63 protein-coding genes, 1 tRNA gene and 2 pseudogenes (2 of these 66 only partly in view) are annotated in these 53871 nt (G+C 67.9%); 30 read left to right on the plus strand and 36 right to left on the minus strand.

Features of this window, described 5'->3' with window-relative positions:
* The 5 genes and pseudogenes from NGM07_RS00375 to NGM07_RS00400 all read right to left on the minus strand — a co-directional run.
* A protein-coding gene (locus NGM07_RS00375) for an anthranilate phosphoribosyltransferase (RefSeq protein ID WP_253515009.1) crosses the window boundary here: on the minus strand, window positions 1–652 show its 5' portion. The gene continues 467 nt to the left of window position 1, outside the view; 652 of the gene's 1119 nt are visible here — the first part of the coding sequence; it begins with the start codon at window positions 650–652; its stop codon lies beyond the left edge, outside the window.
* Window positions 649–1485 (minus strand): uroporphyrinogen-III C-methyltransferase, encoded by an 837-nt coding sequence (cobA, locus tag NGM07_RS00380; protein WP_382193868.1) that lies wholly within the window; start codon window positions 1483–1485, stop codon window positions 649–651. Before cobA ends, NGM07_RS00375 begins: the two co-directional genes overlap by 4 nt.
* Window positions 1486–1492: 7 nt before the next feature.
* Window positions 1493–2224 (minus strand): annotated as a pseudogene (locus NGM07_RS25270) (DR2241 family protein); the annotation flags it as partial.
* Between the two features lie 188 nt (window positions 2225–2412).
* Window positions 2413–3187, minus strand: a pseudogene (locus tag NGM07_RS00395) (CbiX/SirB N-terminal domain-containing protein); the annotation flags it as partial.
* Window positions 3187–3408, minus strand: coding sequence for a DUF8595 family protein (locus tag NGM07_RS00400; RefSeq protein WP_253520258.1), 222 nt, complete (start codon window positions 3406–3408; stop codon window positions 3187–3189). The gene NGM07_RS00400 and the pseudogene NGM07_RS00395, both read right to left, overlap by 1 nt.
* Before the next feature lie 236 nt (window positions 3409–3644).
* Here NGM07_RS00400 and NGM07_RS00405 point away from each other — a divergent pair, with 236 nt between their 5' ends.
* From NGM07_RS00405 to NGM07_RS00435, 7 genes are all read left to right on the plus strand, one after another.
* Complete coding sequence (locus NGM07_RS00405; RefSeq protein ID WP_253515012.1) at window positions 3645–3947, plus strand: DUF8134 family protein; 303 nt, start codon at window positions 3645–3647, stop codon at window positions 3945–3947.
* A gap of 148 nt (window positions 3948–4095) precedes the next feature.
* Window positions 4096–5874, plus strand: coding sequence for a nitrite/sulfite reductase (locus NGM07_RS00410; RefSeq protein ID WP_253515023.1), 1779 nt, complete (start codon window positions 4096–4098; stop codon window positions 5872–5874).
* A gap of 60 nt (window positions 5875–5934) precedes the next feature.
* A complete protein-coding gene (locus tag NGM07_RS00415) occupies window positions 5935–6216 on the plus strand; it encodes a DUF6360 family protein (protein ID WP_253515025.1) in 282 nt (93 codons plus the stop codon).
* A 412-nt stretch (window positions 6217–6628) separates the two neighbouring features.
* Complete coding sequence (locus tag NGM07_RS00420) at window positions 6629–6859, plus strand: Lrp/AsnC family transcriptional regulator (RefSeq protein ID WP_253515027.1); 231 nt, start codon at window positions 6629–6631, stop codon at window positions 6857–6859.
* Window positions 6860–7032: 173 nt separating this feature from the next.
* On the plus strand, window positions 7033–7920 hold the full coding sequence (locus tag NGM07_RS00425) for an ABC transporter ATP-binding protein (protein WP_253515029.1): 888 nt from the start codon (window positions 7033–7035) through the stop codon (window positions 7918–7920).
* A gap of 52 nt (window positions 7921–7972) precedes the next feature.
* Window positions 7973–9886 carry an ABC transporter permease subunit gene (locus NGM07_RS00430; protein ID WP_253515031.1) on the plus strand — a complete coding sequence of 638 codons (1914 nt, stop codon included), beginning with the start codon at window positions 7973–7975 and terminating at the stop codon, window positions 9884–9886.
* A complete protein-coding gene (locus NGM07_RS00435) occupies window positions 9879–10928 on the plus strand; it encodes an ABC transporter permease (RefSeq protein ID WP_253515033.1) in 1050 nt (349 codons plus the stop codon). The genes NGM07_RS00430 and NGM07_RS00435 overlap by 8 nt, the downstream gene beginning before the upstream one ends.
* Window positions 10929–11144: 216 nt before the next feature.
* Here NGM07_RS00435 and gdhB read toward each other — a convergent pair whose 3' ends face one another.
* The 4 genes from gdhB to NGM07_RS00455 form a co-directional block, all read right to left on the minus strand.
* The gene (gene gdhB, locus NGM07_RS00440) at window positions 11145–12455 is read right to left on the minus strand and encodes a glutamate dehydrogenase GdhB (RefSeq protein WP_253515035.1); all 1311 of its coding nucleotides are present in this window, start codon (window positions 12453–12455) and stop codon (window positions 11145–11147) included.
* Window positions 12456–12462: 7 nt separating this feature from the next.
* Window positions 12463–12612, minus strand: a complete 150-nt coding sequence (locus tag NGM07_RS00445; protein WP_253515037.1) for a rubrerythrin-like domain-containing protein — start codon at window positions 12610–12612, stop codon at window positions 12463–12465.
* Between the two features lie 82 nt (window positions 12613–12694).
* Window positions 12695–15559: a bacterio-opsin activator domain-containing protein gene (locus NGM07_RS00450; RefSeq protein ID WP_253515039.1), complete on the minus strand. Its 2865-nt coding sequence runs from the start codon at window positions 15557–15559 to the stop codon at window positions 12695–12697.
* A gap of 114 nt (window positions 15560–15673) precedes the next feature.
* A complete protein-coding gene (locus tag NGM07_RS00455; RefSeq protein WP_368410257.1) occupies window positions 15674–15898 on the minus strand; it encodes a YgaP family membrane protein in 225 nt (74 codons plus the stop codon).
* Between the two features lie 183 nt (window positions 15899–16081).
* On the opposite strand from NGM07_RS00455, the gene NGM07_RS00460 reads away from it, so the two are divergent.
* Entirely contained in the window at window positions 16082–16444 is a 363-nt protein-coding gene (locus tag NGM07_RS00460) for a hypothetical protein (RefSeq protein ID WP_253515043.1), read from the plus strand.
* A 70-nt stretch (window positions 16445–16514) separates the two neighbouring features.
* On the opposite strand, the gene NGM07_RS00465 is transcribed toward NGM07_RS00460, so the two are convergent.
* Both NGM07_RS00465 and NGM07_RS00470 read right to left on the minus strand, forming a co-directional pair.
* Window positions 16515–16874: a DUF8159 domain-containing protein gene (locus NGM07_RS00465; RefSeq protein WP_253515045.1), complete on the minus strand. Its 360-nt coding sequence runs from the start codon at window positions 16872–16874 to the stop codon at window positions 16515–16517.
* A gap of 25 nt (window positions 16875–16899) precedes the next feature.
* The gene (locus NGM07_RS00470; protein ID WP_253515047.1) at window positions 16900–17118 is read right to left on the minus strand and encodes a hypothetical protein; all 219 of its coding nucleotides are present in this window, start codon (window positions 17116–17118) and stop codon (window positions 16900–16902) included.
* Window positions 17119–17229: 111 nt separating this feature from the next.
* Between NGM07_RS00470 and NGM07_RS00475 the strand changes: the two genes are divergently transcribed.
* Window positions 17230–17691, plus strand: coding sequence for an SHOCT domain-containing protein (locus NGM07_RS00475; RefSeq protein WP_253515049.1), 462 nt, complete (start codon window positions 17230–17232; stop codon window positions 17689–17691).
* Window positions 17692–17705: 14 nt separating this feature from the next.
* On the opposite strand, the gene NGM07_RS00480 is transcribed toward NGM07_RS00475, so the two are convergent.
* The 3 genes from NGM07_RS00480 to mvaD form a co-directional block, all read right to left on the minus strand.
* Entirely contained in the window at window positions 17706–18071 is a 366-nt protein-coding gene (locus tag NGM07_RS00480; RefSeq protein WP_368410258.1) for a hypothetical protein, read from the minus strand.
* 230 nt (window positions 18072–18301) lie between these two features.
* Entirely contained in the window at window positions 18302–19519 is a 1218-nt protein-coding gene (locus NGM07_RS00485) for an NAD(P)/FAD-dependent oxidoreductase (RefSeq protein ID WP_253515053.1), read from the minus strand.
* Window positions 19520–19566: 47 nt separating this feature from the next.
* On the minus strand, window positions 19567–20547 hold the full coding sequence (mvaD, locus tag NGM07_RS00490; RefSeq protein WP_253515063.1) for a phosphomevalonate decarboxylase MvaD: 981 nt from the start codon (window positions 20545–20547) through the stop codon (window positions 19567–19569).
* 574 nt (window positions 20548–21121) lie between these two features.
* Between mvaD and nth the strand changes: the two genes are divergently transcribed.
* Complete coding sequence (gene nth, locus NGM07_RS00495; RefSeq protein WP_253515065.1) at window positions 21122–21808, plus strand: endonuclease III; 687 nt, start codon at window positions 21122–21124, stop codon at window positions 21806–21808.
* A gap of 45 nt (window positions 21809–21853) precedes the next feature.
* Here the strand turns inward: nth and NGM07_RS00500 are convergent, their stop codons facing one another.
* Window positions 21854–22342, minus strand: coding sequence for a DUF7321 family protein (locus NGM07_RS00500; RefSeq protein WP_253515074.1), 489 nt, complete (start codon window positions 22340–22342; stop codon window positions 21854–21856).
* Window positions 22343–22436: 94 nt separating this feature from the next.
* Between NGM07_RS00500 and NGM07_RS00505 the strand changes: the two genes are divergently transcribed.
* From NGM07_RS00505 to NGM07_RS00545, 9 genes are all read left to right on the plus strand, one after another.
* Complete coding sequence (locus NGM07_RS00505) at window positions 22437–23330, plus strand: DUF7319 domain-containing protein (protein ID WP_253515076.1); 894 nt, start codon at window positions 22437–22439, stop codon at window positions 23328–23330.
* Between the two features lie 132 nt (window positions 23331–23462).
* Window positions 23463–24143, plus strand: coding sequence for a plastocyanin/azurin family copper-binding protein (locus NGM07_RS00510; protein WP_368410224.1), 681 nt, complete (start codon window positions 23463–23465; stop codon window positions 24141–24143).
* A 2-nt stretch (window positions 24144–24145) separates the two neighbouring features.
* A complete protein-coding gene (locus NGM07_RS00515; RefSeq protein ID WP_253515079.1) occupies window positions 24146–24532 on the plus strand; it encodes a DUF7318 family protein in 387 nt (128 codons plus the stop codon).
* Window positions 24533–24534: 2 nt separating this feature from the next.
* A complete protein-coding gene (locus NGM07_RS00520; RefSeq protein ID WP_253515081.1) occupies window positions 24535–25389 on the plus strand; it encodes a ubiquinol-cytochrome c reductase iron-sulfur subunit in 855 nt (284 codons plus the stop codon).
* Between the two features lies 1 nt (window position 25390).
* Complete coding sequence (locus NGM07_RS00525; protein WP_253515083.1) at window positions 25391–26185, plus strand: cytochrome b; 795 nt, start codon at window positions 25391–25393, stop codon at window positions 26183–26185.
* Window positions 26186–26191: 6 nt separating this feature from the next.
* Window positions 26192–26953 carry a cytochrome b family protein gene (locus tag NGM07_RS00530; protein ID WP_253515084.1) on the plus strand — a complete coding sequence of 254 codons (762 nt, stop codon included), beginning with the start codon at window positions 26192–26194 and terminating at the stop codon, window positions 26951–26953.
* Between the two features lie 21 nt (window positions 26954–26974).
* Window positions 26975–27289, plus strand: a complete 315-nt coding sequence (locus tag NGM07_RS00535) for a DUF7315 family membrane protein (protein WP_253515086.1) — start codon at window positions 26975–26977, stop codon at window positions 27287–27289.
* Window positions 27282–27533 (plus strand): DUF7314 family protein, encoded by a 252-nt coding sequence (locus NGM07_RS00540; RefSeq protein ID WP_253515087.1) that lies wholly within the window; start codon window positions 27282–27284, stop codon window positions 27531–27533. Before NGM07_RS00535 ends, NGM07_RS00540 begins: the two co-directional genes overlap by 8 nt.
* Window positions 27534–27791: 258 nt before the next feature.
* Window positions 27792–28940 (plus strand): pentapeptide repeat-containing protein, encoded by a 1149-nt coding sequence (locus tag NGM07_RS00545; RefSeq protein WP_253515097.1) that lies wholly within the window; start codon window positions 27792–27794, stop codon window positions 28938–28940.
* A 35-nt stretch (window positions 28941–28975) separates the two neighbouring features.
* Here the strand turns inward: NGM07_RS00545 and NGM07_RS00550 are convergent, their stop codons facing one another.
* The 4 genes from NGM07_RS00550 to NGM07_RS00565 all read right to left on the minus strand — a co-directional run bounded on the left by NGM07_RS00550 (window position 28976) and on the right by NGM07_RS00565 (window position 32822).
* Entirely contained in the window at window positions 28976–29455 is a 480-nt protein-coding gene (locus NGM07_RS00550) for an ester cyclase (protein ID WP_253515099.1), read from the minus strand.
* Window positions 29456–29593: 138 nt separating this feature from the next.
* Entirely contained in the window at window positions 29594–30031 is a 438-nt protein-coding gene (locus NGM07_RS00555; RefSeq protein WP_253515101.1) for a DUF7313 family protein, read from the minus strand.
* Window positions 30032–30090: 59 nt separating this feature from the next.
* The gene (locus NGM07_RS00560) at window positions 30091–30858 is read right to left on the minus strand and encodes an NAD(+)/NADH kinase (RefSeq protein ID WP_253515103.1); all 768 of its coding nucleotides are present in this window, start codon (window positions 30856–30858) and stop codon (window positions 30091–30093) included.
* A gap of 599 nt (window positions 30859–31457) precedes the next feature.
* A complete protein-coding gene (locus NGM07_RS00565; RefSeq protein ID WP_253515104.1) occupies window positions 31458–32822 on the minus strand; it encodes a M28 family peptidase in 1365 nt (454 codons plus the stop codon).
* A gap of 208 nt (window positions 32823–33030) precedes the next feature.
* Here NGM07_RS00565 and pdhA point away from each other — a divergent pair, with 208 nt between their 5' ends.
* Window positions 33031–34101, plus strand: a complete 1071-nt coding sequence (gene pdhA, locus NGM07_RS00570) for a pyruvate dehydrogenase (acetyl-transferring) E1 component subunit alpha (RefSeq protein ID WP_253515106.1) — start codon at window positions 33031–33033, stop codon at window positions 34099–34101.
* Between the two features lie 77 nt (window positions 34102–34178).
* A complete protein-coding gene (locus NGM07_RS25275; RefSeq protein ID WP_256524463.1) occupies window positions 34179–34313 on the plus strand; it encodes a hypothetical protein in 135 nt (44 codons plus the stop codon).
* A gap of 246 nt (window positions 34314–34559) precedes the next feature.
* Here NGM07_RS25275 and NGM07_RS00575 read toward each other — a convergent pair whose 3' ends face one another.
* Both NGM07_RS00575 and coxB read right to left on the minus strand, forming a co-directional pair.
* Window positions 34560–35414: a cytochrome c oxidase subunit 3 gene (locus tag NGM07_RS00575; protein ID WP_253515107.1), complete on the minus strand. Its 855-nt coding sequence runs from the start codon at window positions 35412–35414 to the stop codon at window positions 34560–34562.
* A gap of 181 nt (window positions 35415–35595) precedes the next feature.
* Window positions 35596–36315 (minus strand): cytochrome c oxidase subunit II, encoded by a 720-nt coding sequence (gene coxB / locus NGM07_RS00580; protein ID WP_253515115.1) that lies wholly within the window; start codon window positions 36313–36315, stop codon window positions 35596–35598.
* Between the two features lie 332 nt (window positions 36316–36647).
* Here coxB and cyoE point away from each other — a divergent pair, with 332 nt between their 5' ends.
* The 6 genes from cyoE (at window position 36648) to NGM07_RS00610 (ending at window position 41826) form a co-directional block, all read left to right on the plus strand.
* Window positions 36648–38057: a heme o synthase gene (cyoE, locus tag NGM07_RS00585; protein WP_253520129.1), complete on the plus strand. Its 1410-nt coding sequence runs from the start codon at window positions 36648–36650 to the stop codon at window positions 38055–38057.
* A 37-nt stretch (window positions 38058–38094) separates the two neighbouring features.
* Window positions 38095–38763, plus strand: a complete 669-nt coding sequence (locus tag NGM07_RS00590; RefSeq protein WP_253515117.1) for a DUF7546 family protein — start codon at window positions 38095–38097, stop codon at window positions 38761–38763.
* Window positions 38764–38949: 186 nt separating this feature from the next.
* Window positions 38950–39579: an SHOCT domain-containing protein gene (locus NGM07_RS00595; protein WP_253515119.1), complete on the plus strand. Its 630-nt coding sequence runs from the start codon at window positions 38950–38952 to the stop codon at window positions 39577–39579.
* A 42-nt stretch (window positions 39580–39621) separates the two neighbouring features.
* Window positions 39622–40695, plus strand: coding sequence for an ABC transporter ATP-binding protein (locus tag NGM07_RS00600; RefSeq protein WP_253515121.1), 1074 nt, complete (start codon window positions 39622–39624; stop codon window positions 40693–40695).
* Window positions 40692–41474 (plus strand): ABC transporter permease, encoded by a 783-nt coding sequence (locus NGM07_RS00605; protein WP_253515123.1) that lies wholly within the window; start codon window positions 40692–40694, stop codon window positions 41472–41474. Before NGM07_RS00600 ends, NGM07_RS00605 begins: the two co-directional genes overlap by 4 nt.
* Before the next feature lie 79 nt (window positions 41475–41553).
* A complete protein-coding gene (locus tag NGM07_RS00610) occupies window positions 41554–41826 on the plus strand; it encodes a DUF7322 domain-containing protein (RefSeq protein ID WP_253515125.1) in 273 nt (90 codons plus the stop codon).
* Between the two features lie 34 nt (window positions 41827–41860).
* On the opposite strand, the gene NGM07_RS00615 is transcribed toward NGM07_RS00610, so the two are convergent.
* Window positions 41861–42436, minus strand: coding sequence for a hypothetical protein (locus NGM07_RS00615; protein ID WP_253515127.1), 576 nt, complete (start codon window positions 42434–42436; stop codon window positions 41861–41863).
* Window positions 42437–42504: 68 nt separating this feature from the next.
* Window positions 42505–43110 (minus strand): DUF420 domain-containing protein, encoded by a 606-nt coding sequence (locus NGM07_RS00620; protein WP_253515129.1) that lies wholly within the window; start codon window positions 43108–43110, stop codon window positions 42505–42507.
* A gap of 325 nt (window positions 43111–43435) precedes the next feature.
* Between NGM07_RS00620 and NGM07_RS00625 the strand changes: the two genes are divergently transcribed.
* Together NGM07_RS00625 and meaB are read left to right on the plus strand one after the other, a co-directional pair.
* Window positions 43436–43852, plus strand: a complete 417-nt coding sequence (locus tag NGM07_RS00625; protein WP_253515130.1) for a cobalamin B12-binding domain-containing protein — start codon at window positions 43436–43438, stop codon at window positions 43850–43852.
* Window positions 43849–44967, plus strand: coding sequence for a methylmalonyl Co-A mutase-associated GTPase MeaB (gene meaB, locus NGM07_RS00630; RefSeq protein WP_253515132.1), 1119 nt, complete (start codon window positions 43849–43851; stop codon window positions 44965–44967). The genes NGM07_RS00625 and meaB overlap by 4 nt, the downstream gene beginning before the upstream one ends.
* 176 nt (window positions 44968–45143) lie before the next feature.
* Here the strand turns inward: meaB and NGM07_RS00635 are convergent, their stop codons facing one another.
* From NGM07_RS00635 to NGM07_RS00650, 4 genes are all read right to left on the minus strand, one after another.
* Window positions 45144–45992, minus strand: coding sequence for an ABC transporter permease (locus NGM07_RS00635; protein ID WP_253515134.1), 849 nt, complete (start codon window positions 45990–45992; stop codon window positions 45144–45146).
* Entirely contained in the window at window positions 45989–46915 is a 927-nt protein-coding gene (locus tag NGM07_RS00640; protein WP_253515141.1) for an ABC transporter ATP-binding protein, read from the minus strand. The genes NGM07_RS00635 and NGM07_RS00640 overlap by 4 nt, the downstream gene beginning before the upstream one ends.
* 88 nt (window positions 46916–47003) lie before the next feature.
* On the minus strand, window positions 47004–48557 hold the full coding sequence (locus tag NGM07_RS00645; protein ID WP_253515143.1) for an MATE family efflux transporter: 1554 nt from the start codon (window positions 48555–48557) through the stop codon (window positions 47004–47006).
* Window positions 48544–49161: a TetR/AcrR family transcriptional regulator gene (locus tag NGM07_RS00650; RefSeq protein ID WP_253515145.1), complete on the minus strand. Its 618-nt coding sequence runs from the start codon at window positions 49159–49161 to the stop codon at window positions 48544–48546. The genes NGM07_RS00645 and NGM07_RS00650 overlap by 14 nt, the downstream gene beginning before the upstream one ends.
* Window positions 49162–49312: 151 nt before the next feature.
* Between NGM07_RS00650 and NGM07_RS00655 the strand changes: the two genes are divergently transcribed.
* Complete coding sequence (locus NGM07_RS00655; RefSeq protein WP_253515147.1) at window positions 49313–49591, plus strand: hypothetical protein; 279 nt, start codon at window positions 49313–49315, stop codon at window positions 49589–49591.
* Between the two features lie 245 nt (window positions 49592–49836).
* Here the strand turns inward: NGM07_RS00655 and rpsB are convergent, their stop codons facing one another.
* From rpsB to NGM07_RS00700, 9 genes are all read right to left on the minus strand, one after another.
* Window positions 49837–50667: a 30S ribosomal protein S2 gene (gene rpsB, locus NGM07_RS00660; protein WP_253515154.1), complete on the minus strand. Its 831-nt coding sequence runs from the start codon at window positions 50665–50667 to the stop codon at window positions 49837–49839.
* On the minus strand, window positions 50664–51875 hold the full coding sequence (gene eno, locus NGM07_RS00665; protein ID WP_253515156.1) for a phosphopyruvate hydratase: 1212 nt from the start codon (window positions 51873–51875) through the stop codon (window positions 50664–50666). The genes rpsB and eno overlap by 4 nt, the downstream gene beginning before the upstream one ends.
* Window positions 51872–52051, minus strand: a complete 180-nt coding sequence (locus NGM07_RS00670; RefSeq protein ID WP_253515158.1) for a DNA-directed RNA polymerase subunit K — start codon at window positions 52049–52051, stop codon at window positions 51872–51874. Before NGM07_RS00670 ends, eno begins: the two co-directional genes overlap by 4 nt.
* On the minus strand, window positions 52051–52251 hold the full coding sequence (locus tag NGM07_RS00675) for a DNA-directed RNA polymerase subunit N (RefSeq protein WP_253515160.1): 201 nt from the start codon (window positions 52249–52251) through the stop codon (window positions 52051–52053). The genes NGM07_RS00670 and NGM07_RS00675 overlap by 1 nt, the downstream gene beginning before the upstream one ends.
* Window positions 52252–52299: 48 nt before the next feature.
* Entirely contained in the window at window positions 52300–52698 is a 399-nt protein-coding gene (locus NGM07_RS00680) for a 30S ribosomal protein S9 (RefSeq protein ID WP_253515162.1), read from the minus strand.
* Entirely contained in the window at window positions 52692–53129 is a 438-nt protein-coding gene (locus NGM07_RS00685) for a 50S ribosomal protein L13 (RefSeq protein WP_253515163.1), read from the minus strand. Before NGM07_RS00685 ends, NGM07_RS00680 begins: the two co-directional genes overlap by 7 nt.
* Window positions 53126–53479 (minus strand): 50S ribosomal protein L18e, encoded by a 354-nt coding sequence (locus tag NGM07_RS00690; RefSeq protein ID WP_253515170.1) that lies wholly within the window; start codon window positions 53477–53479, stop codon window positions 53126–53128. Before NGM07_RS00690 ends, NGM07_RS00685 begins: the two co-directional genes overlap by 4 nt.
* Before the next feature lie 32 nt (window positions 53480–53511).
* A tRNA-Leu gene (locus NGM07_RS00695) sits at window positions 53512–53596 on the minus strand.
* 169 nt (window positions 53597–53765) lie between these two features.
* On the minus strand, window positions 53766–53871 hold the 3' portion of the coding sequence (locus NGM07_RS00700) for a DNA-directed RNA polymerase subunit D (protein ID WP_253515172.1). Its footprint extends 641 nt past the window's final position; 106 of the gene's 747 nt are visible here — the last part of the coding sequence; the start codon falls outside the window, past its right edge; it ends in the stop codon at window positions 53766–53768.

The following is a 53871-nucleotide window of genomic DNA, read 5'->3' on the forward strand; positions in this document are numbered from 1 at the left end:
GGTGGTAGAAGCTCCCGAGGTGGACCGACGCGTCGGCGGGATTCGCCAGCGTCTCGACGGTGTTGACGAAGGTGCGGACTCCGACCGCCGCCCGGCGGTCCTGGAGGGCGTCGACCGCGGGGTTGAACCGCGACTGGTCGTAGAAGCCGAAGCCCACCTCGTCGGTCATCGCCGCGCTCTCCTCGGGCGCGAGGTCGGTTTCGACGCCGAGTTCGTCGAGGACGTGGCGGTACGCACAGCCCTCCGAAACCGGCACGCGGTCGCCGCTGTGGACGACGACCGGCGTGCCCGCGGCGGCCGCGACGAGGCCCGAGGCAATGCCCAGCAGGGCAGTTTCAGTCTTGCCGTCGTAGTTCGCGCCGCAGTCGACCGGGTCGGCGTCGGGCGCGACGACCTCGACCGAGCGGTCGCGCATCGCGTCGAGGAACCCCGCCAGTTCCTCGGGTTCGTTGCGCTTCCAGCGGTTGGCGACCCAGAACCCACCGAGGGTCGTCGGGTCGGCCTCGCCCGCGAGTATCAGGTCGAAGGCGTCGTAGGCCTCCTCGTAGGTGGCGTTCTCCGAGGACTTGGGGCCGGAGCCGACTTTCGGCATCAACTCGCGCAGGCTGTCGAGGTCGCGCTCTCGCCCCGTCTCGCTCGCGCCCCCGGTCATCGCTCGACGCCCTCGTCCGAAACCGCTGTCTCGAGCGTCGGCGCGAACCCCACCGACGGCGCGCCCTGGAGGAACTCGGCCACCTGGTCGCGGACCTCGACCACGTCGCCGAAGACGGTTACGGCGGGCGGTTCGATGCCCACCTCGTCGCGGCGCTCGACGATGGTTTCGACGGTCGCCGTCACCGTGAACTCCTCCTCGCGGGTCGCCTTTTCGACCATCGCCGCGGGCGTCTCCGGCGACAGGCCGCCCTCGCGGAGCGCGGCCACGTAGTCGGGCAGGCGGCGGACGCCCATCAGGACGACGAGCGTGCCGCCCGCTCGCACGTTCGCGGCGAGCGCGTCCCAGTCGAGCGCCGAGTCGTCCTTCGTGGGGTCCTCGTGGCCCGTGACGACGGTGACGCTGGAGGCGTGGTCGCGGTGGGTCACCGGGATGCCGGCGACGCCCGGCCCGGCGACGGCGCTGGTGATGCCGGGCACGATCTCGAAGTCGACGCCGGCGGCCGCGAGGTGTTCGGCCTCCTCGCCGCCGCGGCCGAAGACGGTCGGGTCGCCGCCCTTCAGCCGAACCACGTCCTTGCCCTCGCGGGCCTTCCGGACCATCAGGTGGTGGATCTCCTCCTGTGTGGTGCGCTCGCCGTCCGGGCCGGGGCGCTTGCCCACGTCGACGATCTCGGCGGCGTCCGGACAGGACGCCACGATGCGGTCGTCGGCGAGCCTGTCGTGGAGGACGGCGTCCGCCTCGTCGAGTAGTTCGCGTGCCTTTACCGTCAGCAGGTCCGGGTCGCCCGGGCCCGCACCGACCAGATATACCGTTCCTTCGTGCATCGAGATCACCTGTTTAGCGTCCGTTCGTCGCCGCCGCCTCGCTACTTGCGCCCGCTTCGTCGTCCGGCCCCTTACGTTCGTCCCCGCGACCGGCCCGGCGGTACCGGACCCGGTAGCGGTTGGCGGGGTCGCTCACCTCGCCGTCGCGGACCGCCGGGTCGGCGACGAGTTCCGCGTCATCTGGGCCGCCGCCCTCGCTCCGCAGGAACTCGCGGGCCGCGGCCACGAACAGCGAGCAGGGTTCGCGGCAGGGGAACACGCCGTCGCCCCGCGGGGCGGCGAGTTCGTCGCCCTCCGCGGCGTCCCACTCGCGGCGCTTCACGCACTGGGAGTCGACGCAGCAGGCCTCGACCGCCCGTTCCAGCGCCTCGCGGTCGAGTTCTTCGACCTCGGCGTAGATGCCGGTCTGGCGCGCCGCGGTTTCGTCGAAGTGGGTTACGTCGAGGTCACCCTCGCGCTCGCGGTGCCAGTTGGCGACGCTCGCGGGGTAGACGAACTCGACCGCCCGGACGAACGCGTCGGCGTCGGCGGCGGCGAACCGCCAGCCGGTCGGCAGATTCGTCGCGGTCGAGAGCGGCCGGTAGTCGCCCGCGTCGGTGAACCGCGTCCGGTCGCGGACCGCCGTCGGGTCCGAGAGCGCGTCGAGGTCGGCGGCGTCGGCGCCGCGGTCCTCGACGTGCCGGAGTTCGTACGCTCGCTCGCCGTCCTCGCGCCGCGAGACGGCGAGCGAAAGCTCTCCCCACGTCCGCGTCGCCGCTGACGTCTCGCGGGGTTCGAGCCAGTCTAAAAATGCGCGCTTCGCGTCGACGGCCTCCGATTCGGCGGGCGCGGGGGACGGCGAGGCGTCGCCGGACGCCGGCGACGCCTCGTCCGCATCTTCGTTCTCGCCCGCGTCTCGGTTCTCGGCCGCATCCTCGCTCTCGTCCGGCGAACCGAGGACGGCGCCCGCGTCCCGGGCGCGTTCGAGGACCACGTCGGCGACCAGCGGTTCGGTGCCCACCGCGCCGGCGTACCAGACGGTGGCGCCGTCGACCTCGGCGGGCACGTCGTAGCCCTCGCCGGCGTCGTCTGTCAGGCCGACGTCCTCCGGGATGTCCTCCTGGGTGTGGTAGCCGTCGGCGACGAACAGCGGGACCACGACGAGTTCGTCGCTGTCGAAGTGGGCGGTCAGGTTCTCGATGCGGGGGTCCTCGTCCATGAAGAGCGCGCGCACCTCGTCGAAGCGCCCCCGCTCGCGGAGTCGGGCGGCGTGGTCCTGCGTCGCCCGCGCGCTGTTCTCGTTGCGCTCGGTGCCGTGGCCGACCACGGCGAGGCCGACGCCGGGGCCGATTTCGGGGTCGCCGGTCACGCGTTCGGCCCGCCGGGCGACGACGTCGGTCATCGCGTCGTGGGTCCCCACCGGGTCGGTGTAGCGCACGGTCTTCTCGACGTCGAGGTCCCGGCCGTCGGCGACGCGGAGTTCGCGGGGAATCACCTGCTCGGTGAAGTAGCCCTCGCTGGTGAATAGCGGGACGACGTAGACCGTCTCGGCCTCGACGGTCCGCAGCACTTCGCGGGGCGAGGGCTCTTCCTTCCAGAACGCCTCGCGGACCTCGGCGAAAACGCCGCGCGAGCGAATCTCGTCGGCGTGGTCGTAGAGCGGTCGGGCCGACTCGGGGTTCAGGTGCGAGCCGTGGCCGACCAACACGAGCGCCGCATCCTCGGTCATTATTCGTCGCCGTCGTTCCCGTCCCGCCGCTCGGAGAGGTGCTCCCAGATTTCGGTGCAACCGCTCCCGTCGGGCACCTCGGTCAGGTGGTCGTCGGTTCCGTCGCGGTCGGTCGTCCCCGTCTCCGCCGGTTCGACGGCGGATTCCCCGGACGGCGGACGCTCCCCGTCCGGTGTGCGTTCGTCGGGCGGCCGTCGTTCTTCGGCGTCGCTTCGGGTCATCACCCCATCGTTTAGGGTCCGTCCACTAAACCACCGCCCTCCGTGTAATTCCGGCCGATGCTCCCGCCTTCAGGTAATATTTGGGGGAACCTCCGACGGAGTGCGAGCGGTCGTTCGCGGGCCGAGCGGCGACCCACGGTCCGACGCGGCCGATTCGCCGTCGGTGACGCGTCGTTCGACCCGGCGATGGTTGCGGCCGCCGACGCGTTGAGGGTCCGCCGCCGCGAAGTCGAGGTATGGCGACCGCCGTTCGCACGCTGGACGAAGGGGCGTGGGTGAACGTCGACGATACGCGAATCGTCGGCGTCAGCGACGTCTGGAACCTCGCGGACCACGACATCTGCGACTGCGACATCGCGTTCTTCCTCGTGGAGGTGTTCACCGACGTGGGCGTCGACGGGTCGTGGGTCGAGGCCCGCGCCGCGGGTCAGTGCATCGGCTGCGGCGAGAAGGGGACCACCGACTGGCTCCGCATCGGCCGGCCCGGAGACGACGAGTTCCGGCGGGTCGCGGTCGACGGCGTCCACCGTCCGGGATAGCGCCTCGTCGGCGTCTCCGTCCTCACCGGGCTTCGTTCCGGATTTTTCCAACGTCCCAGTTCCCCCCGATTGTTGCCGGTACCGGCGACCTCCGGCGGGCGTTGACGCAGTGGGGGAGGGTTTAGGAGTGGACTCTGTAGGGACACGCATGCCGACTGACGTCGAGAAGTGGAAAGACGAGGTCTACGGCGAGGAGATACGCGACCATATGCTCCGATTCGCCGAAGAGGGATGGGACGCGATTCCGGACGACGAGCACGACGCCTGGTTCGAGCGGTTCAAGTGGTGGGGTCTGTACCACCAGCGCGACGGCCAGGAGAGCTACTTCATGATGCGCATCGGGCCGCCCAGCGGCGTGCTCGAACCCGGCCAACTGCGGGTCATCGGCGAAATCGCCCGCGATTTCGCCGTCGGCCCGGCCGAGAACCCCGAGTTCGGCAACGGCTACGCCGACGTGACCACCCGCCAGGCGGTCCAGCTCCACTGGGTCAACATCGAGGACGTGCCGAAGATCTGGGACCGACTGGAGGAAGCCGGCCTCTCGACCAAGCAGGCCTGCGGCGACTCCTGGCGCAACATCGTCGGCTGTCCCGTCGCCGGCAAGGACGCCAACGAGTTCGTCGAGGCGCTCCCCGTGGTCAAGGACCTCAACGAGAACTTCAAGGGCAACCCCGAGTACGCCAACCTCCCCCGGAAGTGGAAGGTGTCGGTGACCGGCTGCCGGGAAGGCTGCGGCCAGGGCGACATCAACGACATCGGCATCGAACCCGCCGAGAAGGAGATCGACGGCGAGCCGGTCCGCGGCTTCAACGTCCGGGTCGGCGGCGGCCTCGCCGGCCGGGAACCCCGGTTCGCCCGTAACATCGACGTGTTCGCCGAACCCGACCAGGTCGTCGACGTGCTGGGCGGCCTCTCGGGGCTGTTCCGCGACCACGGAAACCGCGAGAACCGCCGGCGGGCCCGCATCAAGTTCCTCGTCGACGAGTGGGGTCCCGAGAAAGTTCGTCGGGTCCTCCAGGAGGACTACGTCGACTTCGAACTCGAGACCGCGGGCGAGGATCTCCGGGAGCAGTACTCCTACAACGCCGGGGTCCCGGACGACCACGGCCACGCCGACCACGTCGGCGTCCACGAACAGCCCGACGGCAACTACTACGTCGGCCTGAACGTCCTCGTCGGCCGCGTCGACGCCGAGGACATGATCGAGATCGCCGACCTCGCCGAGGAGTACGCCTCCGGCGAGGCGCGGCTCACCCAGCGCCAGAACATCGTGCTGACAGACGTGCCCGAGGAGAACCTCGACGGTCTGCTCGACCACGACGTGTTCGAGCGCTACAGCCCGGACCCCCACCCGTTCCAGCGCGGTTCCATCGCCTGCACCGGCACGGAGTTCTGCTCGCTGTCCATCGTCGAGACGAAGAACCGCCAGGTCCGCTTCTCGCGCTGGCTCAAGGAGAACGTCGACCTGCCCGACGACGTCGAGAACTTCCACATCCACCTCTCGGGCTGTACGGCTTCCTGCGCCCAGCCCCAGATCGCCGACATCAGCCTGCGGGGGATGAAGACCCGCAAGAACGGCGAACCGGTCGAGGCGCTCGACATCGGCCTCGGCGGCGGCCTGGGCGAGAACCCGGCGTTCGCCGACTGGGTCCAGGAGCGCATCGCGGCCGACGAGGTGCCCGGCGCCATCAAGAACCTCGTCGAGTCGTTCGCTGAACTCCGCGAGGACGGCGAGACGTTCCGGGAGTTCGTCCAGGCCCGCGACGAGGAGACGCTGGCCGACCTCACCGAACCCGAGGAAACCGACTACGAGGACCCCTACATGCACAACACGAAGAAGACGTGGTACCCCTACGCCGAGGACGACTCGATGGAGGCGAGTCCCGCCCCGAATAGCCCCGAAGACCCGATTACGGGGGACGACTGAGATGACCGGCTCGGGGACGACCGGCGAACTCGCGACCGGCCCCATCACGGAGGCCCGCTGATGGCCGACCGCGTGCTCTCGGTCAACGCCTACACCACGTTCGACCTCATCGACGCGATAGCCGAGGGTCACGGCTGGACCGAGGAAGCCCCGGCGGTCCTCAACGTCAAAACACCGCGGGGCGAGGACGCCCCCGAACAGGTCCTGCTCCAACTCGAACTCGACAACACGCAACTCACCGAACTGCCCGCCCACGCCGACACGGTTCCGCTCACGCCGGACCAGGCCCGGAAGCTCGCGGCCGAACTCGAACGCTACGCCGACTCCGCGGAGTCGGCGTAGCGTTCGAGGCGGGCGCTTTCTCAGGCGAGAGTCGACCGATTTTCCACCGGCGAACGCTCGTGAGACCTGCCACCGGAAGCGCTCGGTGAACCGACTGGCAGGGTGGACTGAAAGGGGCCGCCCGCTCGCGTTCACGTGGTCGCCTGGGCGGGCCACTATTCTCGCCGAGCGACAGCGAGGCGTGAATATCCCGGCCAGCGACTGCGAGCGGGCGGGGGCTTTCGAGGCGGCCAGAGTTCCGTCGGTCGTTGCAGGTCGTGGCGTGGGTCCGGTGGCTTTCGAGACGGTCGTGTTCTCGATTATTGTCACCTCTTGTAGAGAGCAGTCGGACACGTTCGAACCAGTCTCGATTCCGGCCGCTACGCACAGGCGTCACCCAGATTAATGCTACTGCGTAGCGTACTCAGGGGCTATGATAAAAGCGTACACCACCGTTGACTGCGGCGCGGGCGCCGAGGAGGACGCCTGCGCGGCCATCCGGGACATCGAGGGCGTGACCGAGGCCCACATAGTGGCCGGCGACTTCGACGTGGTGGTCGAACTGGAGGGCGAAGAGCCACACGACATCCTCTCGACGGTTTCCTCGAAGATTCGCGCGCTGGACGGCGTCGGCACCACCCGGACGTACATCGCCATCGACTGACGCCGAGTTCAGGCGGCCAATCGTTTTCAGCGGCCGACCGTCTCCGGCGACCCACTCGACCGACTTTCCGCCGACCGACCTGACCGTCGCCTGGGGTTTCTCCGATTCGACCGACCCACCCGTTCGACCCCTACACACTCAAGTCCCCCCAGTGTCGAGTGGCAGATATCTCGATGATCGAAGTCGAAAATCTGCGGAAAGAATACGGCGGTTTCACCGCCGTCGAAGGGAGTAGCTTCGCCATCCCGGACGGCGAGGTGTTCGGCGTCGTCGGCCCCAACGGCGCGGGCAAGACCACGACGCTGAAGATGCTCGCCGGACTCATCGAACCGACCAGCGGCACCGCCCGAGTCGCGGGCTACGACGCCCGCGACCCCCAGATGCGGACCCGACTCGGATTCCTCCCCGAGGAGTCGCCGCTGTACGAGGACATGACGCCCCGGAGCTACCTGGAGTTCTTCGCCGACCTCTACGACGTGCCGGCCGGCACCGCCCGAAAGCGCATCCGCGAGACGTTGGACCGCCTCGACCTCGAACACCGCGACCGGCGACTCGGCGACATGTCGAAGGGGATGAAGCGGAAGGTCGCCATCGCGCGCTCGCTGGTCAACGACCCGGACGTGCTCATCTACGACGAACCCGCCAGCGGCCTCGACCCGCTGACGACCAACTACATCGTGGAGTTCACCCGCGACCTCGCCGAGTCGGGCAAGACCGTCGTGTTCAGCGCCCACAACCTCTTCCACGTCGAGAGCATCTGCGACCGCGTCGCGGTGATGAACGACGGTCGCATCGTCGCGCGCGGGAGCGTCGAGGAGATCCGCGAAGAACACGGCCGGACCGAGTACAACGTCTACACCACGGTCGACGTCGAGGGGTCGGCGCCAGACGGCGACCGGTTCTGCCGCACCGTCGAGAGCATGGACGCCGTCGAGGAGACTCGCGACCTCGCCGCCGCGCGCGGCGGCGAGGTCGTCGACATCCAGACCCACACGCCGAGCCTCGAAGACATCTTCCTCGACATCGCGCGCGAGTCGCCGGGCGTGGAGGGTCGGCCGTGAGCGGCGGCCGAATCGTTCGTGGGACCGCGAGCGCGAACCGGGGTGCCGACCCGTGAAGCTCCGGAAGACGCTCCGCATCGCGCGCTGGGAGGTTTCGAAGAACGCCGGGCAACTCGACCGGCGGACGCTCGCCGTTGCAGCGGTCGTCCTGGTGCTCGTGGCGGGGCTGACGCCGCTGGTCGCCCAGCGGGGCGTCACCCTCGACGACGGAATCTATCGCGTCGGCGTCTCGGAGGACAGCCCCTACCACGACGTCGTGACGATGACGAACGACTCCGCGTTCGTCGCGGTCGAACCGAACGCGCAGGCGTACCTCGACGGCGAGATGGAGGTGCTGATTCAACCCGGCCAACCGATCGTGGCGACCCGAACGCCCAAGGGCCAGGCCGCGCTCTCGGAACTCCGGAAGTCGGTCGAGCGGTACAACGACCGACAGATGACGAAAGAGAGCGACCGGGCCGCCGCGTTCCCGGTGAACGTGTCGGTCGTCTACGCCGATCAGAACACCGGACTCTCGGCACGCGCCGGAGCCAGCGGCGCTGGCTCCGGCGCGTCTAGCGTCGAGACGCGCACGACCCGCGAGGGCGAGATGCGCCTCGGCGGCGGTGGCAGTGGCGGTGACGGAAGCGGGTCCGGCGGCGAAACCGGCGGCGGTGCCGGCGGCGCCGGCACCGCCACCGCACAGTCGTCCGAGGGTGGGTCGGCGGTGCCGCCTTCGGTTGGCGATTCCGGCGGGTCGCTGTTCGGAAGCGGCGGTCGGTCGGGGACGCCCGCCGACATCGCGCCGCCGTTCCCCTTCGAGTCGCTGGTGCTGGCGTTCGCGTTCATCTTGCCGATGAACTTCGTCATCCAAGCGTACGCCTCCAGCGTCATGGACGAGCGAATCAACGACCGCGGGGAACTGTTGCTTGTTTCGCCGGTTTCGCGCGGCGACATCATCGCGGGCAAGACCCTACCGTACTTCGCCGGGATGGTGGGAATCGCCTCCGTGACGGCACTCGGCATCGCCGCGCTGACCCCCGCCGCGGCGGGTGGCCCGCTTGCGGTGGCGGCGACCGCGCTGACCTTGGTCGCTTCCGTCGTCCCCATCGCGGCGCTGTTCCTGGCCTGCGCGTTCGTCGGCGCGATGTTCGCCCGGTCGTTCAAGGAACTCACCTTCGTCACCGTCTCGCTGTCGGTGTTCCTGACCGCCTACGCGTTCGTCCCGGCCATCTTCACCGACGTCCACCCGGTCGCAGCCATCTCGCCGCTGACGCTGGTGGTCCGGGCGCTCCAGGGCGAAGGCGTCCCGCTGGGCGACTACGCGTTCTCGACGCTCCCGCTGTTCCTGACCGCGGGCGTTCTCTTCGCGCTCGGCGCGGGCGTCTACCGCGAGGAGGATATGTTCACCCAGCGGTCGGTTCCGCTGAAGTTCCTCGACGCGCTCGACGGCCAGATCTCGGGCAAGTGGAGCGTCGCGAAGTTGAGCGCGCTCTCGATTCCGTTCGTCTTCGTCGGCGAACTCCTCGTGGTCGCGCTCCTGTTCGCACTCCCGGTGTCGCTTTCGATGCCGGCCCTGCTGGTCGCCATCGCGTTCGTCGAGGAGGTCGCCAAGAGCGTCGGCGTCTACGCCGGGTTCGCCCACGCCAGGTTCGACCGCACGCCCTCGGCGGCGGTCGTCCTCGGCGCGCTCTCGGGGCTGGGCTTCTTCGTCGGCGAGAAGGCGACGGCGGTGGCCCAGCTCGTCGGCCTGCCGAACCTCGAACTCGGCCGGGCGGCGTTCGGCACCGCCACCGGCCTCGGCCTCGAGGCGTCGCCGCTCGTGCTGGTCGGACTCTTCCTCGCGCCGCTGGCGCTACACGCGGTCACCGCCGCGGGGACCGCCGTCGGCGCGTCGAAGGGCCGCGAGTGGTACTTCGGAGCGCTACTGTGGGCGACACTGGTTCACGCCGCCTACAACCTCACGGTGGTGACCAGCCTTGGATAAGCGCCTGACGGTCGCCCGGCGCGAACTCGCCTCACTCCGGAGCGAGAAGACCATCGTACTCGCCATCCTGATACAGCTGTTCGTCGCGGCGTTCTCGTCGTTCCTCGCCGTGGGGCTGGTTTCGCTGTACGACCCCGGTTCGGTGTCGAACCAGTTCGTGGTGGAGTTCGGCGTCACCGGCGAGGCGGGCGACGAACTCGCGCCCGTCATCGAACGCGAGGACGGCTGGGACGCCGTCGAGTACGAGGACACCGAGACGGCCATGCGGGACTTCCGGCGCGGTGCGATTCACGCGGTAATCGAGGTCGAGCGCGCCCCAGACGGAAGCGCGCGGGTCACCGCCACCGCACCGGACGGCAACGTCCGGACCACGCTGGTCGTGACCCAGATCAAGGAACTGCTCGACACCTTCGAGCGCCACGAGCGCCAGCGTCTCGACGACCGCCTCGTCCGCACGCCGCTCGACCTCCCGCCGAAGGGCGCATCGAGCCCCTACTTCGGCTTCACCTACACCGTGCTGGTGCCCCTGCTGATGTTCTTGCCGGTGTTCATCAGCGGGAGCGTCGCCGTCGACACCATCACCGAGGAGTACGACCGCGGGACGCTCGAACTCCTCCGGGTGACGCCGCTGACCGCCACCGACATCGTCGACGGGAAACTGCTGGCGATGGGCGTCCTCGCGCCGACGCAGGCGGCCGCGTGGCTGGCGCTGCTCTCGCTCAACGGCACCGCGGTTTCGAATCCGGCCGAGATTCTGGTGCTCGTCACCGGCTTCTCGCTCGCGGTCGTGACGCTCGGCGCGGCGCTCGCGCTCCGGTTCCGCGACCGCAAGCAGGCCCAGTTCCTCTTCTCGATGGGCGTGCTGGTCGTGTTCAGCGCGACCTACCTCCTGCCGGAGTCGCCCGCCAACACCGTGGCGAAACTGGCCATCGGGAGTCCGACGACGCTGACCCACGCGATGGTCGGCGTCTACGCGGTCGCGTCGCTGGTCGGTTATCTCGCGGTCCGGCAGTTGGTGAACGTCCGCGGTCTGCGAGAGTAGGCCGTCGGTCCGTCTCCCGTCACTTTCGCCGCGATTCTTCGCGAATCTCCGCCATTCTCCGCGCATCGACGAGCGTCGGAGTTCGAAAAATCGGCCGCGGTTCCCGCCCCTGACCCGGCGCACCGCCTCGATGGCGAGCAATCCCTTCGAGCGAGTGCGGTGCGCCCGCCGTGTGCGGGGTTCGCTCGGGATGTCGTCGCTCGCGCTCGACCGGCCCTACGGCCAGAGCCCGCGGGTCGCCTTCGCTTCGCCGATTCGTTCGAGCGCGACGACGTAGGCGGCGTCGCGCCACCCGACGTCGCGGTCCTCGACCACCTCGCGCACGGCGGCCCACGCGGAGCGCATCTCAGATTCGAGTTCCTCCTCGACGCGTTCGCGGGACCACCTGCGGCGGTTGATGTCCTGGAGCCACTCGAAGTACGACACCGTCACCCCGCCCGCGTTCGCCAGGATATCCGGTATCACCGGAATTTCGCGCTCCTCGAGGATGTCGTCGGCGGCGAACGTCGTCGGGCCGTTCGCGCCCTCGACCACGACGTCGGCCTGGACGTCGCCGGCGTTGTCGGCGGTGAGGACGTTGCCGACGGCGGCCGGAATCAGCACGTCCACGTCGAGTTCGAGAATCTCCTCGTTCGTGAGCGTGTTCGGCGCGCCGTAGGACATCACACCCTCGGGTTCTTCCTCGTGGGAGGGCACCGCGTGCGTGTCCAGACCGGTCGTGTCGTAGGCCGCGCCGTTGACGTCCGAAACCGCCACCACGGTCGCGCCCCAGTCGTCGAGCAGGCGGGCGGCGTTCGCGCCCACGCTCCCGTAGCCCTGGACCGCCACCGTCGCGTCCTCGACGTCCCTCCCGTAGTAGTCGACGGCTTCACGGGCGACGATGGCAACGGAGCGGCCCGGCGCCTCCTCGCGGCCGTAACTCCCGCCGACGACCGGCGGCTTGCCGGTGACGACGCCGGGGGTCGTCTCGCCTTCCTGCATCGAGTAGGCGTCCATGAACCACGCCATCGTCTGGGCGTCGGTCCCCATGTCGGGCGCGGGGATGTCCTTCTTCGGCCCGATGGTGTCGCGGAGTTCTTCGGCGAATCGGCGGGTGAGTCGCTCCAACTCGGCCTCGCTCAATTGCTTGGGGTCGACGACGACGCCGCCCTTGCCGCCGCCGAACGGGAGGTCCATCACCGCGCACTTCCAGGTCATCCACATCGACAGCCCTACGCACTCCTCGGTGGTGACGCCCGGGTGATACCGCAGGCCGCCCTTGTAGGGACCCCGGACGTCGTCGTGCTGGGCGCGGTAGCCCGTGAACACTTCGACGCTCCCGTCGTCGCGCTCCAGCGGGACGGCGACTTCGACGACGCGGGTCGGGTGTTTGAGTCGCTCGACGACGCCGGTGTCGACGTCGACGTGGGTGGCCGCTCGTTCCAGTTGCCGCCGCGCGGTCACCAGCGCCGACTCGGCCCCGGTTCCGCCGCCTTCCGCCTCGGTACCGCCGCCTTCCGTCTCGCTCTCGGGCAGGTTCGTCGCCATTTCGTTGTTACTCGCAGGGCATTCCCCGATTCCGCATCGCCGACTCGCAGTCCGGACACCCTCCGGGGTAGTTGACGGCGGATACCGTCGTGCCGCAGTTCAGGCACTCGTACTCGTACTCGGCGTCGGAGTCGTAGGTCACGTCTCGGTGAGTCATGCTCGGCAAAAATTGCTTGCGCGGCCTCCCCCAAGGACGGGGGTGTTGAATAGTAAACCGCGCGAGTCCGGGACATGGTTTACTATTCAACTGTCACCGCGTTCGGCGACTCCTCGAACAGCGACGCGAACAGTTTCCGCTGAATCCGGCGGACATGGTCGTAGAACGCCGTGTGGGAGATGTCGAGCATCGACGCGACGTCGCGACCCGTCACCTCGCGCTGGGCGTCGAAAAACCCGCTGTGGTAGGCGATCTGGGCGACCTCCAGTTGGCGCTCGGTCAGGTCGTCGAGCAGGCCCGCTCGGCGCTCCCGCGTGGGTAGCCCGCGGGTCTGCTCGCGCTGGGCGATCAGTTTCGCGCCGTCGTAGGTGTTCGACAGCACCTCGTCGATGGACCGGACCGTCACCGAGTCGGGCACGTCCACCGTCAGCGAGAGGCCCGCCGGGGTCGCGCGGAGTCGCCGGAGGACGGCCCCGTGGTCGGCGAGGACTCGCGCGACGAAGTCCTCCCGGACGCGGAGGCCGAAGAACCCGGTTTCCTCGGCCCCCCGAATCGGCTTCGCCTCCGAGATGCCCACGAACCCCTCGGCGGCGTCGACCACGGCGTCAGGCGCCGCCCCTTCGACTTCGGCCAGGACGAACGTCGTGCCGTCGTCGCTGGCCACGTCCCCCGCCAGGCGAATCGACGCGCCGGTTTCGCCGGCGAGGCGCGACAGGACCGCGCTCCGGTCGGAGACCTCGTACTCCAGTTCGACGACGGTGTCGCTGCGGAGCGCCTCCTTGCGCTGGACCGCATTGATGGCCGACGCCACGGTGTCGCCGAGTTCGCAGAGCACCGACCGGACCATCCCGTCGAACGCGTCCGGGCGAGCGGCGTAGACGGTCAGCGTCCCGAACAGCACGTCGTCGTACGCGAGCGGAATCGCCAGCACCGACTGGAAGTCCCGGGACACCGCCTCGGCCCGCCACGGTCCCGCCCGGAGGTCGTCGGCGACGTTCGACACCAGCGCCGCCTCGCGGTCGAGCGCCGCCCGGACGGTCGGTTCGACGCTCGCGTCGTCGCCGCCCGGCCCGAGCGAGACGCCGTCCAGGTACCCCCGGTCGTCGCCGGCCCACGCCCTCGGCCGGAGGCTCCCGTCGGCCGGCGCGGTTTCGCCGATCCACGCGAACGCGAAGCGGTCGTCGGTCGTCAGTCGGTCGCAGACGGCCCGCTCGACCTTCTCGCGGGTTTCGGCGCCGACCAGCGCCTGGTCTATCTCCCGGATGAAGGCGTTCACCTGGTTCAACTGCGAGAGCCGCCGGTTCTGGCGCTGGAGTCGCCGGTCGCGCTCCCGGAGTTCGTCCTCGCGTTCGACCCGGTCGAACGCCGCCTCGGCGGTCGCCGCGAGGAGTTCCGCGACCTCCTCGCCGACCTCGTCGAACGCTTCGTCGGCCGCGACGACGAAGACGCCGTGGTCTGCCAGCGGGACCGCGACGTAGCCGTCGAGCGACGCCAGCGGGTCCTCCCGGTCGGCTCCGCCCGCGAGGTCGGCGTCCGAGCGCGTCTTCGTCTCGTCCTCGATGAACGCGCGGCTGACGGTCGTGGCTCGGTCGAGTCGTCGCTCCGCCGGGTCGCCGACCGTCGACCGGAACGCCTCGGACGCCGCGGCCGGGACCAGCGCGTTCGCCTCGGCGTCGAAGCGGTAGACGGCCGCCCCGGTCGGCAGGACCGACTCGGCGTCGGCGACGACCCGCTCGGCTATCTCGTCAGCCGACTCGGCGTAGAGGAGGCTCCGGCTGGTCCGGTGGAGCTGGGTGAGCGCCCGTTCGCGCTGTTTGCGCTTCGTGATGTCGCGACAGCTGTAGAGGGTGGTGCCGCCCTGAATCGAGACGGTCCGGACGTTGACCAGCAGGGTGTGCTCGCGGCCCGCCTGGTCGGTCGCCGTACACTCGATGTTCGTGAGCGTCCGCTCGGATTCGAGTCGCTCCCGGTCGAAGAGGTCGTCCCCGAGGAGCGCGTCGATGGTTCCGAACTCGCGGATCTCCTCGGCGGTGTAGCCGAAGATGAAGTGGACGTTGGGACAGACGTAGGTGAACTCCCCGTCGTCGTCGGTGACCAGCACCGTGTCGGTCATGTTGTTCAGCGTGACCCGGTGGAGTTCCTCGGACTCGCGGAGTTCGGCTTCGAGACGGACCCGCTCGTCGACCTCGTGTCCCTCGACCACGATTCGGTCCGGCCCGTCGGCAAAGCCGACGGGCCGGACCGAGAACTCGAACCGGCGCTCGCGACCCGCGTCGGCGAGGCCGGCCTCGAACGACCCGTACTCGCCGTCGGCGGCGCGCCGAATCGCGCGGTCGAGCGACCGTCCCGACCCCTCGTCCTCGGCCCACGGGAGGCCCCAGAAGCGCTTGCCGACGACGTCGCTCCGGTCCAGTTCGAGGTGGCCGAGCGCGGCCTCGTTGGCCCGGACCACGGTTCCGTCGGCGTCGAGGACCGCGACGAACCGGTCGGGGTCGCCGAAGAACGCCTCGAACTGGCGGGCCTTCTCGCGGCGGTGTCGGTCGTCGCGTCGCTTCCGGACCGCCGCTCGACACCGATTCGCGAGGTCGGCTTCGGCGTCGCCGCCGGTCGGCGCGTAGGCGTCGACGCCGGCGGCGACGGCCTCGCCCGCGAGCGACTCGTTCCCGTCCTCGGGCGCCAGCACGAACGCGGTTTGGACGCCGCGCGAGCGCAATTCGTCGAGCAGTTCGAGTCCCGTCCCCCCGTCGAGTCGGTGCGCGCTGACCGCGCAGTCGAACTCCTCGGTCGGGTCGGTCAGGGTCCGCACCGCCCGCTCGAACCCGCCGACCGACCGCGTCGCGGTCGTCTCCCGGCCCGCTAACTCCCGTCGCGCCCGCTCCCGCCAGGGTTCCGGTCCCACGAGCAGGACGCGAAGGCCCCCGTCGGAAGGTTCCCGGGTCGTATCCATCGATGGGGGTTTGCGAGGCCGGGGGATAAAGTTTGACGACGGCGTCTCCGGGCCGGCGCGACCGCGCTCCGTGCCTTCGCGGACGTCCGCCGCGGGGAAGCCGCCGACCCCGGTTCACTCCCGCGGGCAGGCTTCGTCGGACGTCGTGTCGATGCCGAGCAGCGCGTTGCCGCCGCAGAATCCCGTCGCCGCGTTCTGGAGCAGTCCCGCGCCCGCTATCGCCGCGGTGGCGGCGGTCGCGTTCCGGTCGTCGAGATACGCCGCCACCGCGACGGCGACCAGCCAGGTCCCCAGGACGCCTCTGACGATTCGGTCGAGACCGCCGACGTTCCGCTCGATTCGCATACGCGACGGTACGGACCGGTTCCCCAAATAGTTACGGAGCTAACCAGTACGGGCCGGGAATGCGGGGCGAAACGGTCGGAACGGTCGAGACGGCGTCCGGTAGACGCCGTCTTCCGCGGCTTACCCGCCACATAAATAAACGGACGTGTCGCCAAGGGACGAACGGGGTGTCACCCCATGTCCGAAACGAACGAACGCGGGGATGCCCGCCAGCGAACCGACGACAGCGTGCGCGCTGACGGAGGAACCGCTGACGGACGAACGAACCGCGGTCAGAACCGCCGGCAAGACCGGCGAGGAGACGGAACGCGGGGTCGCGAGGATCGCGGCCCCGGCGACCAGTTCGCTCGCGCGTCCATCCGGTGGCTGTTGGCGCTGATCGGCGTCGTCGTCGTGCTGTTCGGCCTCGGTCAGGCCGTCGGCGTCTCCCTGCTCGGGATGGTCGCCGACGCGCTCGCGTCGCAGACCGGCCGGTGGCTGGTCGTCGCGTTCCTGGGCCTGCTCGTCATCCTGGCCGCGGCGAAGCTCGACTGGCGATAGACTCCGCGAGCCGTTTCGGCCACACTCACCGTTTCTTCGGCGCGCGCGCCATCGGTCGCGCCGGGTCGACTCACCGCTCGTCGATGGTGCTCAGGACCCGCTGGGAGAGTTCCACCTCCGAAAGTTCGCCTTTGACGTGCGCGTCCAACCACTCGCGGTCGGCGCGCCAGGTGCCGCGCTCGCCGCTCTCGTCCCCGTCGTCGATGTCGTAGACGGTCGCGCGCACGTCCCGGAGGTCCCACTCGTCCTGATGGGCGTCCAGCAGGAGGTTGAGGACCCGGCCGATCTCGCGGTGGGGAACACCCCCGCCGGGGGTCGCGGTTTCGTACTCGACCCGCAGGGTCCGGTCGTCGGCCTCGAACGCCGTGACGTAAACGCCGTGGCTCATCAGCCGGGATTCGAGTCGCTCGTGAAGGTCCGTCTCGTCCATGCCGCGACGTACGGACCCCGGGGACTTAGAAGCCGCTCCGGTCGCGCGCGGCGACGCAGGCGCAGGTGACCGTCGGGTCAAGGACCTCCTCGACCACCATCGCCTGTCCGCATTCGGTGCAGACGATCTCCGCTTCGTCGTTCTTCCGGTAGTACTGCAGTGCGTGCGCGCCGATAACGGCTCCCGCGGCCAGCCCGACGGCCCCGGCGAGCGCCTTGTCCAATAGCCCGGTGTCGCGTGCCATGCGAGCGGGAGGTTCGGCCAGAAACTTAAAGGCATTGACGGCGGCATTACGACAGAATCCGGACGGGTCGACGGGTGGAACGTTTTTGTCCGCGTCGGCGGTACTCCCGCCATGGACGACCCCACGGACGACGGCGACGCCGCCGTCGCCATCACGTCGCTCGTCGTGCTCGGCCTCGGCCTCACCGCGCTCTTTCTGGGCTACAGTTGGTTCTGGATGGTGTTCGTGATCGGATTCGCCGTGCTGGTTCCGCTGGTGAAGGTGGCGTCCGACGCGGGCGGGCGGGAACGGCCCGACGACGCCGACCGGTCGCCCGCCGAGCGCGAAACCGCCGCCTCGCCGACCGAGTCGGTCGGCGAGGCGGCCGACGACGAACCCGGTTCGAAGCGCGACGCCCTCGAAACCCTCCGGCGACGGTACGCCGAAGGCGAACTGAGCGACGAGGAGTTCGAGCGGAAGTTAGAGAATCTGCTCAAAACCGAGACGCTGGAGGACGTGCGCGAAACCCTGCGAGAGCGGCGAGGTCCGGAAGGCGACAGCCGACCGGACCTCGAGGACCGCGAACGAGAGTGAGAACGAGAACCGACTCAGAATCCGGGCACGCCCAGCGCGCCGGCGGCCAGGAACCCGAGCACGTTCAGCACGACGAGCACGGCCCAGACCGCGATCCAGGCGACCAGCGCGATGCCGATGGCGCTCCCCCAACCGCCGGGGTAGCGCGCGTTGATGATGTATATCCACGCGAACAACGCGAGTAACGCGCCGATGAACCCGCCCACGAACGGGATGAGGCCGAACAGGCCGGTGATGACCCACCAGACGAACGACCCGATGAGCGCCGTGATTATCGCGTACTCGTAGTCGCTCCTGTCGGCGATGACCCGCGCGCCGACGTAGATGCCGAACGCCCCGATGAGGAGGCTCACGACGAATCCGATGACGTAGTTGAGGATGCCGACCATACACGTCCATTGCACTCAGCGAACTTTTATAATTGCCGCTTAGAGCCGGGCGAAATCGGGGTCGGACGGCGTAATCGGGCACTAGTTCGGCCGGTCAACGGTTCCAGCGACGTTTCGAAATCCGCCTCGCCGTCGTTCGCTCCGAATGTCGGTCCTCGCGGCTTCGCCGCTCGCTTTCTTCGAAATTCTCGCTCGCTGACGCTCGCTCCGAATTTCGCTACTCACCGCTCGTAGCCCAGTTCCTCGCTCACGAGGTCGGCGGCGTTGCGAATCGCCCCGACCGACGAGAGGTAGCCCGCGCCGACGGTCGTCTTCAGCGCCTTCGCCGCCTTCCCGGTGACGACGGTCGGCCCGACCTGTGCGACCGCGCCGTCGCCGATGGAGACGAGCCATCCCGGCGAGTCGAACGCGAACGGTTCGAGGCGCGGTTCGAACACGTCGTCGCCGCCCTCGACGAGCGCGGCGATGTTGTCGGCGACCGTGCGCGCCTCGCGGATGGCCGCCTGAGCGCTCGCGGGCACCGCCTCGCCGTCGGCGTCCACGACCCGCGCAGCGTCGCCGACGACGAAGGTGCCGTCGCCCAGGCGCATCGTGCCGTTGACCGCCGGGCGCTCGCCGTCCAGCGCGTCGGGGCCGCGGATGCCGCCGGTCCAGACGAACTGGTCGTACGGGACCGTCTCGCCGGATTCGAGTTCGACGGCGTCGGCCGTCGCTTCGGCGACCGCCGCGTTCGTGCGAACCTCGACGTCACGCGCTTCGAGCGCCTCGTGGACCGCGCGCTGGAACTTCTCCGGGAACGCGGGCGCGACGCTGTCGAGTCGTTCGAGGACGGTGACCGTCACGCGGTCTGCGTCTTCCGTTCCAACCCCGTTACTATCCTCTTCCTCCCCCTCGGCACGTGTCTCGCGCTCCTCGCGGGCGAACGCCGCGAGTTCGCTCGCAACCTGGACGCCCGACAGGCCCGCGCCGCCGACGACGACCCGGCGCTCGCCGGGGGTTTCCAGCACGTCGAGGAAGTCCGACCGGATTCGGGCGGCGTCGTCCAGCGACTTCAGCGGGGTGGCGTGCTCCTCGACGCCCGGCAAATCGTAGAAGGCGGTTTCGGCGCCGAGGCAGACGGCGGCGTAGTCGTAGTCGAGTTCCTCGTCGTGCTCGGCGTCGCCACGTCCGCTGGGGGTGAGGGTGGCGACGCCGGCCTCGGGGTCGATGTCGGTCACGCGCGCCGTCCGAATCTCGGCGCGGTCGAGCACGTCTTCCAGGTCCACCACGATTTCGTCGGCGATGGACGGGCGGCGGATTGCCCGGTGGACCTCGTGCTGGACGAGGTGGCGGCCGGTCTGCTCGACGACGACGAGTTCGACGTCGTCGGGGACGGTGCGCTCCAACTTCCGGGCCAGGGTGAGTCCGGCGTAGCCCGCGCCGAGGACAGCGATTCGCATTCCCCTGGGAGTACGGACCGGAGGGGCTTAGAAGTGTGCCGGGACGTTCAGAACAGCGCTTCGTTCTCGGGCAGGACCTCGGCGGGGCCGCCGACGCGCCAGGACATGGTTTCGACGCCGCAGTCGGCGACGACCGCCTCGACTTCGTCGACGTACTCCTCGGTGGTGTTGACGTAGACGCTCGCGCCGGTGTCGGTCGAGTAGTAAACCGGCACGCCGTCGTCGCGCAGTTCGCGCACGGCGTCGAAGATTTCGAGCGTCTCGGGCTTCCAGTAAACCCACGCGGCGGGGCCGGTCATGGTCGTCGCGGCCAGCGACAGCGAGTCGTGTTCGGCGGTTTCGAAGACCCGTTCGAAGTCGCCCTCGCGCAGGGCGTCTCGCATCTCCGCGAGTTGGTCGTGGATGTGGGCCATCCGGGCCTCGAACATGTGGCTGTCGGCGGCCTCGCGGTGGGCCTCCTCGGTTTCCTTGTAGGCTGGGACCAGGCCGGCGACGATGCGGACCTCGTCTTCGAGCGGGGATTCGAGGCGCTCGGACCGGCAGTCCTCGTCGTTGAGGCCCGTGTGGAGGTCCGAGAACCCGCCGGTGACCGCCCGGGCGGCCGAGGAGGAACCGCGGCGCGCGATAGTCGAGATTTCGGGCTTCGAGAGGTCGAGGTCGGCGGCCGCGACCGCCGCGGTCGCGGCCGCGGCGAATCCCGAGGAGGAGGAGCCGAGGCCGACGTTCGAGGGGAAGGAGTTCTCGCTCTCTAATCGGACGGGGTGCTCGGCGTGGTCGGCGTCGGCGAGTTCACGTACGTGCGTGATGACCTTCGAGACGCGGTCGGCGGCGTGGCCCGAAAGCTCCTCGCCGTCGACCACGAAGGTGTCCGAATCGAGCGAGGCGTCGAACTCGACGGTGGTCTTGGTGTGGCTCGGCGCGGTGCAGAGGCTGATGGAGTCGTGGTAGGGGAGTCTGAGTTCCTCGTCGCGCATACCGTGGTACTTGACGAGGCCCTGAATCGGGTGGGCCTTCGCGGTCGCCTTCATACTTCGAGGGGTGACGCTACGGCGGATAAATCTCTCGGTACTCCGATAGGGACGAGTCTACGTTTCTGTGGATGCGTTTACGTTTCCAAGCGTAGAATCGATAGAAGGCGCGATTGACGGCGTCGTCGAGACGAAGCGCGCAAATCACGACTCAAATGAGTACCGAACCTCGTCCTCCCCAGCCGATTCTCTCACGCGGAACGTCGAACCCACGAGGGGTGCGACCGCGCGCGCCACGACAGCTGTGGAGATGCGCGATACTGGGCTTGGGTCACCGGCGCGCGCTGGCGCGGCTCGCGGTTTGAGCCGCGTCAATGCGTGCGAGGGACGACCGAGTGCCCGCAGGGCACGACGGAGTCGGCTGGGGAGGCGTGTGGCCGTGGCGGTGCGGTACTCATTTGCATCGTGCGAGCAGGACGCTTCGGTTGACCAGAAGCCGTTTCACGGAGTGCAAGTAGGACGGTTCAACTCGACATGGTATCGTTCGCGTTCCCGAGAACTCCAGAGCAACCACGAATCACCCTCCCGAGGGCAACGAACAAGATTCAAACCGCCACCACCCGACGACGCTACTATGGGAGAGCCACTCGAACCGCGCGAAGCCCAAGTCGAAGAGGTGCTGGACAGACTCTACGAGGCCTACCCCGACTCGACCATCTCGCTCAACTTCTCGAACCGACTCGAACTCCTCATCGCGGTGATGCTGTCGGCCCAGTGCACCGACGAGCGGGTGAACAAGGAGACCGAACACCTCTTCGAGAAGTACGAAACCGTCGAGGACTACGCGAACGCCGACGTCGAGGAACTCTCCGAGGAACTCGGCTCCATCACCTACCACAACAGCAAGGCCGACTACATCAAGTCGTCCGCCCAGGCCATCATCGACGAGCACGACGGCGAGGTGCCCGACACGATGGAGGGGTTGACCGACCTGAAGGGCGTCGGGCGCAAGACCGCCAACGTCGTGCTCCAGCACGGCTACGACACCGTGGAGGGCGTCGTCGTCGACACCCACGTCCAGCGAATCTCGCGGCGACTCGCCATCACGGAGGAGGAGACGCCGAAGAAGATGGAGCGCGACCTGATGGAGGTCGTCCCGAAGGAGCACTGGCAGCAGTACACCCACCTGTTCATCAGCCACGGCCGGGCGACCTGTACGGCCATCAACCCCGACTGCGACGACTGCGTGCTCGAAGACATCTGCCCGTCCTCGAAACTCGACCACGAGATAGACCTCGCCGACGGCGAGCCCTGGGACTGAGTTCGCGTTCGAAGATTCACTTCTCACCGGCGACGGACGCTAAGTTCACGCCACCAGCACGTACTCGGTGACGAACCGGTAGACGCCGGCCAGCCACGCCAGCACCCAGAAGAGGACGTAGCCCGCCACGCCGATTCGCAGACGGCTCCGCCACGCGCCCATGTTCTCGTGGAGTTCGCCGATGTCGACGTCGCGGTCGGCGTCCTCGGCGTAGAGGTCGTGGCCGTGTTTGACCTGGAAGATGCGGACGATGCCCGTGAGCGCGAGGATGAGCATCGCGTACGCCTGCAACCCGAGGAAGGCGTGGAGCGCGGCGAAGCCGCCGATCTGCTCGAAGAAGCGGGGGAACATCCACGTCACCATCGGCACTGTCGTCAGCAGCAGGCCGACGCCGATGAACTTCAGGTGGTGGACCAGCACCGGCCAGGTGACGACCTCCTGGTCGATGATGTACCACGCGCCGTAGAGGTAGAACGGAAAGCTCGCCGTCACCGCGAGCGCCGCCACCGTCGCCACCAGCGCCTCGCTGACCATGTCCGGGGGTTGGGAGTGAGCCAGTTTAAGGCGTGCGAAACAGGTCCCGGAGAAGACAGAAGCGTTTACCCGTTCGAAGCCCAAGCCTCGCGCGATGGCCGACCCCGACAGCGAGTCGCCCCGCGAGGACGCTCCCGAGGTGGACGCGGACGCCGACGACGAGGCCGCCTCGGAGGCCGAGCGCCGCGAGCGACTGCGCGAGGAGGTCGAAGATAAGTACGACTTCGAGGACTTCGGCCCGCGGGACATGGCCGAGATGTCCTACGAGGAGTGGGAGGCGGCCTTCGACCCCGACACCTGGATTACGGGCGAGACGCTGCTCGACCGCGTGGAGGCCGACCTCAAGAACCGCGTCGCCGGCCGGGACGTGTTCGCGGTGGTCGAGCGAATCGTCCAGGACGGCGAACCCCGCCTGCTGGCGTACTCCGACGAGGGTTACGCCGTCGTCTACCCCGACGGGAGCGTCGAGGGCCGGGGCACCGTCCTCCGGGACGTGAAGCCGACCGTCGCGCTGGCGTCGATGGAGAGCTACGAGGTGCCCGAGATGCCCGACGGCGACGTGCTCCCGGACCCCGCGCAGGTGCCCGAGGGGTCGGGTCAACTGGGGAATCAGCTGATGCAGATCGTCGCGGCCGTCCAGTTGCTCGCGGGCGTCGCGTTGCTGTTGTCGGGGCCGGTATTCGGCCTCGACTCGAACAGCTACGTCATCGCCGCGGTGGTCGGCCTCGGCTTCCTCGTGTTCTCCGTGTTCGTCTTCCTGCTGGTCGCGAACGCCCGACTCTCCGACCGCTTCCGCGCCGAGGAGTACCGCAACCGCCTCCGAGCGGTCGGACTCGAAGACGACGAGCGACCCGCGTTCCTCCCGGACGACGACGAGGCGCTCGCCGAGATGGGCGACCGGGCCGGGGCCGAGGACGTCCCGGACGCGGGCGAGGCCGACTCCGCGGAGTCGGCCTCGCCGCCCCGAACCGAGTCGGACCCCAACTGACCGACCGCGGTTCGAGCGCTCGCCGAGGCCCCTACGAAACCCCGACGAGCGTTCACGGGCTTCTCACTCGCCGAAACCGTCATCCGGCGGCATCGGTGGCTTTAAGCGACTCCTGCCCTGAGTCCCAAGTGTATGAAGAGGCGGGACTTTCTGATGGCAGCCAGCGGTGTTGCTGGCGGAACCGCCGCGGGTGCGGCGACCGCCGGCGCCCAGGAGACGACCACGTCTTCTGGCAACGGCACCTCCACCGGCAACACCACGACTGCCTCTGGAAACGCGACGACGACGGCCGCCAACGGGACGGCGGGCGGTACCACGTCCGGCGGTGGCGGCGGTGGCGGTGGACCGACGAAGACCGTGACGGTCGGCCCCGGCGGGAGCCTGAAGTTCGAGCCCGCGGACGTCACCATCGCGCCCGGGACCACGGTCAAGTGGGTCTGGGAATCTGACAACCACAACGTGGTGCCCTCGAGCGTCCCCGACGGCGCTAGCTGGGAGGGGACGCCCGGCGCGCCGAGCAAGACGTACAACACCGGTTACACCTACACGCACACGTTCCAGACGACCGGAACCTACGAGTACTTCTGCCAGCCCCACAAGACCGCCGGCATGACCGGCACCATCACCGTTCAACAGGGCGGTGCAAGCTCCGGCGGCGGCGGGCACGCGGAGGCCAACCCCGAACACATGGGCGTGCCGTTCCAGGCCCACTTCGTCGGCATCGCGACCCTCCTGATGATGGTCGTCTCGCTGGTGTACACGTTCTTCCTGTTGAAGTACGGCGAATCGCCGCACGCCAAAGGGGGTAGCTAACCGTGTCCTCGACCGGCTCCACCTACGGCGACATCCACCGCTACGAACCGGCCCGCGAGAGCACGGCCGCCGCCATCGCCATCGTGTTGTTGACGGTGGTGGAGGTCGTGTTCGTCGGCCTGTTCACCTACGGACTCCTCAGCGGATGGGGGTACACCGAGATCGGGAACATGTACCTCGGGTTCATTCTCGGGGTCATCTTCGTCGATCTGGCGTTCATCCTCCTGCTGTACCGCAAGGAGTTCCTCCCCGACGTGATGATCGTCAAGAAGCGTCGGCGCAAGTGGGAGGACCTCTACGTCCGCGAAGAACAGGTCGACGGCAGCGGTTCGGTCGGTAGTGCGTGGGACCAGTTCAAGCGCGCAGTGTATCCCTACTACAAGCGATAACCATGCCAGAAGAAAACGACAAGTATCCGGAGAGCTCAGGTCGTCGCCGCTTCGTGAAAGGCGTCGTCGGCAGCGCGTCCCTCGCGGGCATCGGGACCGGTGCCGCGACGGCAATCAACTCCGCCACCTCGCCCTCGGGTGCGGGCGGCGGTATCACGCAGTTCATGGCGATGGAGAACACGGCCGGCCCCGCCCCGCGCGGGATGCCACAGGTCCCCATCGAGGTCGACTCGGAGGGGTATCTGAAGGGCGTCTGGCCCGAGGTCAAGACCGTCACCCAGCAGGGCCGCGAGGTGAAGGTCGCGGAGATGAACCTCGGCGGCGTCACCTACACGAGCGAGTGGTTCCAGTACTGCGGCGTCCAGACGTACCCCGGCGTCGCGCCCGACGCCGACCAGGACAACTACCTCCGCTACACGGGCAACTCGAAGTTCGAGTGGCAGAACGAGGAGGTCGAGAAGGGCGCCAAGGTCCACGTCGACGACTTCGCCGACTACGAGACGTGGGGCAACGGCATCGGTTCGAGCGGCATCGGCAAGCCCGCGATGACGACCTGGCGCTCCCAGGACGTGCCCCCCAGCGGGACGATGGTCGTTCAGGTCATTCGCTCGACCAAGGTCGAGAAGATGGCCGACAAGGGCGACAAGTGGCTGCAGGCGAGCACGGACCAGGGGTTCATCGCCAACCTGAACAAGTGTACGCACTTCTGTTGCGTACCGTCGTTCAAGGGCCTGGCGGGGTCGGCGGTCGCCGGCGCGACCGACATGATCTACTGCCAGTGCCACCAGTCGGTGTACGACCCGTTCAACATCGTCAAGAAATCGTTCGTGGCGCTCCCGCGCCCGGAGGACGACTGAGATGAGCATCGAACGCAAAGACGAGTACGACCACGGCGAGTGGATGCGCGAGAAGAACCTGACGCCGGTCGAGACGACGTTCCTCACGACGCTCATCTGGCTCGACAAGCGCTTCCGGGTCGTCGACTACCTCGAGATTCTGGAGACACTCTACTACCGGGTCAATCTCCAGATGCCCAAGAGCCACACCGAGCAGTACAACCTCGACAACAAGTTCTGGTACTGGTACCCGTTGTACGCGCTCGGGAGTTTCTCGACCATCGCGTACGTCGTGGCCGCCATCAGCGGCGCGCTGCTCGGCTTCTACTACGCGCCGGGTACCGAGGGTGACCCGTCGCTGGCGTACAACCAGCTGACGTTCATCATGACCGACCTGAACTTCGGGTTCATGCTCCGGTCCATCCACCGGTGGTCGGCCCAGGTGATGGTCGCGGCGGTGTTCCTGCACATGCTGAGGGTCTACTTCACCGGCGCGTACAAGGAGCCCCGCGAACTCAACTGGATCATCGGCATCATCCTCATCAGCCTCACGATGGTGTTCGGGTACACGGGCTACCTGCTTCCGTGGGACCAGCTGGCGTTCTGGGCAGGACAGATCGGCGTGGAGATGAGCCTCTCGATTCCGCTGGCGGGCGAGTGGGTCGCCCAGCTGATATTCGGCGGTTTCAGCCTGAGCGCGGCGACGCTCCAGCGGATGTACATCCTCCACGTGTTCTTCCTCCCGTTCGTCGTGACCACCATCATCGCCGTCCACATCGCCATCGTGTGGATTCAGGGCATCGCGGAACCCCACTGATCAACCATGGCAGACGAAGAACAAGAACCCAAGACAGACGGAAGCGGCACCGGAATCGTCCCGCCGGACGACGAGACCCCGACGTGGAGCGAGCGCAAAGAACGCACCCAGGGGCTCTCCCGGCTGACCTACGAGTACTTCGAGCGGGCCCGACGTGAGGACCAGGACCTCCGCCAGGAGTCCAGCTACGTCGAGCGCGACGTACTGGCGTTCCCGGTGTGGCCCCACGAGATGATCCGGAACCTCTCGCTGACGAGCTTCTTCGTCGGCATGATCATCTTCCTGTCGGCGACGCTGCCGCCGCACCTCGGTCCGCCGGCCGACCCGAGTTCCACCCCGGCGGTCATCCTGCCCGACTGGTACCTCTACTGGTCGTTCGGCCTGCTGAAGCTCGGCCCGCTCAACCCCGAACTGGCGATCCTGGGCGGCGAGAAGCTGATGTCCGACCGCTCGTACGGTGTCGTCGCCAACGTCGTCGTCGTCGGCTTCATCGCCGTCGTGCCGTTCCTCAACAAGGGGAGCGCGCGGCGGCCCGTCGAGCAGCCGTTCTGGGCCGCGGTCGGCATGACCGGCGTCGTCTTCGCCGTCACCATCAGCGCGCTGTCGATCAAGAACCTCATCCCCATCGACTCGCACCTGCTGTTCGACCTGACGTTCCTGCTGCCCATCGTCGGCGGCACCATCACCTACGCGGTGTTGAAGTCGATGCGCGAAGGGTACATGTTCGACCTCAACCGGCGGTACTACCGGCTCCGACCGCCGAAGTAACGCCCGCCGTTTTACTCCGCCATGGATTCCAGTACCGACCGTTCCGACGACGAGTCTCGCGCCCGCGAGGTCGTCGTCCCGCTCCACCTCTACAAGGTGGTCACCGTCTTCTCGACGCTGTTCGCCGTCGCGTTCGTCGTCGGCGGGTTCATCGTCCTCGACACCGCAACCGGCCAGGCGAGACTCTCGTTCTCGGAGGTCGACGTGCCGGTGGCGATACTCGGCGTGGCGATGGTGGCCGCGGGAGCGGTCGTCTACGCGTTCTCCACGCGGTTCCGCGCCGAAGGAATGGGAAAACCTAAAGACGGCAGCGACGAACCTTCTGATAATGGCTGACGAATTCGCGAAGGGACTCGGCATCGCCACGGCGGGCGGACTCGTCTGGATGGTGCTGTCGGGCTGGTACACCACGCCCGGCTTCGAGGAGGCACAGCTCTGGGGGAAGATTCCCGGCAACCTCGACACCTACGGGCAGGCAGCGATTATGCTTCGCTCGACGATGGCCTGGTTCATCATCTTCGGCGCCCTGACGTTCTGGGTCCTCATCCCGGCGTTCAGGCAGATTCGAGAAGCCCGATAACGCCCCGTTTCTCCTTCGTTTCGTCGTCCCGAAGACGCGGTAGCGTTCGTACGTCTCTGTGAAAACGCCGCGCCGCTGGTGTTCTGCCGCGTGTAGCGACGCCGGCTACTCACGGCGCGTAGAAACGTACGAACGCTACCGCCCCGTTCCGTGAAACGAGCGGAACGGTGGTCGAAACCGCTTAAACTCCGGCCGGAAGCTTCTAAACGCCTCGATTCGGGAAGCAGGCTTACAAGTCCGCGTCCCCTGAAGACTGTAATGAGTACGAGTCGATGCGGCTACATCTTTCGTATCGCATCCCCGCTCTCCGACCAGCGCGAGGCGTGTTGCACGCGCGAGGTCCTCGACGGCGCCGACCGTTGTGCGTTCCACCTCGACGGCGACAAGAGCGACGTGATACGGAAACCGCTGACGGTGGGGAAAGACGAGCGGTTGAGCGAGTCGGTGTTTCGCGGAGCGAACCTCGCCGGGGAGGAAGCGTTCGCGGGTCGGACCCTGAACGACTGTGACTTCTCTTCGGCCGACCTCCGACACGTCGACTTCTCCGAGGCCGACCTCACCGACGCGACCTTCTGCGACGCCGACCTCCGGTACGCCGACCTCACGAACGCCCGACTCCAGAACGCCGACTTCACCGGCGCCCAGTTACAGCAGGCCGACCTCGTCGACGCCGACGGTCGCGGCGCGACGTTCGAGGGCGCCAACCTGGAGAACACCTCGTTCACCCGCACCAACCTCCGGAACGCGACCATCGTCGACGCCGAACTGTACGAGGCCGCCTTCTCGGACACCTGGATCAACCAGGGGACCGAACTGGGCGAGACGTGCGTCTACGAGACGAAAGACGAGTCGGAGTCGGCCGACGCCGAGTGGTCGAACCGGTACTCGGCGGCCGCCTGGACCTACCGAGCGCTCGAACAACTCTGCCGGGAGAACGCGCTCCCCCGCAAGACCCGCAAGTACTACATCCGCGAGAAGAACGCCCGCCGGAAGTTCGCCTGGCACACCGGCGACTACCGGCGAGCGTTGAAGGCCGAAGGGTCGCGGTGGGTGATGGAGTACGGCTCGAACCCGTGGCGGGTCGTCGGCGTCTCCGCGGTCGTCATCCTGCTCTCGGCCATGATTTACCCGCTAACGGGCGGCATCCAGGAGTCCGTCGGCGGATCGACCATCACCTACTCGGTCGAGGACCCGACCGAGATCAACAGCTTGAACCTGAGCTACCTCTACACGGTCGTCTTCTTGAAGAGCCTCTACTTCAGCATCGTCACCTTCGCGACGCTGGGGTACGGCGACATCAGCCCCATCGGAGCGGCGGCCCGGGCCGTCGCGACGTTCGAAACCATCATGGGGTCGCTGTTGATCGCGCTGCTGGTGTTCGTCCTCTCGCGGAGCGTCACCTGGTAACCGGTTTCGAGGCGACCCCGCCGCCCGGCCCGTAGCTACTCGCCGATGGTCTCCCACTCGTAGGCCTGCGGGTGGTCAGGAACCGCTCCGAGCTGCTGGAACAGTCCGAGGGTGTCGAAACAGACCCACGCCTCGGCGATGTGCTCGCGCTCGATTCGGTAGACGACGGTCCCCGTGACCTCGACGGACTCGCCCTGGGGTTCGATGTCGATGAGTCGGTCGCCGTCGTGGGTGCCGGTGAGAGTGGTGCGCGCGACGACGCGGTCGTCCTCGGCGATGAGGTCGTCGACGGACTGTTCGATGTCCGGGAACGCACACCGCATCTGGTCGATGTGGTCCTTGAACGCCTCGAGGTCGGCCGAGCGGTCCGAGGTCGGCAGTCCGTACACGACGATGTTCGGACTGCAGGTTTCGTCGAGCGCGTCGAGGTCGCCGTCGCCCCACGCCCGTTCGTACTCGACCCGGACGAGTTGCTTGTACGCCTCGCCGTCGTCGATGGATGGGTTCGGGGTCATGGTCATCCCCGTCAGGGGTCTTTCTGAGGGTTCGCGCTCCAGCAACAAAGTAACCCCTCACGTTCCGTCGAGCAGTCACGTTCCGGAGTCTCCGCCGGGCGCGCGTGAACGCCGGACCGAAAGCAGAAGAGAGGCGCGTCAGACGACCGCGTTCCACCACTGGTCGATGAGGAAGAACAGGCTGAGGTAGCCCGCGTAGAGGAACACCACGACCGAGGCGGCGAGCGCGCCGTTGGGCTTGCTCAGTTCCTCGCCGCTCCGGAGTTCGACCTCCCGGGCCTCGAACTCGAAGAAGTCGGTGACGAACAGTCCGAGCACGAGCGACGAGAGGACGATGCCCGCGTGGTGGTGGAGGGTCAGCAGGTAGAACGACCCGAGGACCAGCAGGACGTTCGACGCTTCGTGGACGACGTTGCGGCTGAGGTGTTCTTCGTGGTCGTCGCTGCGGGCCTGTTTGCGGTAGTCGCGGTACGCCCAGAACCGGGTCCCCATGTTGACCAGCACCAGCGCCAACACCACGTACTCGACGTACGGTTCGAGCACGTCGATGGGTCCGAGCAGTGACAGCGGTTGCATAGTAGATAATCGGGAAGGCGACGTATTATATCCTTTCCATTCACCTGGTTCGCGCGCGGTCAGCGCTCGAAGAAGGGGCGACTCTCGGGTACCCGCGCCACCGCGAGCGCGCCGTCCCGGGCGACTTCGACCGGCACGTGGGGTGCGACCGACCGGACCGTCCGGTCGTCGAGCAGCAGCGACACCTCGCTCTCGTCGCGTTCGACCGACAGCGTCACGGGGCGGTCCGTCGAGACGACCCAGTGGTCCGCGTTCACCGCGAACGGGGCGACGGGGAGGACGCCGACGACGCCCGACCCGGGTTCGAGTATCGGCCCGCCGGCGGTCCGGCCGTAGCCGTGACTGCCGGTCGGCGTCGAGACGACCAGACCGTCGGCGCGGACGCGAGCGACCTGCTCGCCGCGCGACCGGACGGCGTACTCCGAGATACGGGCGGGTTCGGCGGTGACGAGCATCACGTCGGCGAGCGCGCGACCCGCGCGCTCGCCGTCGACCGACGCGGCGAGCACGTCCCGAGTGTCGCGTTCAAAGTCGCCACCGAGCAGTGACTCGACGCCCGCCGCCGCGTCGCCGGCCGCGACCCCGCCGTAGCCCGGCCCGGCGTCCACCGGGAGGACCGGCGCTCCGACGTCGGCGCGGACGAGGTCGAGCAGGGCCGCCTCGCCGACCGCGACGACCGACCCGGGGTCGGCCGCGGTCGCCTCGGCCGCCGAACCGCGAACCAGTTCGGCACCGCCGGCTTCGACCGCCTCGCAGACCCGACCGGCGAGCGGTCCGTCGCCGACGACGCCGACCGCCCTCGGACTCTCCTCGTGGGAACTACCCATCAATCTCTCATTCCTCCCCATCCCTGAAAAGGGTACGGAGTCGACGCTGGGAGTCGGGCTCGATTGCTGATGTGAGTGTGGCCGTATCTTTCGCAGGGGAAGTGGCCGACCGGGCTGCACTGCGACTCGAACGACGACAACGCCGCAAACCGCCCCACTTGCACGATGCAACTGAGAAATCGCACCGCGACAGCCACAGACCCCCCCAGCCGACTCCTTCGCACCCCTGCGGGGCGCTCAGTCGTCCCTTGTGCGAGATTGTCGCACCCACGAGGGGTGCGACTGCGCGCGCCACGTCGGTGTGGAGATAGGCGAGACTGACCAGTGGTGATGGCGCGCGCTGGCGCGGCCCTGTGCCGCGCCATCTTCGTGCGAAGGATGAGCGAACGCAGTGAGCGAATCGGCTGGGGAGGCGTCTGGCTGCGGGTGCGGTGCGGTACTCATTTGTACCGTGTGAGTAGCGGTCACTGTCGCGGCAGCAGTTTACGAGTAGCGGTCGCTGTTGTCGCAGCGGTCCGGCTACCGTCACGGAACAGCAACAACGTATTTACAGTATCGCCTCGCCACCGAAATCTGCACTGAAAAAGCCGACCTCCAAGCTACTCGTCGTAGGGCCAGTCGCCGGTTATCTTCATCCCCTCGGCCTTGTCCTCGGCTTCCAGCGCGTCGGCGATTTCCTCGGGGTCCTTGCGCGCGACGTCGACGTCCTCGCTCGCCAGGCGAACCGTCAACTCGGTCAGCAGAATCGCCTGCTCGCGGAGGTCCCGAACCTCGAGTTTGTCGATGGTGTCGGCGTAGGTGTGGCCCCACCCGCGACCCTCGTCGTCGCTCTCGCTGGAGACGTGGTAGCCCGGGACGCCCCACTGGACGTACGGCCAGTGGTCGCTGTGGGGACCCTGCTCGGGGAGCGTCTTCACCGGGTGGCCGAAGTCGTCGGCGACCGACCGGGCCGCCTCTTCCAGCGCGTCGAAGCCGTGCGTGTAGAACGAGAGGGTGCGGCCCCTGACCACGCCGTCGTTGTTGACGATGGCCTTGATGGCGTCGAGGTCAGTGCGCTCCTCGGTGTCGTAGTTCGACCCGACGAGGCCGACCTCTTCGGCCCCGTAAGCGATGAACCGGACCTTCGTGTCGAGTTCGTCCTCGCGTTCGGCGAGCGCCCGGGCCATCTCGACGACCATGGCGGTGCCGGCGCCGTTGTCCATCGCTCCCTCGGCGATGTCGTGGGCGTCGACGTGACTCGTCACGAAGACCTCCTCGTCGGTGTCCGGACCTAACTCGGCGTGGACGTTCTGGCTCGTCGCGTCGTGGACGTCGGCGTCGACCGCCACCTCGACCGTCTCGCCGTCTCGCGAACGCCGCCCGCTCGACCCGGTCGAGGCGCTGCGCGCCTCGCGCCCGAACCGCCGCGAGAGTCGAGCGCCGACCTCCTTGCTGACGCCGACCGCCGGGACGTCGCCGATGGGTTCGTCGGGGGTGCCGACGCTCCCCGTGGGCGGGAGACAGCCCTCGACGTGGTTCCTGAAGACGAAGGCGGCCGCGCCGCCCTCGACGGCGTAGTAGTACTTCTCGCGCCGGTGGACGAACCGGTCGTAGTGGCCGGGGACGTTCGTCGCGACCATCACGACCTTCCCGTCGACGTCGGCCTCCTCGAAGTCCTCGGGCAGGCCGTAGCCGAGGTCCAGCAGTTCGGCCTCGGCGCTCCCGGACGGACTCCGGGGGAGCGCGATGCAGTCCTGGACGGTGTCGTCCGCGCGAATCTCGCTCGACCCCCGGGTCCAGCCCTGTATCTCGAACTCGTCGAGTCGGGCGTCGCGCGCGCCGACCGATTCGAGCGCGTCGCGCGTCAGTTCCGCGGCCTCGCGCTCGCCCTCGCTTCCGGCCATCCGGTCGCCGACGTCGACGAGCGCTTCGAGGTGGTCCCATCCCGTCTCGCTGGTGAACGTCTCGCCGATCCACCGTGTCATACCTCCGCGTGCACCCGGACGCCGCCTAAGCCTTTCGAATCGAAAGGTCCGACGATCTTTCGATTCGGGCCCGTCGTTCGGGCGTTGCGTTCCGAGTTCGTCGCTCGCTTTTTAAGGAAGGTGACCATGTTTCGCCAATCGCCCGGGTCAACGATACTTTATAATGATGGATGTCCATTAACTGGACAGACAGTCGGTGATCGACGATATGGCAATACAGGCACCCGATATGGCGCGAGTCGTCGCGCCCGATGGCACCGTCGAGGAGGGCGCGGCCCCCGACCTCTCCTCGGAGGCGGTCGAGGAGATGTACCGCTTGCAGGTCCTCTCCCGAACGTTCGACGAGAAGGCGGTGAAACTCCACCGGCAGGGACGCATCGGTACGTACGCGCCCCTGCAGGGCCAGGAGGCCGCGCAGGTCGGCGCGGCGTTCGCCCTCGCGGAGTCGGACTACTGCTTCCCGACCTACCGCGACCACGCGATGTACCTGGCCCGCGGCCTTCCCCTCGAAGAGATACTGGTCTACCTACTCGGCGAGGGTAACTACGTCGACCGACGGGACCCCGAGACGCTCCGGACGTTCCCGCCGACCATCCCCATCGCCACCCAACTCCCCCACGCGGTCGGCCTGAGCATGGCGGCCGACTACAAGGACGACGACGTGGCGGCGCTGGTCAGCTTCGGCGACGGCGCGACTAGCGAGGGCGACTTCCACGAGGGCATGAACTTCGCGGGCGTCTTCGAGACGCCCACCGTCTTCTTCTGCCAGAACAACCAGTGGGCCATCTCGGTGCCGCGCGAGCGCCAGACCGCGAGCGCGACCATCGCCCAGAAGGCTCAGGCCTACGGCTTCGACGGCATCCGCGTCGACGGCAACGACGTGCTCGGCGTCTACCGGGCGGTTTCCGAAGCGTTGGAGAGCGCGAAGGCCGGCGAGGGACCGCGGCTCATCGAGGCGGTCACCTACCGCCAGGGCGCTCACACCACCACCGACGACCCGTCGGTCTACCGCGACGACGACGAGGTCGAAGAGTGGATGAAGAAGGACCCGCTCGAACGAACCCGCGAGTACCTCGAAGCGGTCCACGACTGGGGCGACGACGACGAGCGCGAACTCCGCGAGTGGGCCGAGGAACGGGTGGCCGAGGCCGTTGCCATCGCCGAGGAGCGGACGGGCCTCGACGTCGACGACATCTTCGAGCACGTCTTCGCCGAGACGCCCCGCCACCTTCAGCGCCAGCGCGAGCAGGTCGTCGACGAACCCGAGGTCGAGCGGTAGCCGGATAGTGTCGAATCGCCGTGTTGTTCTTCGCGTACTCCTGATACGCTTATCCGTCGTGGCCGGGAACCACCGCCATGGAGAAACCGCGTGACGCTCCGCCAACCAGAAAGGGTGCGGTCCAACACCTCGAAAACGCCCTCGCCGAAACCAGCGACGACGAAGTGAAGTACCACATCCGCGAGGCCCTCCAGTTACTGGGCATCGAGTAGTACCGTCGGTCACGCCGGCCGTCGTCGCGTCGACCGAGTCACTTCTCACCGTCCGGTCGTCGTCGCGTCGTCCGACCGATTCGACGTCGCCGCCGGACCGCCATCTGCGCGTTCGTCGCCCATGAGTCCCGCCGGCGAGCGTCGCGGCGCGACGCTCGCCGGCGGAAAGCACCGAGGCCTCCCCACGGCAGGTGGCGACGCTCGGGGTTCGAAGCGGTCGGAAAAAGTCGGTTCGGACGAGCCGATTCAGAAGACCTGAATCTCGGCGCCCGCGTACAGCGCGACGACCAGGAAGATCCACACGGCGTCGACGAAGTGCCAGTACATCGAGACGGTTTCGACCGACACGTCGCGCTCGGCGGAGTACTGGCCGTAGAGCGCGCGGACGAACACGATGCCGATGAGCACCGCGCCCATCGAGACGTGCAGTCCGTGGAGGCCGGTCAGGCCGTAGAACGCCGAGGAGTAGATGCCCGAGGTGAGCGTGAAGCCCTCGTGTTGGATGAACTCGTAGTACTCCAGAACCTGCCCGCCGATGAAGACGATGCCGAGCAGGAGCGTCGCGCCCAGGCCGACGATGAAGTTCTTGCGGTTACCCTTCTTGAGTTCGACGTGGCCCCAGTGGAGCGTGATGGAAGACAGCACCAGCAGCGCGGTGTTGATGAGCACCAGCGACCCGAGCAGGTGCGGCAGGTCCGAGGGCGACCACGTCCCCACGCGGATGAAGGCGTAGTAGACGAACCCGGCGCTGAACGTCGCTATCTCGGAGCCGAGGAACAGTATCATCCCCCACCGAAGCGCCAGCGCGCCGTGACCCTCGGCGGTCCAGTAGGACTTGACGAAGGCGTGGTAGACCCAGCCGTACAGGCCGACGAGGAAGATGCCGACGGAGGCCACGAACACCGCGGGACCGGCCACCGGGCCGACGACGGGCTGTTGGCCCCGCGCCAGCAGGAACAGCGCGGCGCCGATGTAGACGCCCGCGCCCCCGAGCGCGGTGATGAAGGGCCACCAGCTCGCCTCGCCGAACCCCCGGGGCCAGTCCTCGACGGCCGGGAGGTGGTGGCCGTGCTCTTCTCCTGAGTCGTCCGTCACTGTCATACGTCGTGATTTGCGACCCAGTCACTAAAAATGCACCTGAACGCCTTCGGGAGCGGAACCGACCGACCGGCCGGAGATTCCCGCGGTCGACCGGCCGAAAACTCCCGTCGCAGACCGCCGACGGTGCGCACCCGCGGCTATCCGAAATCGGCGAGAGGAAGAAGAGAGAGCGTCGCGGTCGTCAGCTCGAACTGTTGGAGCCGCCCTTCTGCTCCTGGAGCCACTGCTGGTACTCCTGCTGGGAGACGACCCGGACCTCTCCGAGCATCTTCGAGTGGCCCACGCCGCAGTACTCCGCGCAGTAGAGCTGGTAGGTGCCGGTGTTCGTGATCTTCGTCTTGATGGTTTCGTGCTGGCCGGGGAGCGCGTCCTGTTTCAGCCCGAGTTCCGGAACGTGGAACGCGTGGAGCCAGTCGGTCGAGGTGACGCTCAGATAGACGTTCTTGCCCTTCGGCAGGACGAGCGTGCCGGTCGTCGAGACGTTCTCGCCCCGGTAGTTGAAGGTCCAGAGGTACTTCTGACCGACGACCTCGACCTCCACGGCCTCCTCGCTGGGCTGGTACTCGCCCGTGGCGTTCGAGACGTACGTGCTGGCCATCACGCCGTAGGAAGCGTAGCCGACGACGAGCAGCACCAGCGCCGTGGCGATGGTCCAGGAGATCTCCAGCCGGCGGTTCTCCTTGGTGGGCTGGGGGTCGTCGTTCTTGCGGTACTTCCAGACGGTGTAGATGAGGATACCCTCGACCAACACCGTGATGGGGACCGCCATGTAGAGGAGCTGGGTGTTCAGCGAACGGATGAGGGCCTCCGTCGTCGAGTCGTAGGCCGCCACCGGGTCGGCGATGAGCGCGAGAAACGCCACGCCCAGCAGCGAGACTACGGCTGTCCGCTTGTGCTTCATAGCTGTTTGTGGCTTAGGGTGATTTCCATAAATACCTACTGACTTCCCGTGCCCGGGCGGCTCTCGACGGTCCGGGGAAGTCGGACCGGTCGGTCGTTTCGACGCTCGGTTCGCCGGCGCGAGCGGTCGGACATCGGGCGTCGTGAGCGATCGGACGCCGGCCGTCGCGAACGGCCGAGTTTCCGGCGCGACGCTGGCTGGACGCTCCGGCGCCGCGAGCCGGAGAACTGCCCCGGCCGAGCGCGAGTCGGTTGGACTAAATACGGCGAGGCGAAAGTATCGACAAGGCGATTCGCGTGACTGCACACGTCTCCTCCCGGCGGTTCGCGTCCATGCTGGCGGCGACCGCCATCGGCGTCTACCTGCTCGTCGTCGTCGGCGCCACGACGGCCCTCACCGAGGCCGCCGCGGCGTGTCCGACCTGGCCCGCGTGTAACGGCCGGTGGGTCGTGCCCCTCGACGAGCCGAAACTCGCCATCGCGTGGGGCCATCGCGTCGTGGCGCTCGGTGTCGGCCTCCTGTTGGCCGCGACGTTCGCGGTCGGCTGGCGCGACGCAGACCGCCGGGTCAAGGCCGCGCTCGCCGTCGCGCTCGCGCTCTACCCCGGTCAAATCCTGCTCGGCGCGTTCGCGGCGACCACCGTCGGCGCGGCGCTGGTTTCGGGCGTCCACCTCGTCGTCGGCATGGCTATCTTCTCGGGCGTCGTCCTCGCGCTCGCGTGGACGCTCGAACCGGAGACGTTCGACGAACCCGACGGCGTCGCCGACCCCGAGGCGGTTCCGGACGTCGGCGACGCCGCGGCGTCGCCGACGTCCGACGCGCCCGGCGACGCTACGTCGGCCGCCACCTCGAACCCGACCGACGGTCCGCTCGCCGCCGCGAAGCAGACGGCGAGCGGCTACTTCCGACTGATGAAACCCCGGCTAATGTGGCTCCTGTGTCTGGTCGCCTCGGCGGGGATGGCGCTGGCGGCGGGACCGGACCACCTGCGCGTCGAGACGGTGGTCGCCACCCTCACGGGCGGCGTCCTCTCCATCGGCGCGTCCGGGACGTTTAACCACGTCCTCGAACGCGACGTCGACCGCAAGATGGCCCGGACATCCGACCGGCCGACCGCGACCGACCGGATTCCGGTCCGCAACGCCATCGCGTTCGGCGTCGCGCTCGCGGCGCTCTCGCTCGCGGCGTTCCTCACCGTGAACCTGCTGGCGGCCGCGCTCGGCATGTTCGCCATCTTGTTCTACAGTGTGGTCTACACCCTCCTGCTCAAGCCCAACACCGTCCAGAACACCGTCATCGGCGGCTTCGCGGGGGCGCTGCCCGCGCTCATCGGCTGGGCCGCGGTGACCGGCGAGGTCGGCCTGCCGGCGGTCGTGCTGGCGGGGGTCATCTTCCTGTGGACGCCCGCGCACTTCTACAACCTCGCGCTGGCGTACAAGGACGACTACGCCCGCGGGGGCTTCCCGATGATGCCGGTCGTCCGCGGGGAGGCCGTCACGCGCAAGCACATCCTGCTGTGGCTGGCGGCGACCCTGCTGGCGGCGGGCCTGCTCTCGACGGTGACGACCCTCGGGTGGCTCTACGCCGTCACCAGCGTGACCTTCGGCGGGGTGTTCCTCTGGGCGGTCGTCAGACTCCACCAGGAGCGGACCGACCGGGCGGCCTTCCGGTCGTTCCACGCCTCGAACGCCTACCTGGGGACGCTGTTGCTCGCTGTCGTCGTCGACGCGCTCGTTCTCTGACCGCGCGGACCGACACGCCGCACGCGACCACCCAACCATGACCCGGACACTCGACTTCGAACGGTTCCGGCCGGACCGCGACACGCTCCTGTGGGCCGGACTGCTGGTCAACACCGAACTGATACTCACCTTCGCGTACCTGCTGTTGAGCGACGCGCAGGTGACCGAACCGCGCTACCTCGTCTACCCGTTCGTCTGGCTGAACGCCAGCGTCTGGGCGTTCGTCCACGCCGACCCCGTCGCGCGTTCGACCCGGGACCGGTACGTCGGCGCGGCGGTCGCCGTCGGCTACTTCCTGCTACTCGCCCGCGTCGGCGGCGTCGTCGCGCCGGGCGTCGGCGAACACGCGCTCGGGTGGCGAATCGCCTGGCTCCCGCCGGGATGGGGTCCCGCCGTCCTCTACAGCGGCGCGACGGTCAACCTCGCGCTGATGCCCTACAAGGTGGTCGGCTACCTCGCGCTCGCCTACCTCGTCTACGCCACGGTGCTCGACGCCGCCGGGTCGGCCGTCTCGGGCCTGCTCGGCCTGCTGTCGTGCGTCAGTTGCACCTGGCCCGTCGTGGCGACGGTGGCGACCGGACTCACCGGGAGCGGGGCCGCGGTCGCCACCGCGGCGACGAACTTCTCCTACGCCATCGGGACCGTCGTGTTCGTGGTGACCGTCGGCCTGCTCTCGTGGCGGCCCACTCTCGGCGGTCGAACGTAGTCTTCCTTCGGCCGCGCGGGACCGAGCCCTCGCTGACGTGACGGTCGCGCGGTGTTCTCGAATCGATTTCGAGCAGGCAGTGCCTTCTAATCGATTCGCCTGGATACCGCCCGTCACTCTATTATTTAATGTGATAATTTGAGATAGGTATAAATCTGTCCGCGTCAGACATTCGTCCGACGCCGCATGCCACCAACCGGCGAAGACGTTCGAGCGGCGGCCGCGATGCTCGCCGAGCGCGCCGACCACCGGTCGGTGACGACAGAGCGACTGGCGGGGTCGGCCGACGCGGTCACCGGCCTCCGGTCGCCGGTCGTCTCGCACCTCCGCGACGGCGAGCAACCGAAGTTCTGCTTCGAGAGCGCCCCCGAGGGCGTCGGCATCGGCGACGAGGAGTCCACCGTCGTCCCCGACCGCGGCGGCGTGTTCGTGTTCACCGACCTCCGCGTCTACCTCCTACTGGGCGTCGGCGACGCCGACAAGGCGCTGAGCCTCCCCTACGAGTCGCTCACCGCCCCCGCCGAGGCTCATCCGGGGATGGATCGCCACCGCATCCACCTCCGGACCGAGGAGACGAGCTACCACCTCTGGGTGCCCGCGTCCTTCGACGGCGACGACGCGGCGCAGGCCGCCGAGTACGCCACCTACCAGCACAAGCGCGCGACCCCCGACACCGGCGGCGGGCAGACCCCTTCTGAGGAACCCCAGACCGTCGAGGAGCGACTCCGCCGACTCGGCGACGCCCACTCGCGGGGACTCATCTCGACCGAGGAGTTCGAGCGCCGGAAACAGGAGTTGAAGGAGTACGGCGAGTAGCGAACCGAACCCCTTACCACCGAACCGCCACAACGCTCGGACATGACCGACGTACTCGTCGCCGAGGGACTCCGCAAGACGTACGGCGACGCGACGGCGCTGGACGGCGTATCGCTGTCGGTCGCCGAGGGCGAGGTGTTCGCGCTCATCGGCCCTAACGGCGCGGGCAAGACGACGCTCGTCCGGGCGCTGACCGGGACGACGACGCCCGACTCGGGGTCAGTGTCGGTGTTCGGCGAGGCCCCCGGGGCCGTCGAGCGCTCTCGGCTGGGACTGCTCCCCCAGTCGTTCGACCCACCCGAACGCCTGACCGCCCGCGAGCTAATCGGCTACTACGCGGGCCTGTACGACGAGGCCCGCGACCCCGAGGCGGTGCTCTCGGAGGTCGGACTGGCCGACGCCGGGACGACGTGGTACGAGAACCTCTCGGGCGGCCAGCGGCGCCGGACCTGCGTCGGCACCGCGCTGGTCAACGACCCCGACCTCCTCTTCCTGGACGAACCGACGACCGGCATCGACCCCGCGGGTCGGCGGGCGCTCTGGGACCTCGTCGAGGACCTGGCCGACCGCGGCACGACGGTGTTCCTGACGACCCACTACATGGAGGAGGCCGAACGCCTCGCCGACCGGGTCGGACTCCTCGCCGACGGGCAGGTCGTCGAGGTCGGGTCCCCCGGCGCCCTCGTCGCCGAGTACGGTGGACGCCCCCGACTGGTCGTGGACGTCGAGGCGGTCGAGGACGACGAAGCGAGGGCCGCCGGTCAGCAGGACCGCGCCTCGGCGCCCGCCGCGGCGGGCGCCGACGCGCTCGCGGACGCCGGGTTCTCCGCCGAGGAAACCGACGAGGGACTGGTCGTCGCGGACGTCTCGCCCGAGGACATCGGCGGGGTGGTCGCGGCGCTGAACGAGGCCGGCGTGGCCTACGAGGCGCTGACGTGGAAACAACCTGACCTGGAGGACGTGTTCCTCCGACTCGCCGGCCGTGCGGTCGCCGACGCGTCGGCGACCGCGCCGGCCGGCGCAGGAGGTCTCGCCAGCGCGGACGCCGGCGCCGGAAAGGGCGGAGACGGCGACGGAGACGACGGCGAAACCGCCCTCGCGGGAGGCGACCAATGACGGCGGTCGGCCGGGTGCGCTCGGAGGCGTTCGCGGCGTGGCACTCGTTCGTCCGGCGCCGGACTGCGGTGTTCTTCACGTTCTTCTTCCCGGTCATCCTTATCCTCATCTTCGCGGTACTGGTTCAGACGAATCCTGGCGGCGGCGGCCTGTTCGCCCAGCCGCCGGGCTACTACCTGCCGGGCTACCTCGCGGTCGTGGTGCTGTTCACGCCGCTGTCGCGGGTCGGTTCGACGGTGGCGCGCCACCGCGAGGGCAACCGCTTCGAGAAGTTGGCGACCACGCCGCTGTCCCGCGCCGAGTGGCTGCTGGCCCACACGCTGGTCAACGTCGCCATCATCGGCATCGCGGGACTCATCATCCTCGGCCTGATGGCGCTGGTGACGGGGACGGCCAACCTCGCGCTCGGCCCCGTGACCCTGGCGCTCGTGGCCGTCTTCGTGGCACTGGCGGTCGCGCTGTTCTGCGGGCTGGGCGCGGTGCTGGGCGGACTGGCCGACTCCCAGGACGGCGTCATCGCCGCGAGCAACGCCATCGCGCTCCCGTTGCTCTTCCTCTCGAACACCTTCGTCACGCCCGACATGCTCCCGGCGTGGTTCCGACCCGCCGTGAACCTCTCGCCGCTGACCTACTTCGCGCGCGGCGTTCGGGAACTGACGTACGTCGACCCGTCGATGGTGGTCGAACCGTTCACCGTCGAAGGAAACCTCGCCGTTCTCGCGGTCCTCACCGTCGTCTTCTTCGCGGCCGGAGCCTACGCGATTCCGCGGACCGACTGAGCGCAGTCGGCCCCCGGTTCGGCCGCACTGCGCCGGCGCGGCCGAACCGACTATCGACTCGCCGCCCGTGGTCCGTCCCGTGCGCTTCGACCCGTTCGACGAGGACGACGACGAGGCGGCCGACCGCGACCTCCGGCGGTCGATAGGAAAGATATCGCCCGTCACGCTCCGGGAGTTCGTCCTCCTCGCAGTGCTCATCCAGGTCGGCCTGTTCGCCGCCAGCCTCGGCCTCATGCTCGCGGCGTTCCGCGGCCAGGACGTGTTCGGCGGCGCGCTGGTCGGCATCGGCGCGCTCGCGCTGGCGCTCGCCGCCGCGGTGTACCTGCGCCGGCGCGCTCGCCGACGGGAGTGAGCGTCCCCTCGACTCGTCGCGACGGGACGCCCCGTCAGTCGTTCTTCTCGGCGATTCGCGTCCGGACCGAGGCGTACCGGCCTCCGTCGTCGCTCCCGTCCCGTTCGCTCCCGCCGTCGCCCTCCGGGTGGTTCTCGACTCGGACGCCCTTCAGGCGGAGCATCTCGACGGCCGCGTCGGCGTCGGCGTCGGTCCGGGCGTCGAGTTCGAGGCGCTCCGAACCGTCCTCGCCGTGCGCGACCCGGAGGGTCCTGTCGGTCCGAGTCGCGGACTCGACGGCGGCGAGGGCGACGTCTTCGGACCCCGTCGCCTTCCTGGCGACGGCGATAGCGACCACGACGAGAGCCGCAAGGGGAAACAACTGTACGACGGTCACGGACCCGACCCCGGACTCGACAAGGGTCGGAATCGCGGGCGCCAGACGCGAGAACGTCGCTATCGTCGTGAGAATCGAGAGGAAGAAGAAGGCCTTGTGCATCCGGTCGGCCCGGACCCACTTCTCGCGGTACGTCCCGCGGGCGAACCCGACGGGCGACCGCACGACGCGCAGGCGGCCGTCGGCGACCTCGGCGCGACCGCGCGTAGTTCGGAACGACCACGAATCGCTCATCGTCCGTTCGTCGCGGTCGGCCGTCTTAGTTCGCTCGGCTTACACGAACGGACCGGATACGGGGAGTGCTATACGAACGGGACGAACACGGGAACGTACTTCTCGGCGCCGTAGACGTGGTTGAGTAGCACGTAGGTGACGATGCCCAGCGCGAGGCTCAGGCTCCAGGCGCCCGCGGCCCACCGGCCGACCCGCGCGTGGGCGGTGTTCCGGAGTTCCGTCGGGGTGTGGGTCAGTCCGAGGACGACGGCGTAGACGACCACGGGGACCGCGATTACCGAGAGCGCGATGTGGACCGCCAGCATCGCGAGGTAGGCGTAGTAGACGAGTCCGGACGCCGCGATGTGCTTCTCGCCGCCGCCGCCGACCTTGGTGAGGTAGAGCGCCAGGAAGACGACGATGAGCGAGAACGCCGTCAGCATCGCGGCGCGGTGCTTTCGCACCTCGCCGCGGCGTATCCAGTACCACCCGGCGAGAAGCGCCGAGAGCGCGACGGTGTTGACGACCGCGATGGCGTGGCTCAGCAGGTCGACGGTCGAACGTTCGAGTTCGGGATAGATGGGCAACAGCCCCGCGAACGTCCCGAGGACCAGGACGTACCCGAACACCGACAGCACCGCGGCCGCGGCCCGCGGGTTGTCCTTGACGCGCCGCTTCGCAGTCGAAGTGGCCATACGTTGGCGTTTGGACTATCGACTCAAGTGTGTTGCTGTCCGGGGTAGCGAGCGCTCCGTCTCGGAATCCGGTGGATACGGTGGAGTGCGAACTGCGTGAAGGTGAGGGAGGACGAGTCGAGCGAACGACTTCCGACGCCCGTGAGTCGCGTCACCGAGTACACTCTGACGGTTCGTCACACCGAGCGTGAGTCTCGCGTCGACCCGGACGAAACCGGTTCGACCGCATCGACCCCCGGTTCCCCAACCAGGCTTGCGAAAAACCAGACGAACTTTCAGTAACGTTTCCGTTAAAGTGAAATCCGAACGCGGGGAAGTTGGTGGTATGAGCGCAGACCAGGAGCAGCAGTCGATTCGCTGTCTCGTCGCCAAGGTCGGACTCGACGGCCACGACCGGGGCGCACACGTCATCGCGCGGGCGTTCCGCGACGCCGGCTTCGAGGTCATCTACTCGGGCCTGCACAACGCCCCCGACGAGATCGTGCAGGCGGCGGTCCAGGAGGACGTGAACGTGCTGGGCATCTCCATCCTCTCGGGCGCCCACAACACGCTCGTCCCGAAGGTCATCGAGGGCCTCAAGGAGTACGGCGCGTTCGAGGACACCCTCGTCCTCGTCGGCGGGGTCATCCCCGACGACGACAAGGCCGAACTCAAGGAACTCGGCGTCGCCGAGGTGTTCGGTCCCGGCACGCCGATGGAAGAGACCATCGAGTTCGTCCGCGAGAACGCGCCCCAGCGATGAGCGACGACGCGAACGGGGCCGGCGCGGGGAGTGGCGACGCGGGCCGCGACGCAGACGCCGAAACGCGCGCCGAGAACGACCGGCTGGTCGACGAACTGCTCGACGGGAAGCACCGCGCGCTCGCCCGGGTCATCACCAAGATCGAGAACCGCGCGCCGGGCTACCGCGACCTCGTCTCTCGGCTCCACGACCACACCGGCCACGCAGAAGTGGTGGGCATCACCGGCAGTCCCGGCGCGGGCAAGTCGACGCTCGTGGACAAGATGGCCGAGGCCTACCGCGACCGCGGCGAAACCGTTGGCGTCATCGCGGTCGACCCCTCCTCGCCGTTCACTGGCGGCGCGGTGCTGGGCGACCGCATCCGGATGGCGAGCAACGTCGGCGACATGGACGTGTTCTTCCGGTCGATGAGCGCCCGGGGTCGGCTCGGCGGCCTCTCGACCGCGACCACCGACGCGGCGAAGGCCCTCGACGCGTTCGGCAAGGACCGCATCGTCATCGAGACGGTCGGCGCGGGCCAGAACGAGATAGACGTGGTGAAGACCGCCGACACCGTCGCGGTGCTGGTGCCGCCGGGCAGCGGCGACAACGTCCAGATGCTCAAGGCCGGCATCCTCGAAATCGGTGACGTGTTCGTGGTGAACAAGGCCGACCTCGACGGCGCCGACCGCACCGTCCAGGAGCTAGAGGAGATGATCCACATGCAGAACGACCGCACCGCCGGCCTCTCGACGGGCCACCACGGGGCGGGGTCGACGGACTCGCACGGCGGGGACGCGGGCGGTGACGCCGACGAAGAAACCGAAAGCTGGCAACCGCAGGTCGTCGAAACGGTCGCCAAGACCGGCGAGGGTGTCGAGGACTTCCTCGACGCGCTGGCCGACCACCGGCGCTACCTGGAGGAGTCGGGCCTGTTCGAGGTCAAGGCCCGGACGCGGTACGCCGAGGAGATTCGCAACCTGCTCCGGGACGACGTGAGCGGACTACTGGAGGAGGAGATAGAACGCCAGGGCGGCATCGAGGAACTGGCCGAGCGCGTCTACGAGAAGGAAACCGACCCCTACTCGGTCGCGGACGATATCATCGGGCCGTTGGAAGACTGTCTGGACGAGTAGCTACCCGGCGGACTCGGTATCCTTTCGGTCGAGACTCCGCGGTGGAGACGAGGAGCGCTCCTCGTGAACCGTGGCGTCTCGAAGTGGTGGACCAATACGATTCGACCGAGACCCCACCGCAACTGCGACCGCTACGTACACTCCACGGCTGTTCACTACTCCTGGGACGCTGGCGGTCAGGTGAGGTCTGTCCGTTCGAACTGCCAATAGCCCACGGCGAGCGGCACCACGACCCAGACGACCAACACCGCGATACCGAACAACTGCACCCGTACGTCGCCGAGGTATCCGATGGACGGGTCGGCGAGGCTGGCGACGAACGTGCGACTCTCGACGAAGTTCTCCATCGGGTTCAGCCGCTGAGCATAGAGGTACCACGTCGGCCACGTACTCGGTTCCAGTTGGTCGATACCCGCGGTCGAGGCGCTCCCCGTCGCCACCAGAGCCACCAGCGGTAACCCGATGTTCTTCCAGAGGGGGAAGGGACCGAAGAACATGAACAGTCCGAGTACAGTTGCGATAGCCTGCAGTCGGGAGGAAACGGCCGCAGAGACGCCGACCGTCACGGCAGTCCACACCGCACCGTAAGCTACGATGTAGGCCGCCATGACGACGAACAGCCCTATCGGGAGGGTTCCGTAAGCCGCGACCACGACGACGCCGAGTGCCAAAGTTCCGATCAGGAGTACGACCGCGACGAGGGCTATCCGTCCGAGCAGTTTGCCGACGACGACGTCACGGCGGGTGACAGGGTGGCCGAACAGCACCCGAAGGCTCCCGGATTCGCGTTCGCCGACGACCGCCCTGTAGGCTGCGATCATCACCAGCGGCGCGACGAAGTTCTGGAAGGTCAACGGGAAGAACGTGACGGCGTTAGCTGCGTCGTCGAGGATGGGGCCGTCCGTCATACCGAAGAAGTTCGGAACGGTCACGACGAGCAGTACCAGCGTGAGGCCCCACAACAGTTTCGAGCGAGCCGCGTCCGCGAACTCCTTCTTCGCGATGATCAGCGGCGTCGACGTCATCGGTTGGCCTCCGAGGCGGGTGCTTCGTTCGTGTACTCGACGAACAGGTCCGTCAGGTCCGTCTCCTCGATGTCGATGTCGGTTACGGACGCGCCCGCCCGCTCGATGCGCGAGATGACGTCGGCCTTCACCGCAGGGTCTGAACAATCGATGCGCAACGTCGTTCCGTCGACCGTCACGTCGCCGACGCCGTCTACCGCTCGGAGTCCGGACGTATCCGGAACGTCGTCGACGACGACGACGAGCGTGGACACTGACCCAGCGGCGTCGCGGAGTCCGGCGACGGTGTCGACGGCCACGAGTTCGCCTCCGTTCATGATGGCCACCCGGTCGCAGACTGCCTCGACCTGGTCCATGAGGTGGCTGGAGAAGAACACGGTCGCGCCGCGGTCGGCCTCCTCACGGACGATTCGCTGCATTTCCTGGATACCCGCGGGATCGAGACCGCTCGATGGCTCGTCGAGGATGAGCAACTCGGGCTGGTCTACGAGTGCCATTCCCAGCGCGAGTCGCTGGCGCATACCCTTCGAGAAGCCACCGACGGTTCGGTCGGCGGCTTCGTCGAGTCCGACCCGGTCCAGAATCCCGTCCGGGTCGTCTGGGCTGTCTTCCAAATCGATCGCAAACCCGACGTGCTCGCGGGCGGTGAGGCGGTCGTAGAGACCGTACCCCTCTGGGAGGATGCCGATACGCTGGCGAACAGCGCGCAGTTCGCGCCGGGGGTCGCGTCCGAGGACGGTGATCTCGCCCGACGTCGGTCGGACGAAATCGAGTAGCATGTTTATCGTAGTCGACTTGCCTGCGCCGTTCGGCCCGAGGAAGCCGAACACTTCGCCTTCCTCGACCGTGAGATCGAGATCATCGACGGCGGTGACGTCGTCGCCGAAGCGTTTCGTCAGGTCGTGCGTCTCGATGGAGGGCATCGTATCTCTGACCTGTCTCCATATGGTCAAGAAATTATCTATACACACCCGAACGCCGAAAACCGGTCGTCCGGTCGTCCACTCGTCGCTAGTCGTCGCTCGGAACGCCGCCCGGCGCCGCGGGTTCGACCACGCCCTCGTGCCACGTCCCGCGGAGGAACCAGACGGCGGCCGCGAGCGCGGTCAACACGTTCGAGAGGGCGATGCCGAGCCACGCGCCCTGCGCGCCCAGGCCGCCCCACGAGAGCAGCGCGTAGGCGGGCGGCGCGCGGAAGACGAACAGCGAGAGGATGGCGAACACCATCGCGGTTCGCGTGCTCCCGCTGCCGCGGAAGCCGCCGTTGAGAACCTGGTAGACCCCGAGGAAGACGAACGTCGGCCCGATGACGGCGAGGTAGTCGGCGCCGAGGTCGACGACGGCCGCCGCGTTCTTGCCCGTGATGAACACGCCGACGATGGGGTCGGCGAACGCGTACGCGAGCGCGCTCACGACCACGAGGACCGCCCCGAGCATCCCGGCGGCCATGAACACCCCGCGGCGCGCGCGGTCGGGTTTGCCCGCGCCGAGGTTCTGGCCCACCACGGTCTCGATGCTCTGGGAGAGGCCCAGCGCGGGCATCAACACCAGCGTCAGCAGGCGGTTGCCGATACCGTAGGCGGCGACCGCGTCGGCCCCCGCGAGCGCGACGATGGCGGTCATCACCGAGACGCCCAGCGCGCGGGTGCTCTGTTCGACGCTGGTCGGCGCGCCGATGCGCACGATGCGCCGGACCGTCTCCGCGCGGAGCCACAGGTCGTCGAGCGAGAGGTGGATGCCCACCCGGCCGGAGAACAACAGCGCCACGCCGACGAGCGCGCCGACGCCCCGCGAGAGGACGGTGGCGATGGCCGCGCCCTGGACGCCGAACCCGGCGAACCCGGTCATCCCGTACAGCGTCCGCTGGAGGCCTTCGAGGCCGAGGTAGCCGAACAGGACGTTGTCCCGGAACCCGAGGATGAGTACGGGGTCGAGCACCACGTTGAGCACGACGCCGAACAGCATCAGGTACATCGGGGTCTTGGTGTCGCCCCACCCGCGCAGCAGCGCCTGGAAGATGAAGAACCCGAACATGAAGAAGACGCCCAGGAAGATTGTCCTGGTGTACGTCACCGAGAGCGCGTAGACGTGGGTGCCCGGAGTCGCCCCGATGACGTCGAGCATCGTCGGCGTGAGGACGTAGCCCAGCGCCGAGAAGGCCACCGAAACCAGCGTGACGAACGCGATGGTCTGGCCGGCGATGTGGTCGACCTCCTCGTCGCGGCCCGCACCCTTGCTCTGGGCGACCAGGACGGTGCCGGCGATCGTGAACCCGCCGCCGATGCTGATCATCAGGAAGACCAGCGGCCAGGAGAACGACAGCGCGCTGACCGCGTCCTGGCCGAGTCGTCCGACCCAGAAGGTATCGGCGAGGTTGTAGGCGGTCTGCATCATCTGGGAGAGCACCAGCGGCAGCGACAGCACGACCAGGGGTTTCAGCAGGTCGCCATCGGTCAGGTCGACCGCCCGGCCCGGTCCGCTCCCCGCGTCGGAATCGGTTTCGGCGTCGGCGCCGAGGCCCGTCTCGCTGTCGGCGTTCGGGTCGTCGGCCTCACTCACCGTCATCACCGGCCAAGAGCGTCGCTTCGACGTACCTGTCGAGTTCCTCGCGGACTTGCTCGGAGGGGTCCGTCTCGGCGGTGACGCTCTGGGTCATCGCGCCGCTGACGACCGTCATCAGGTAGGCGGCCACGCGGGACGGGTCGACCGGGCGGAAGACGCCCTCCTCGATGCCGGTTTCGACGACGTCCTCCAGTCGCCCCCGGAAGAACTCGTCGTGGCGGGCGAACTGCTCGCGGTAGCGCTCGTCGTTGGCGGCCTGGGCGCGGAGTTCGACCATCGCCTGCCTGAACTCCCGGCGCTCTTCGGGGAGGTCCGCGTCGACGATGCCGTCGAGGATGGCCTCCAGGTGGTCGCGCGGTCGACTCTCGCCGATTTCGGGCACCGACGCCGCGAACTCCTCGAGCATGAACTCCAGGAAGTCCAGCAGGAGTTCGTCCTTGCTGTCGTAGTGGTGGTAGAGCAGCGACTTGCTCTTCTCGAAATCGTCGCCGATGCGCTGGATGGTCAGGCCCGCGTACCCGTGCTCGCAGAGCGCGAGGTAGGTGGCCTTCATTATGGCCTCGCGGGTGTCGGCGGGGTCGTTCAGAAACGAATCGTCGTCGTTCATTGTTGACTGAATATTCATTCAGCCGGGATAAGGGTTCCGTCCTCGGCGGGTCGGGAACCTTCGAGCGCCGACGGGAAACGCCGGACGCGCACGGACGGGTTCGCCGGAATCGTTAATTACGAGTCGCGCCGTAGAACCGGCGAATCCGAACATGGTCGCCGTCTCGGCTCTGCTCACGTTGGGCCTCCTCGCGATGCTTCCCTTCGGCCTCTACAACTTCTGGGTTCGCCACTCCGACAGGCCGCGAGTCTGGAAGTTGTACAAGACCTTCGCCGTGCTGGCGAGCGCGTCCTGTCTGGTCACGTTCGGTGATACGGTGAGAGTTCGACTCCCATATTTGCTAGAACTTGGCGTCCTGGGTGTCGGTCTGGCGTCGCTCGCACTGTGGATGTGGTTCGGCGCGGAAGCGAACCGAAATCGGGTGAACTAGATCGATCTGCCAGCGTTTCGTGTTTCGGACGTAGACCCCTTCGGCGAGCGGTGCCGACGACGAGCGGCTAGCTACTCCCGGTACAAGCGACCCGACACCGAGAGTCTCGGCTGGTCGTAGTTCCATGAGTTGAGCAGCGTCTCGGTCGTGACGTGCATCGAACCGCGGCGGATACCCACGGCTCTCCGAAACGAGCGAATCACGAGAAAACCGCCGCTAAAACGACTCGAAACGCGAAAATCCGCTTAAATCTCGCTCTCGAAGTCGTCGAGCGAGTAGGTCGGCTCGGCGCCGCGGCGGTCGAGCGTTTCGTTAGCCAGCAGCCAGTAGACAACCGACAGCGCCTTGCGACCCTTGTTGTTCGTCGGGACGACGAGGTCGACGTTGCTGGTGTTGTTGTTGGAGTCGCACATCGCGATGACCGGGATGCCGACCGTGATGGCCTCCTTGACGGCCTGGGCGTCGCCGATGGGGTCGGTGACGACCACGACGTCCGGTTCGATGTAGCCGTCGTACTTGGGGTTAGTCAGCGTGCCCGGGATGAACCGACCCGTGCGGGCGCGAGCGCCCACGGCGTCGGCGAACTTCTCGGCCGGGAACCGACCGTACTGGCGCGAGGAGGTGACCAGAATCTGCTCGGGGCTGTAGTTCGACAGGAAGTCCGCGGCCGTGCGGATGCGCTGGTCGGTCTTGGACACGTCGAGGACGTACAGACCGTCGGTGCGCACGCGGTGGATGAACCGCTCCATGTCCTGGGTCTTCTGCTGGGTACCGATGTGGACCCCGGCGCCGAGGTAGTCCTCGACGGGGATGAGGAGGTCGGCCTCCTCCTGGTTCTCCATCACGTCCTCGTCGAGGTTCGGACCCGCGTCCTCCTCGGGTTCGGCCTCGGCCTCGGACTCGGCGTCCTCGGCGTCGGTTTCGGTCGTCTCCGCGTCGTCGGCCTCAGCCGCAACGTCCTCGTCGGGGTCGACCGACGGTTCCGCACCGGACTCGCCCGTGGGTTCGGGGTCGATGTCCGATTCTGCGGCATCGAGGCCTTCGTCTTCTACTTGTTCTTGGTCGTTTTCGCTCATAATCGTGAAACGTTCTGCTCGATTCGAACGAGCTCGTTCAGCTTGGCGGTTCGCTCGCCGCCGACCGCGCCCGTCTTGATGTACGGCGCGTCGGTCGCCACGGCGAGGTGTGCGATGGTGGTGTCCTCGGTCTCCCCGCTCCGGTGGGAGATGACTGGTTCGTAGCCGTTCTCGACGGCGAGTTCGACCGCGTCGAAGGCGTCGCTGAGCGTGCCGATCTGGTTGGGCTTGACCAGGATGGAGTTACCGGCATCCTGCTCGATGCCCGTCTCCAGACGTTCGACGTTGGTGACGAACAGGTCGTCGCCGCAGATCAGCGTCCGGTCGCCGACCTTCTCGGTGAGGTCGGCGAAGCCCTCGTAGTCGTCCTCGTCGAGCGGATCCTCGACGTAGACGAGGTCGTACTCGTCGACGAGGTCGGCGATGTACTCGACTTGCTCGTCGGTGTCGCGAGTCGTCTCGCGGTAGACGTACTCCTCGTCGTCGGCGTCGTACAGTTCGGCGCCGGCCACGTCGAGGCCGAACCGAATCTCGAAGCCGAACTCGTCGGAGACGGCGTCGGTGGCCTCCTCCATCAGTTCGAACGCTTCTGCGTCGTCGATGGAGGGCGCCCACGCGCCCTCGTCGCCCTTGCCTGCGGCGATGTCGCGGTCGTCCAGCAGGTCGTGGACCTTCTGGTGGACCGCCGCGTTGGCGAAGACGGCTTCCTGGACGCTCGGCGCGCCGATGGGCGCGGCGAGGAACTCCTGAATCGCCGTCGCGTCGGCGGCGTGCTCGCCGCCGCCGATGACGTTACCTAGCGGCGTCGGGAACGTGTCGCCCCGGAACGCGCCGCCGAGGTGCTGGTACAGCGGGGCACCGAGCACGTCCGCGGCGGCCTTCGCAGCGGCCATGCTGATGGCGACCGCGCTGTTGGCGCCGATCTCCGAGAAGTCGTCGGTGCCGTCGGCCGCGCGAAGCGTCCGGTCGACGTCGCGCTGGTCGCCGACGAAGACCTGGCCTTCGAGTCGCGGCACGGCGTGTTCCCGGGCCGAGGCGATGGCCTCGTTCGGGTCGAGTTCGATGGCCTCGTACTCGCCGGTCGAGGCGCCGCTCGGCGCGGCCGCCCGGCCGAAACCGCCGCTCTCCGTTATCACGTCGGCCTCGACCGTCCGGTTGCCCCGGGAGTCGAGTATCTGGCGGAGTCGGACGTCCTCGATGAGCGTCATCGGTCCCCTCGTCGCACGGTGAACGGCAGCACGTCGGCGTCGTACTCCTCGGCCGCGATGAGGATTGGCTGTGTCTGGTCGGTTTCGACCAGCACGGGCGCGCCGTACGACACTTGCAGGGCCCGCGCCCCGATGATGCGTGCCTTCTCGTACCGGGAGTAGCGTTGTCGAGCCATCACTGGTAGGGGGAGACGATGTCCACGAGGTCCTTGTGCGAGACGAGCATCCGGCGACAGCACTGCCGTTTTACGCCCAGTTCGTCGAGGACCGCTTCGGGGTCCTCGTCGCCGTTCTGGGTCGCGGCGCGCGCCTTGTACTCTTCCCAGTACTCCCCGACGACTTTACCGCACGTGAAACAGCGGACTGGTACCATCATGGGGTCAGTTCACCTCCGTGCCGAACTGCGGGTTTCCTGTCATAGTTGTTAACGGTAGGACTTCTGGTATCGCGCGCGAGCGCCGGGGCCGCCCCACTTCTTGGGTTCCGAGCGCCGGGAGTCGTTGACCAGCAGCGAGCGGTCGAACTCGATGAACGCGTCGCGGAGTTCGGCGTCGTTGGTGTGCTGGACGAGTCCCCGCGCGATGGCGGTCCGGACCGCGTCGGCCTGACCGCTGATGCCGCCGCCCTCGACGGAGATTTCGACGTCAACGCCGTCTCGCTGCTCGTCGCCCGCGATGCGGAACGGTTCGAGCATCTTCAGACGGGCCATCTCCGGTTCGACCAGCTCGACTGGCTGGGAGTTGATTCGCACGCGGCCCTCGCCCTCCTTGACGGTGGCGCGGGCGATGGCCGTCTTCTTCTTGCCGCTCGTGTTGGTTACCATGTGACGTTAGCACCCAGTTCCGCGCTGACTTCGCCCAGTTGGACGAAGCGGATGTTCGAAAGCCGGTCCAGCGACGTGCCCTCGAGGACTTCGCCGTCCTCGTCGAAGGGGTTGCCGACGTAGACGCGGACGTTCTCGAACGCCTCGCGGCCCTGCGTCTCCTTGTAGGGGAGCATGCCGCGGATGGACCGCTTGAAGATGCGGTCGGGGCGCTTGGGGTAGTAGGGGCCGCGGTCCGAGCCGATCTCGGCGCGCTTGCCGAACTTGCTCATGATGTCGTCCTCGCCGCCGGTGATGATGGCCTCCTCGGCGTTGATCACCGCGACGCGCTCGCCGTCGAGCGCGAGCTGGGCGACGTTGCTCGCCACGCGACCGAGGATACAGTCGCGGGCGTCGACTACGACGTCTGCGTCGAATTCTGCCAAACTCATCGAATCACCCGCACGTTCGAGCCGTCTGGGTTCTGTTCGAGTGCCTGTTCCAGTCGGAGCACCTCGCCGTCGGCCTGCTGAATCTTCGTCTCCGCGGTCGACGAGAAGTCGACGGCGGCGACGGTGACGTTCTTCTGCAGGACGCCGCTCCCGAGAACCTTGCCGGGCACGATGACGGTTTCGTCCTCCTCGGCGTAGCGCTCGATGCGGCCGAGGTTGACCTCCGCGTGCGTGCTGCGAGGTTTCTCGAGGCGGTCAGCGACTGTGCTCCACACGTCGGCGTCCGAACCGCGGGACTCCGACTTCAGGTCAGCGATGAGACTGCTGAGCCTCGGATTCGTCTTACTCATAGTACTTGCTCCTGGTAAGAATGGAATTGCAGTGCAGGGAGCAGGATTTGAACCTGCGGACTCCTACGAGACAGCGCCCTGAACGCTGCGCCGTTGGCCAGACTTGGCTATCCCTGCACGTAGAACACACGTGCGCCCTTCTGCGGGCATCAGTGTGTAGCCGGTGGCCCTTCAAACCACTTTCGGTCTGACTCGCGTCTCGCGCTTTCGCCGAGAAGCGACCGCTTCGCTCTCGGCGGGGGGCGAGCGTCGCCGAAACGTGGTCGGAAGAGCCCTGCATGGTTATCTACAGCTGTACCGCTTCTTCGAGTTCGTTCGCGCGGTCGGCGATGGTGTCGACGGCCGCGGTGACGAGTTCGTCGACCGACAGCGACCCGTCGGACTCGACGTGG

This window comes from Halorussus vallis (assembly GCF_024138165.1).
GTDB lineage: Archaea > Halobacteriota > Halobacteria > Halobacteriales > Haladaptataceae > Halorussus > Halorussus vallis.

Bases quoted from the DNA above. Each gene is read 5' to 3' on its own strand.
- NGM07_RS00400 (WP_253520258.1), bottom strand. From the start codon at position 3,408: ATGACCCGAAGCGACGCCGAAGAACGACGGCCGCCCGACGAACGCACA.
- NGM07_RS00405 (WP_253515012.1), top strand. From the start codon at position 3,645: ATGGCGACCGCCGTTCGCACGCTGGACGAAGGGGCGTGGGTGAACGTC.
- NGM07_RS00410 (WP_253515023.1), top strand. From the start codon at position 4,096: ATGCCGACTGACGTCGAGAAGTGGAAAGACGAGGTCTACGGCGAGGAG.
- NGM07_RS00415 (WP_253515025.1), top strand. From the start codon at position 5,935: ATGGCCGACCGCGTGCTCTCGGTCAACGCCTACACCACGTTCGACCTC.
- NGM07_RS00420 (WP_253515027.1), top strand. From the start codon at position 6,629: ATGATAAAAGCGTACACCACCGTTGACTGCGGCGCGGGCGCCGAGGAG.
- NGM07_RS00425 (WP_253515029.1), top strand. From the start codon at position 7,033: ATGATCGAAGTCGAAAATCTGCGGAAAGAATACGGCGGTTTCACCGCC.
- gdhB (WP_253515035.1), bottom strand. From the start codon at position 12,455: ATGGCGACGAACCTGCCCGAGAGCGAGACGGAAGGCGGCGGTACCGAG.
- NGM07_RS00445 (WP_253515037.1), bottom strand. From the start codon at position 12,612: ATGACTCACCGAGACGTGACCTACGACTCCGACGCCGAGTACGAGTAC.
- NGM07_RS00450 (WP_253515039.1), bottom strand. From the start codon at position 15,559: ATGGATACGACCCGGGAACCTTCCGACGGGGGCCTTCGCGTCCTGCTC.
- NGM07_RS00460 (WP_253515043.1), top strand. From the start codon at position 16,082: ATGTCCGAAACGAACGAACGCGGGGATGCCCGCCAGCGAACCGACGAC.
- NGM07_RS00465 (WP_253515045.1), bottom strand. From the start codon at position 16,874: ATGGACGAGACGGACCTTCACGAGCGACTCGAATCCCGGCTGATGAGC.
- NGM07_RS00470 (WP_253515047.1), bottom strand. From the start codon at position 17,118: ATGGCACGCGACACCGGGCTATTGGACAAGGCGCTCGCCGGGGCCGTC.
- NGM07_RS00475 (WP_253515049.1), top strand. From the start codon at position 17,230: ATGGACGACCCCACGGACGACGGCGACGCCGCCGTCGCCATCACGTCG.
- NGM07_RS00485 (WP_253515053.1), bottom strand. From the start codon at position 19,519: ATGCGAATCGCTGTCCTCGGCGCGGGCTACGCCGGACTCACCCTGGCC.
- mvaD (WP_253515063.1), bottom strand. From the start codon at position 20,547: ATGAAGGCGACCGCGAAGGCCCACCCGATTCAGGGCCTCGTCAAGTAC.
- nth (WP_253515065.1), top strand. From the start codon at position 21,122: ATGGGAGAGCCACTCGAACCGCGCGAAGCCCAAGTCGAAGAGGTGCTG.
- NGM07_RS00500 (WP_253515074.1), bottom strand. From the start codon at position 22,342: ATGGTCAGCGAGGCGCTGGTGGCGACGGTGGCGGCGCTCGCGGTGACG.
- NGM07_RS00505 (WP_253515076.1), top strand. From the start codon at position 22,437: ATGGCCGACCCCGACAGCGAGTCGCCCCGCGAGGACGCTCCCGAGGTG.
- NGM07_RS00510 (WP_368410224.1), top strand. From the start codon at position 23,463: ATGAAGAGGCGGGACTTTCTGATGGCAGCCAGCGGTGTTGCTGGCGGA.
- NGM07_RS00520 (WP_253515081.1), top strand. From the start codon at position 24,535: ATGCCAGAAGAAAACGACAAGTATCCGGAGAGCTCAGGTCGTCGCCGC.
- NGM07_RS00525 (WP_253515083.1), top strand. From the start codon at position 25,391: ATGAGCATCGAACGCAAAGACGAGTACGACCACGGCGAGTGGATGCGC.
- NGM07_RS00530 (WP_253515084.1), top strand. From the start codon at position 26,192: ATGGCAGACGAAGAACAAGAACCCAAGACAGACGGAAGCGGCACCGGA.
- NGM07_RS00535 (WP_253515086.1), top strand. From the start codon at position 26,975: ATGGATTCCAGTACCGACCGTTCCGACGACGAGTCTCGCGCCCGCGAG.
- NGM07_RS00540 (WP_253515087.1), top strand. From the start codon at position 27,282: ATGGCTGACGAATTCGCGAAGGGACTCGGCATCGCCACGGCGGGCGGA.
- NGM07_RS00545 (WP_253515097.1), top strand. From the start codon at position 27,792: ATGAGTACGAGTCGATGCGGCTACATCTTTCGTATCGCATCCCCGCTC.
- NGM07_RS00550 (WP_253515099.1), bottom strand. From the start codon at position 29,455: ATGACCCCGAACCCATCCATCGACGACGGCGAGGCGTACAAGCAACTC.
- NGM07_RS00555 (WP_253515101.1), bottom strand. From the start codon at position 30,031: ATGCAACCGCTGTCACTGCTCGGACCCATCGACGTGCTCGAACCGTAC.
- NGM07_RS00560 (WP_253515103.1), bottom strand. From the start codon at position 30,858: ATGGGTAGTTCCCACGAGGAGAGTCCGAGGGCGGTCGGCGTCGTCGGC.
- NGM07_RS00565 (WP_253515104.1), bottom strand. From the start codon at position 32,822: ATGACACGGTGGATCGGCGAGACGTTCACCAGCGAGACGGGATGGGAC.
- pdhA (WP_253515106.1), top strand. From the start codon at position 33,031: ATGGCAATACAGGCACCCGATATGGCGCGAGTCGTCGCGCCCGATGGC.
- NGM07_RS25275 (WP_256524463.1), top strand. From the start codon at position 34,179: ATGGAGAAACCGCGTGACGCTCCGCCAACCAGAAAGGGTGCGGTCCAA.
- NGM07_RS00575 (WP_253515107.1), bottom strand. From the start codon at position 35,414: ATGACAGTGACGGACGACTCAGGAGAAGAGCACGGCCACCACCTCCCG.
- coxB (WP_253515115.1), bottom strand. From the start codon at position 36,315: ATGAAGCACAAGCGGACAGCCGTAGTCTCGCTGCTGGGCGTGGCGTTT.
- cyoE (WP_253520129.1), top strand. From the start codon at position 36,648: ATGCTGGCGGCGACCGCCATCGGCGTCTACCTGCTCGTCGTCGTCGGC.
- NGM07_RS00590 (WP_253515117.1), top strand. From the start codon at position 38,095: ATGACCCGGACACTCGACTTCGAACGGTTCCGGCCGGACCGCGACACG.
- NGM07_RS00595 (WP_253515119.1), top strand. From the start codon at position 38,950: ATGCCACCAACCGGCGAAGACGTTCGAGCGGCGGCCGCGATGCTCGCC.
- NGM07_RS00600 (WP_253515121.1), top strand. From the start codon at position 39,622: ATGACCGACGTACTCGTCGCCGAGGGACTCCGCAAGACGTACGGCGAC.
- NGM07_RS00605 (WP_253515123.1), top strand. From the start codon at position 40,692: ATGACGGCGGTCGGCCGGGTGCGCTCGGAGGCGTTCGCGGCGTGGCAC.
- NGM07_RS00615 (WP_253515127.1), bottom strand. From the start codon at position 42,436: ATGAGCGATTCGTGGTCGTTCCGAACTACGCGCGGTCGCGCCGAGGTC.
- NGM07_RS00620 (WP_253515129.1), bottom strand. From the start codon at position 43,110: ATGGCCACTTCGACTGCGAAGCGGCGCGTCAAGGACAACCCGCGGGCC.
- NGM07_RS00625 (WP_253515130.1), top strand. From the start codon at position 43,436: ATGAGCGCAGACCAGGAGCAGCAGTCGATTCGCTGTCTCGTCGCCAAG.
- meaB (WP_253515132.1), top strand. From the start codon at position 43,849: ATGAGCGACGACGCGAACGGGGCCGGCGCGGGGAGTGGCGACGCGGGC.
- NGM07_RS00635 (WP_253515134.1), bottom strand. From the start codon at position 45,992: ATGACGTCGACGCCGCTGATCATCGCGAAGAAGGAGTTCGCGGACGCG.
- NGM07_RS00640 (WP_253515141.1), bottom strand. From the start codon at position 46,915: ATGCCCTCCATCGAGACGCACGACCTGACGAAACGCTTCGGCGACGAC.
- NGM07_RS00645 (WP_253515143.1), bottom strand. From the start codon at position 48,557: ATGACGGTGAGTGAGGCCGACGACCCGAACGCCGACAGCGAGACGGGC.
- NGM07_RS00650 (WP_253515145.1), bottom strand. From the start codon at position 49,161: ATGAACGACGACGATTCGTTTCTGAACGACCCCGCCGACACCCGCGAG.
- NGM07_RS00655 (WP_253515147.1), top strand. From the start codon at position 49,313: ATGGTCGCCGTCTCGGCTCTGCTCACGTTGGGCCTCCTCGCGATGCTT.
- rpsB (WP_253515154.1), bottom strand. From the start codon at position 50,667: ATGAGCGAAAACGACCAAGAACAAGTAGAAGACGAAGGCCTCGATGCC.
- eno (WP_253515156.1), bottom strand. From the start codon at position 51,875: ATGACGCTCATCGAGGACGTCCGACTCCGCCAGATACTCGACTCCCGG.
- NGM07_RS00670 (WP_253515158.1), bottom strand. From the start codon at position 52,051: ATGGCTCGACAACGCTACTCCCGGTACGAGAAGGCACGCATCATCGGG.
- NGM07_RS00675 (WP_253515160.1), bottom strand. From the start codon at position 52,251: ATGATGGTACCAGTCCGCTGTTTCACGTGCGGTAAAGTCGTCGGGGAG.
- NGM07_RS00680 (WP_253515162.1), bottom strand. From the start codon at position 52,698: ATGGTAACCAACACGAGCGGCAAGAAGAAGACGGCCATCGCCCGCGCC.
- NGM07_RS00685 (WP_253515163.1), bottom strand. From the start codon at position 53,129: ATGAGTTTGGCAGAATTCGACGCAGACGTCGTAGTCGACGCCCGCGAC.
- NGM07_RS00690 (WP_253515170.1), bottom strand. From the start codon at position 53,479: ATGAGTAAGACGAATCCGAGGCTCAGCAGTCTCATCGCTGACCTGAAG.